We start from the raw sequence: 56,922 nt of genomic DNA on the forward strand, positions 1-56,922 counted from the left end.
CTACGCAGCGGTCACTGTCGCCATTCTGAATTCCGCTGTCAGCAGATTGAAAGGAATCTTAACGTCGCCGGGGCAGCGCTTATGCTGGCGTTTGAGGGGGTTGCGCGGCTTCTATCGCGTCCAACGCTTCATCGCCGCGTGCGATCCGCGCCGCCTGCTCGATCGCGCCGACTAGCCGCGGATAGATGCCGCAGCGGCAGATATTGGGGATCGCCTCCTTGATATCGCCTTCCGACGGGTTGCGATTCGTGCGCAGCAGAACAGACGCCGCCATGACGATGCCGGGAATGCAGAAACCGCATTGCGGCACATTTGCAGCGATCAGCGCCTGCTGGACCGGATGCCCTCGATCCCGGGATAATCCCTCGATCGTCGTGACGAAGGTCCCCTCCAGTGCGCCGATCGTTTCCTGGCAGGCGAGCCGCGCCGTGCCGTCCACATCGACGGTGCACGCGCCGCAATCGCCGGTGCCGCAGCCATATTTGGTACCGGTGAGATTGGAGGCGTCGCGCAGCGCCCACAGGAGGGGGGTGCGCGGGTCCATCCTGTATTCGACCGGCTGATTGTTGACGGTGAAGCGAGTCATTGCGCGCGGTGTAGCGGGAAACGACGCGTTTCCGAAAGCGGCATTGTTTGCTCCATGCCCGGTGCCGATGTTGAGGGTCGACAGCTTGGCTTCACACTTTTTCCGCGAATCGTAAAAGTAAATCGCCTGACGGAGCAAGGTTCGTTCGCAGGCACTTATCTGGATCTCGACGGTTCAAAGAGCGGCAGGTGAGACTAGCAGGCCACAGGTTTTGTAGGACAGATAAATGACGCTTCCCTCGCTCTTCATCCCCCATGGCGGTGGCCCGTGCTTCTTCATGGATCCCAATGGCGGCCCGCCTGATCCGATGTGGCAGCCGATGGAGCGCTACCTGGCGAGCCGGATCGCGACGCTGCCCGAGCGCCCCAAGGCGATCCTGCTGATCTCCGGCCATTGGGAAGAGGATCAGGTGACCGTCCATGCAGGCGACGGCCAGCCGCTGCTGTTCGATTATTATGGCTTTCCCGAGCACACCTATCATCTGCGATGGGACGCACCGGGCGCGCCCGATGTGGCGATGCGCGCTAAGGCGCTGATCGAGGGCGCGGGCTTTCCGGTCGGCGTGGAGCGCGAGCGCGGATGGGACCATGGCGTGTTCATCCCGCTGAAGGTGATGGTGCCGGGCGCGGACATTCCGCTGGTGCAGTTGTCACTGCGCAAGGATCTGGATCCGGCGGACCATATTGCGATCGGTCGCGCGCTAGCGCCGCTGCGCGACGAGGGGGTGCTGATCGTGGGAAGCGGCATGAGCTTCCACAATCTGCGCGTGCGTGGACCGCAGGCGGTGGCGCCTTCCGAGGAATGGGACGCGGCGCTGGTGGACGCGGTGACGGATGCGGACCCGGCGCGGCGAGCCGATCGCGTTGCCGCGTGGGACAGCCTGCCGCACGCGCACTTCGCGCATCCGCGTGAGGAGCATTTGTTGCCGTTGATGGTTGCGTTGGGCGCTGGCGGTGATGATGCGGCGGTGTGTGATTACCGGGATCAGGTGATGGGTTGGGCGGTGAGCGGGTTTAGGTTTGGGTGAAAGCTCCCTCTCCCGGCGGGAGAGGGAATGGGGCCCGCCGCGTAGCGGTGGGAAGGGTGAGGGCGATGGCTCTTGCTGGATCACCCTCACCCTTCCGCCGACTTTGTCGGCTCCCTCCCTCTCCCGAAGGGGAGAGGGAATTTAGGGGCGGTCTTTCGCCACATCGGGTGTCCCCCCTATCCTTCCCACGCCTTTGGCGTGGTCCCCTTCCTTCTCCCACGAGGGAAGAAGGAGTAAGGTCTTACTCCCGCCAGCCCTTGTCCACGCGGTCCACCAGCCGCACCATTGCGGCGAAGTCGGCGGCGCCGGGGCCGCCGGGGACCTGGGCCATGTGGAGATCGCGCTGGTGGACGGCGACGACTTCGTCGGGGACGACCAGAGGCTCGCCCATCGAGAGCGTGGCGAGCTGGATCTCGCAGGCGCGCTGAAGTGCCCAGTGCTTGACGAAGGTTTCGGGGACCGTCTTGCCCATCACGAGGATGCCGTGGTTCTTGAGGAGCATGATCCGCTTGTCGCCGAGGTTTGACAGCAGGCGTTCGCCTTCCTCGTCGCGGACCGTGACGCCCTCAAAATCGTGATAGGCGATCTGGCCGGGGAAGTTGCAGGCATAGAAATTGACCGGGCGGAGACCGCCCTGGAGGCTCGCCACCGCCATGCCCGCAGTGGTGTGCGTATGCGCGATGCAGTGGGCGTCGGGCAAATGCCGGTGGAACAGCGAATGCTGGACGAAGCCGGCACGGTTGACGGGATAGGGGCTCTCATCGAGCTTGTTGCCCTCGATATCGATCTTGACGAGGTTCGATGCCTTAACCTCGCTGAAATGCAGGCCGAAGGGATTGATCAGGAACGCGCCGTCCTCGCCCGGCACCTTCAGCGTGATGTGGTTATAGATCATCTCCGACCAGCCCATGTGATCGAAGACGCGGTAGCAAGCTGCGAGCTGCTGGCGGGCTTCCCATTCGGCGTCGGTCATCTGGCTGGATTTGAGCGCGGTGGCCATGGCGGTCTCTCCTTATGTACTTTGGTTGCAATATGCCACGGGTTTGGGGGGCGGATCAATTCCTCCCCCAGCTCGCTGGGGGAGGTGGCACGCGAAGCGTGAAGGAGGGGCTTGGAGCGCATTGCCGGTGCAGCGCCAGGACAGCCCCTCCACCAGCTTCGCTGGTCCCCCTCCCCGAGCGAGCTCGGGGAGGAATTAGGAAAAGGCGTAGGGCACCACGCTCCTGCGATCCGGATCGATCGCGATGGCGGAGCCGGCGGGCGGGAAGGCGCGCTGATCGCAATCGGTGCGGGGGCAGATGCGGCAGGAGGCGCCGATCGGCATGGCGAGGCCGCCCGGGCGAAGATCGTCGGCATAGACGAAGTCTGCCGCGTGGCTCTCTTCGCAGCCAAGGGCGACGGCATAGCGGCGGGGCGGGCGGGCATAGCTGCCCGAGGGCTTCACGAGCCCCTTGGCCATCGAGACGTAGCGGGTGCCGTCGGGCATTTCTGCCAGTTGCACGAGAATGCGATCGGGGATCGCAACGGCTTCGTGGACGATCCACAACGGGCATGCGCCGCCCAGCGCCGCGAATTGCAGGCGTGTGGCTGAATGCCGCTTGGTGATATTGCCCGCCATATCGACGCGGCAGAAATAGAAGGGCAGCCCCGCCGCGCCGGGGCGCTGGAGCGTCGAGAGGCGGTGGCACGCCTGCTCGAAGCTGACCCCGAAGCGCTGGCGCAGGCGATCGATATCGTGGCGAAATTCGCGCGCTGCATCACGGAAGGCGGTGTAGGGCATGAGCAGCGCGCCCGCCGCGTAATTGGCGAGGCCGACACTGAGCAATTCGCGCGCAGCGGGCGAGGCGAGGCCCGCCTGCGCGACCACTGCGCGCATCTCGTTGGCGAATTCATAGCGGACGAGGCGGTAGGCGAGGAGGAAGGCGCGGCTTTCCGGCGGAAGAGCGGTGTTCAGCGACAGCGTGCGGCTGGCTTCGTCGAAGCTGCTGAGTTCGCTTCCATCGCCGTCCCGGCTGGAGATGCGGATCTGGTGCCAGGCGCGCAGGCGATCCTCGAGCCCGCGCACGCCCGGTTCGATGGCGTCGGCCAGCGTCTCCGCCGAACGATCGATCGCGTCGATATAGTTGCCCTCGGCCTGAAACCAGTCGCGCACTTCCTCCCAGGGGAGCGGAGCGGCGTCGCCGGAGCCGGTATCGAAGCGATCGTCGAGGACGCGGAGCTGCTCCTGGCTGCGGCGCCATGCGTCGTGGAGCGCGACCATGCGGCGGGCGAGCAGGGGCTGCTGCTCAATGCCGCGGCGGACTTCGGTTTCGGCGAGGCGGTCGGCGGGGACGCTGGAGTCTGTCGCGGCGTCGATTGCGCGGAGCAGGGCGGAGGTTTCTCCGACCTCGCCAAAGGCTTCGAGCGGAAATTCGCGGGCGAGGGCGATGAGCACGATATCGGTGATCGGGCGGTCGTTATTCTCGATCTGCGAGAGATAGGAGACCGAGATGCCGAGGCGCTGTGCCATCGCGGCCTGCGATATCGCGGCGCGGCGGCGGAGGTCCTTTAGGCGAAAACCTTCGAAGAGGCGGCGGCGGGGATTGGCCATGCGGCCATCATATCTGCAAACTCTGGGCACGCAACTTCGCAACATTGCATTTGCGCTTGCATGCGCGCCCTGTGCAGAAGGCGCCGCCTGCAGGAGAGCCTATGTCTTCGACGATTGCCGAACTCGAACGCCGCCGCGCCGGAGCACGTCTTGGCGGCGGGCAGAAGCGCATCGATGCGCAGCACGCCAAGGGCAAGCTGACCGCGCGCGAGCGATTGGACGTGCTGCTCGATCCGGGATCGTTCGAAGAGCTCGACATGTATGTCGAGCATAATTGCGTCGATTTCGGCATGCCCGAACAGACCGTGCCGGGCGACGGCGTGGTCACCGGCAGCGGCACGATCAACGGGCGACTGGTCTATGTGTTCAGCCAGGACTTCACCGTTTTCGGTGGCTCACTGAGCGAGCGGCATGCCGAGAAGATCTGCAAGGTGATGGACAACGCCATGAAGGTCGGCGCGCCGGTGATCGGGCTGAACGACAGCGGCGGCGCGCGGATCCAGGAAGGCGTGGCTTCGCTTGCCGGCTATGCCGAGGTATTCCAGCGCAACGTGCTTGCCAGCGGCGTGGTGCCGCAGATTTCGCTTATCATGGGGCCGTGCGCGGGCGGCGCCGTGTATAGCCCCGCAATGACCGACTTCATCTTCATGGTGAAGGATAGCTCATACATGTTCGTCACCGGCCCGGATGTAGTGAAGACCGTTACCAACGAGATCGTCACGCAGGAGGAGCTGGGTGGAGCGGTGACGCATACCACGAAGTCGGGGGTCGCTGATGTGGCGTTCGATAATGATATCGAGGCGCTGCTCGCGGCCCGCGACTTCGTGGACTTTCTTCCCGCATCGAACCGTGAGGATGTGCCCGAGCGGCCTTGCAGCGACCCGTGGGACCGTGTCGAGGACAGCCTCGACACGCTGATTCCGCCAAGCGCGAATCAACCCTATGACATGCACGAACTGATCCGGAAGACACTCGACGAGGGCGAATTCTTCGAGCTGCAACCGAGCCACGCGGGCAACATCCTGATCGGCTTTGGCCGGATCGAGGGCCGTACGGTGGGCGTGGTGGCGAACCAGCCGATGGTGCTGGCGGGGTGCCTCGACATCAATTCGAGCAAGAAGGCGGCGCGGTTCGTGCGCTTCTGCGATGCGTTCGAGATCCCGATCGTCACCTTCGTCGACGTGCCGGGCTTCCTGCCGGGTGTCGGCCAGGAGCATTCGGGCATCATCAAGCATGGCGCCAAGTTGCTGTTCGCCTATGCCGAAGCGACCGTGCCGAAGATCACCGTCATCACGCGCAAGGCCTATGGCGGCGCTTATGACGTGATGGCGTCCAAGCATTTGCGCGGCGATTTGAACTATGCCTGGCCGACCGCCGAGATCGCGGTGATGGGCGCGAAGGGCGCGGTGGAGATCATTTTCCGGGGCAAAACACCGGAGGAGATCGCTGAGCGGACTGCGGAGTACGAAGCGCGCTTCGCCAATCCGTTCGTGGCGGCGAGCAAGGGATTCATCGACGAGGTGATCATGCCGCATTCGACGCGGCGGCGGATCGCGCTGGGATTGCGCAAGCTGCGAAACAAGCAGTTGGAGAATCCGTGGAAGAAGCATGACAATATTCCGCTATGAGCCACGCCGTCATCCCAGCGAAAGCTGGGATCGCATGCGGCCGGGCGCTTGCTTGCGGATTGAGACCCCAGCTTTCGCTGGGGTAACGGAGGCAGGATGAAACTCGGCCGCCTCAATCATGTCGGCGTGGCGACGCCTTCGATCGAAGCCTCGATCGCGCTGTATCGCGATACGCTGGGCGCGGAGGTGATCCGGGAGCCGTTCGACCTGCCCGCGCAGGGCGTGAAGGTGTGCTTCGTCGATACGCCGAACAGCCAGATCGAGCTGATCGAGCCGCTGGGCGAGAATTCGCCGATCCATGGATTTCTCGCGAAAAACCCCGCCGGGGGGCAGCATCATCTTTGCTATGAGGTGCCCGATATCCATGAAGCCAAGGCGTGGTTTGAGACCAAGGGCGCCAAGGTGCTGGGCGAGCCGCGGATCGGCGCGCATGGCACGCTGATTTTCTTCGTCCATCCCAAGGACATGGGCGGCGTGCTTACCGAGATTATGGAGACGCCGCGTGATGGGCATTGATGCTGCTCGTCACCCCAGACTTGTTCCGGGGCCCACCGGGCGACACGCGCAGCCGCTTGGGGTGATGGCATCGTTCGCGGCGCAGTGGTCCCCGGCACAAGGCCGGGGTGACGAAGGGATTTTGGATGGCTGACGACTCTATTCTCTACACCCGCGACGGCGATGTCGCGGTGGTGCGGCTTAACCGGCCGGACGAGCTCAACGCGCTTACGCTCGACATGCTCGATGCGCTGCGGGCTACGTTCCGGCAGGCGGTGGCCGACGGCGCTCGGGCGGTGTTGCTGACGGGCGAGGGCCGGGCATTTTGTTCGGGCGCGTCGCTCAAGGGCATGGACAGCCGCGGAGGCGATGCGGGCGACCGGCTTCGCAATCACTATAATCCGCTCCAGCAGACCATGGCGGACCTGCCCATCCCGATCGTATCGGCGGTCAACGGCGCGGCAGCGGGCGCGGGCGCATCGCTGGCGCTGGGCGCGGACATCGTTATCGCTGGGAGCAATTCCTACCTGCTGCTCGCGTTCGCCAATATAGGACTGGTCCCCGATGCCGGCGCGACCTGGCTGATCGCCAAGGCGGCAGGGCGTGCCAAGGTGCTGGAGATGGCGCTGTTGGGAGACCGGCTGAGCGCGCATGACGCCAAGGAAGCGGGGCTGGTGACGCATGTGGTGGACGAAAGCGCGCTGTTCGAGACCGCGATGGGATATGCGCGCCGGCTCGCCGCCATGCCCACGGTCGCGCTGGGGATGATCCGCAAGCAGGTGAAGGCCGCGCTTAGCGGAACGCTGGAGGAGGCGCTGGCGCTAGAGGCCGAGCAGCAATCCGCCGCTGCCCGCAGCCAGGATTTTCAGGAGGGCGTTGCGGCGTTCCTTCAGAAGCGCAAGCCGGAGTTCAAGGGTAAGTGACCGACAAGCCGACGCTCGATCAATGGTCCGCCGCCGCCTCGAAAGAGGTGAAGGGGCGTGATCTGACCTGGCACACGCCCGAAGGTATTGCAGTCAAGCCACTTTACACACAGGAAGATGTGGCTGGAATCGATCCCGGCCTGCCCGGCTTTGCGCCGTTCACGCGCGGCGTGCGCGCTTCCATGTATGCCGGGCGGCCCTGGACGATTCGGCAATATGCCGGCTTCTCGACCGCCGAGGAATCGAACGCTTTCTATCGCCGCAACCTCGCGGCGGGGCAGAAGGGGCTGAGCGTTGCGTTCGATCTCGCGACGCACCGTGGCTATGATAGCGATCATCCGCGCGTCACCGGCGATGTCGGGAAGGCGGGCGTCGCGATCGACAGCGTCGAGGACATGAAGATCCTGTTCGACGGGATTCCGCTCAATCAGATGAGCGTGTCGATGACGATGAACGGCGCGGTGATCCCGATCCTCGCCTTCTTCATCGTCGCGGGCGAGGAGCAGGGCGTCGACAAGAGCCAGCTCGACGGGACCATTCAGAATGACATCCTGAAGGAGTTCATGGTCCGCAACACCTATATCTACCCGCCCGAACCGAGCATGCGGATCATCTCGGATATTTTTGCATATACGTCGGCTAATATGCCGAAATTCAACAGCATTTCTATTTCCGGCTATCACATGCAGGAAGCCGGCGCGACGCAGGTGCAGGAGCTCGCCTTCACGATCGCTGACGGCATGGAATATGTGAAATACGGCGTCGCCAGCGGGCTCGACATCGACAAGTTCGCAGGCCGGCTGAGCTTCTTCTTCGCGATCGGCATGAACTTCTTCATGGAAATCGCCAAGCTGCGCGCGGCGCGCGTGTTGTGGCACCGGGTGATGACCCAATTGGGCGCGAAGGACGAGCGCTCGAAGATGCTGCGCACGCATTGCCAGACCAGCGGCGTCTCGCTGACCGAGCAGGATCCGTACAACAATGTGATGCGCACCACGATCGAGGCGATGGCCGCGATGCTGGGCGGCACGCAAAGTCTGCATACGAACGCCCTCGACGAAGCCATTGCCTTGCCGACGGATTTCTCCGCCCGAATTGCGCGCAACACCCAGATCGTCATCCAGGAAGAAACCGGGATGACCAAGGTCGTCGATCCGCTCGGCGGCTCTTATTATGTCGAGGCGCTGACCAAGGAACTGGTCGACAAGGCGTGGGAGATCATCGAGCGCGTCGAGGCCGAAGGCGGCATGGCGAAGGCGGTGGCGGCGGGCTGGCCGAAGCAGATGATCGAGGAGGCCGCGGCGGCAAGCGCTGCGCGCATCGATCGCGGCGAGCAGGTGATCGTTGGCGTCAACAAGTACCGCAAGGCCGATGAGGATGCGATCGAAACGCTCGATATCGACAATCACGCGGTGCGCGATGCTCAGATTGCGCGGATCAACCGCGTGAAGGCGAGCCGCGACGAGGCTGCATGCCAGGCGGCGCTGGAGGCGTTGAAGGCTGGAGCTGCCAATATTCCTCTCCCGGCGGGAGAGGGGGACCAGCCGCAGGCTGGTGGAGAGGTGGTCTCCGCGAATACGGACCTTGGCGTTGGTGGAGAATACCCCTCCACCGCTTCGCTGTCCCCCTCTTCCGCCGCGAGAGGATTGAAGAACAACCTGCTCGAGCTGGCCGTTACTGCTGCCCGGGCCCGCGCGACGCTGGGCGAAATCAGTTCGGCAATGGAGGCGGGCTTTGGCCGCTATGGCACCCAGCCGACGCCGGTGCAGGGCGTTTATGGCGGCGCCTATGCCGAGGATAAGCGCTGGGAGCGGCTGAAGCAGGGCGTTTCCGCGACCGAGCGTCGCCTTGGCCGCAAGCCGCGCATGCTTGTCGCGAAGATGGGCCAGGACGGGCATGATCGCGGTGCGAACCTTGTCTCGTCCGCCTTTGGGGATCTTGGGTTCGAGGTGGTGCCGGGTTCGCTCTTCCAGACGCCGACCGAGAGCGCCGCGCTGGCGATCGAGAAGGACGTCGATATCGTCGGCGCGTCCAGCCTTGCTGCCGGTCACAAGACGCTGATCCCGGAGCTGATCAAGGAGCTTCAGGCCGCCGGCCGGGCGGACATCAAGGTGATCGCGGGCGGGGTCATCCCTGCGCGGGACTATGAGTTCCTGCGCGATGCCGGGGTGCAGGCTATCTTTGGACCGGGCACGAATTTGCTCCTTGCGGCGGAGGAGGTCCTGCGCTTGCTGGGCCACAACATGCCCCCCGCAGAGGAAACAGCAGAATGAGCGATTTCAAGCCCGAAACCCTATCGATCCATGCAGGTACTGCGCCCGATCCGACCACCAAGGCGCGGATTACGCCGATCTATCAGACCGCGTCCTACCTGTTCGACGATGTCGATCACGCCTCGCGCCTGTTCAGCCTGCAGGAATTCGGGAACATCTACACCCGGATCATGAACCCCACCAACGGTGCGCTGGAAGGCAAGATCGCCGCGCTGGAGGGCGGTCAGGCGGCGCTGGCCGTGGCATCGGGCCATGCCGCGCAGTTCCTGGCGTTCCACACCATCATGGAGCCCGGCTGCGAGCTCGTGGCGGCGAAGAAGCTCTATGGCGGCTCGCTCAATCAGCTAGGCCAGAGCTTCCGCAAGATGGCGTGGACCACGCATTTCGTGGATGCCGACAATGCCGATAACGTCGCCGCCGCGATCAACGAGAATAGCCGCGCGGTGTTCATCGAAAGCCTCGCCAACCCGGGCGGCGTGGTTCAGGACATCGAGGCGATCGCCAAGGTGGCGCATGCAGCCGGCATCCCGCTGATCGTCGACAACACGATGGCGACGCCGATCCTGTGCCGCCCGATCGAGCATGGTGCCGACGTGGTCGTACATTCGACCACCAAGTTCCTGAACGGGCACGGCAATTCGATCGGCGGCGTGATCGTCGACGCCGGCAATTTCGATTGGGCGAAGGGCGGCAAGTTCCCCGCGCTCAGCGAGCCCAACGCCTCCTATCACGGCACGACCTTTACCGAGGCGTTCGGCAACCTTGCCTTCATTCTGGCGACCCGCACGCTGGGTCTGCGTGATCTGGGCCCGGCCATGGCGCCGATGAACGCCTTCCTGACGCTCACCGGCATGGAAACGCTGGCGTTGCGCATGGAGCGGCATTGCGACAATGCGAAGAAGCTTGCCGAGTGGCTGAAGGCGCATCCGGAGGTGAGCGGCGTTTCCTATGCCGGGCTGCCCGACGATCCCTATCACGGTCTTGCCCAGCGCTATCTGGGTGGCAAGGGCGGCGCGGTTTTCACCTTCCGTCTGAAGGGCGGCTATGACGCGGGCGTAAAGCTCGTCTCGAACGTCAAGCTGTTCAGTCACCTCGCCAATCTGGGCGACACGCGCTCGCTGATTATCCATCCGGCATCGACCACGCACAGCCAACTGAGCGCCGAAGAGCTGGTGCAGGCCGGGGCAGGGCCGGACGTGGTTCGCGTGTCCGTGGGCATCGAGCATATCGACGATCTCATCGCCGATTTGACGCAGGCGCTGGCTGCGTGAGCGCGGTCCGCACCGACTGGAGCCGCGAAGAGATCGCGGCCCTGTTCGACCTACCTTTTGGCGAGCTGATGTTCCGCGCGCAGTGCGTGCACCGCGAATATCATGCGCCGGATGAAGTGCAGCTGTGTACTTTGCTGTCGATCAAGACGGGCGGCTGCCCGGAGGATTGCGGCTATTGCTCGCAGAGCGCCTATGCCGAGAGTGACGTCAAGGCCGAGAAGTTGATGGACGTCGAGGCGGTGCTCGCCTCGGCGCGTGAGGCCAAGGCGGCGGGGTCGCAGCGTTTCTGCATGGGGGCTGCTTGGCGCAACCCCAAGGAGCGCGACATGCCCAAGGTCGCGGCGATGGTCGCGGGCGTGCGCGCGATGGGGATGGAAACCTGCATGACGCTCGGCATGCTCACCTTCGAGCAGGCGCTGCAGCTCAAGGATGCGGGCCTCGATTACTACAACCACAATATCGATACCTCGCCTGAGAAATATGGCGAGATCATCACCACGCGCACCTTTGGCGATCGGCTGGAAACGCTGGAGAATGTCCGCGAGGCGGGCATCAACGTGTGCTGCGGCGGGATTGTGGGAATGGGTGAGACGCGCGGCGACCGGGTGGGCTTTGTCCACGCGCTTGCTACGCTGCCGCGCCATCCCGAGAGCGTGCCGGTCAACGCGCTGGTGCCGGTGAAGGGCACGGTGCTGGGTGATATGCTGGCGGGTACGCCCCTGGCACAGATCGACGATATCGAGTTTGTCCGGACGGTCGCGGTGGCGCGCATCACCATGCCCAAATCCATGGTGCGGCTGAGCGCGGGGCGCGAGAGCATGTCCGAGGCGACACAGGCTTTGTGCTTCATGGCCGGAGCGAATTCGATCTTCACCGGCGACAAGCTGCTCACCACCGGCAATCGGGGTGGCAGCGCGGATGCCGCGTTGTTCGCCAAACTTGGATTGACACCGTTGGTGGGCGAAGAGCCTGCCCGCATGGAGGCCGCAGAGTGATTTTTGGTTCGTTGTTATTGCTGGCAGCGGTGCAGGACCCGTCGTTCGACTGCGACAAGGATGAGACGCAGCTCGCGCTCAACTTCTGCGCCCGCAAGGATTTTGAAGAGACCGATGCCGCGCTCAACGTGCAGTGGAAAAAGACCTATGCCGGGATGAAGGCGCAGGACGGGGAATATGACATGGATCGCCGCCCGAGCGACAAAAGCCTGAACGCCGCGCCCCAGCTGCTCGAATCTCAGCGCGCGTGGCTGAAGTTCCGCGACGCCACCTGCGAGGCTGAGGGTGCGGGCTATCGCGGCGGATCGATGCAGCCGCTCGTCATTTTCCAGTGCCGTACGAAGATCACCAAGGAGCGCATCGCGCATCTGGAGCAGCTGATCGAGGAATACTGATGTTCAAGAAGATCCTGGTCGCCAATCGCGGCGAGATTGCATGTCGCGTCATGCGGACCGCCAAGAAGATGGGGATCGCCACCGTGGCGGTCTATTCGGATGCCGATGCGCGTGCGCCGCACGTGCTGATGGCGGATGAAGCGGTGCATATCGGTGGCTCGCCGGTGGCCGAGAGCTATCTGATCGCGGACAAGATCATCGCGGCGTGCAAGCAGACCGGCGCCGATGCGGTGCATCCTGGCTATGGCTTCCTGTCCGAACGGACCAGCTTCGCCGAGGCGCTGGCGGAGGCGGGCATCGCGTTTGTCGGCCCGCCGGCCAATGCGATCGCGGCGATGGGCGACAAGATCGAGTCCAAGAAGTTGGCGATGGAAGCCGGGGTCAACGTCGTGCCGGGCTTTGTCGGCGAGATCGACGATACCGAGCATGCCGTCCGCATCGCCAACGAGATCGGCTATCCGGTGATGATGAAGGCCTCGGCCGGCGGCGGCGGCAAGGGCATGCGGCTGGCCTATAGCGAACAGGACGTCCGCGAAGGCTTTGAGGCGACCAAGCGCGAGGGCCTTGCCAGCTTCGGCGACGACCGCGTCTTCATCGAGAAATTCATCCTCAATCCGCGCCATATCGAGATCCAAATCCTGGGCGATAAGCACGGCAACATCCTGTATCTGAACGAGCGCGAATGCTCGATCCAGCGCCGCCACCAGAAGGTGGTCGAGGAAGCGCCGTCGCCCTTCGTCACGCCCAAGATGCGCAAGGCGATGGGCGAGCAGTGCGTCGCGCTGGCGCGTGCGGTGGGCTATCATTCGGCGGGCACGGTCGAATTGATCGTCTCGGGCGCGGACAAGACGGGGGAGAGCTTCTACTTCCTTGAGATGAACACCCGCCTGCAGGTCGAGCATCCGGTGACCGAAGAGATCACCGGCATCGACCTGGTCGAGCAGATGATCCGCGTAGCGGCGGGCGAGCCGCTGTCGATCCGCCAAGAGGATGTGGGCATCAACGGCTGGTCGATCGAAAACCGCGTCTATGCCGAGGATCCCTATCGCGGTTTCCTGCCGTCCACCGGCCGCCTGGTCAGCTATGCGCCGCCGCAGACGGGCGAGGGCGTTCGCGTCGATGATGGCGTGGTCGAAGGCAGCGAGATCTCGATGTTCTACGATCCGATGATCGCCAAGCTGATCACCCATGGTGCGACCCGCGAGGAAGCAATCGACAAGCAGATCGAAGCGCTGGATGCCTTTCGCATTGATGGCATCGGCCACAATGTCGATTTCCTCTCGGCGCTGATGCAGCATCCGCGCTTCCGTTCGGGCGAAATCACCACCGGCTTTATCGCGGAGGAATATCCCGAGGGCTTTACCGGCGCGCCTGCTTCGGAAGCGCTCAAGCGCAAGCTGGCCGCGGTCGCGGCGCTGGTCGATCTGGAGCGTTCGGAGCGGGCGGCGTGCATCTCGGGCCAGCTGGCCGATACGATCGAGATCACCGGCGAGCGCGTCGTGCTGATCGACGGCGAGCGCATCCACGTCAATGACGAGGGGGGCGAGCTGATCGTCGATGGCGAGGCGATGGAAGTCGACACCGACTGGCAGCTGGGCGATCCGCTGTTCGTCGCGGAGATTGACGGCGCGCCGTTGTCGGTCGCGATCGAGCGCAAGCGCGGCAAGTGGAAGCTGACGTCGCACGGTGCCTCGCACCTCGTCGAGGTGCTGCCGCCGCACATCGCGCAATATCGCCACCACATGATCGAGAAGATTCCGCCCGACATGAGCAAGTATCTGCTCGCGCCGATGCCGGGCCTGCTGACCCGCATCCATGTCGCCGCCGGCGACCGGTGGAGGCGGGCCAGCCGCTCGCCGTGGTCGAGGCGATGAAGATGGAAAATATCCTGCGCGCCGAGAAGGCGGGCGTGGTGAAGGCGGCGAATTTCGCGGCGGGGGACAGCCTAGCGGTGGATGCGGCAATTCTCGAATTCGAATGAGGCCGTGCGCTGGGACGAGCTTTTCGCCCCTTTGTGCACAGCTTATTCACAGCTTTACGCACAGCGGTGGGTGTGTCCGAGAATCAGCGCGGCCACACGCCGCTTGACGTGTGGGGCGGGCATCCCTAATGCCCGCGCTTCGCCGCGCTGGCCCCTTCGTCTAGCGGTTAGGACGTCGCCCTCTCACGGCGAAAACACGAGTTCGATTCTCGTAGGGGTCACCAGAACGCAGTTCTTCGGCAATCCGTGACATTTGGCAGAACTACGCGAGCGCCGGTCAGGCGTGACCCGCCTGGCTCCCGAAATTGCGCAGGAAGGTGCTGAGTTCCACTTGGCCGCGAACATGCAGCTTCGCATATATCGCCGTCACTTGGGATCGGACGGTCGGGAGACCCACCCCGCGTTTCCTTGCAATCGTGGCGGGGCGTTCCCCCTGTGCCAGCGATAGCGCGACTTCGGCTTCGGCTGGGGTCAGGCGATAATCCTCTAGCAGCATGGCCAGCTGCGTCGCTTCGTCACAGCCCGGCTTCAGCAATATCAAGATCGCGGGCCGTGGGCCGAATAGCTCCCGGCCGCGAGGAAGCGGCTGTACTTCGACGGTGAGGCACGAGCGCCAATCAGCCGAACGCAGCAGGAAGGGCTCCGGTGGGACGGCCATCGGCGTCTCAGCTGCCATCGCCGCGCCAATCGCACTATCGAACGCAGCGGAGCCCTGTGCCGCCACGGCGATTGGTCGGGCATCCCGGACCGACAGGAGCGTCCCTTGCGACAATATTGCCTCTCCGGCGCGTGACGCCAGGATCAGGCTGCCGCGCTCATCCAATAGCAGCGCAGCTTGCCCGGTCGCGTCAAACGCCTGGACCATACCGCTGGCGGCCGCCGCGCCGATGGCGGATTGAAGCTGCACCGCAGATCGTACGATCGGCATCAGTTCGCGGAACGCGGCAAATGCCTTCTCATCCATCGCGCCCTCCCGGGAGGTGCGGGTTACCGACATGCGCACCATCATGGTGTCCCGCCGCAGCAATACCGCCTGGCAATTGTGCGCTAGATCATAGGGGTCGAAAAACTCGCGATAGATCTGATCGTCGCCGAAGCGGCGCGTTCACGTAATCCTGATCGGCGACCGGCACCATGAGGGGCGCGGCCATGCCCGCACGCAGGCGGGGGTTGGCCGCAGGGTCACCAAGCCCGTGTTCCTCCGCGACATCGGTGGCTGCCAAGCTGGGAGGTCCAGTTGCCGAAGTGACCAACCCGGATGCGGGCGCGTCGCGGTTCAGAAGGCGGCGCGCACCCCCGCGAAAAAGCTCCTCCGCTCCACGGGGAAGTAGATCGCGCTTGCGGGCGTATAGGCGATTACCGCGGAGACATCGCCCGCCGCCTTGCGGTTTCCGAGATTGCGGACATCGGCGAACAGCGTGAGGCGCTCGCCGATCCTGGCCTGCGCAGCAGTCCCGAACAGCACATAGCCGTCCGCACGGAAGCGATTGGCATAGTCCGCCAGCGGCCCTTCGGGCACCCATTCCACATTGGGAGATATGCTGAGCGCTTCGCTTCCCAAGCGAAGCTCGGTGCGGAAAAGGTGGCGGGGGATCACGGGCAGGCGATTGTCCCCGAACTGCGCGTCCCCGACGAAGCGGAAGTCGCTGAACTGATAGATCTGGCGCAGCCGCGCCCATTTGCCGAGATCCAGATCGAATCCGGCCTCGAGACCCTGATGCCGTGTGGTGCCCGCGTTGAATGTGGAGGCAGGAATGGTGCTCGACACGGTATATTGCAGCAGCTCGCCGCGCAGATCGGCGCGATACCCGCTGATATCGAAACGCAGCGGACCGATGGCGCCGCGCGCGCCTATCTCTGCTGTCCATGCGCGTTGCGCGTTCAGCGGAACGAAGCTCGCCACCTGCGCCAGCTCGATAAACCCCGGCAGCTCATGGCTTCGGCTGAAATTGGCATAGAGTAGTACATCTCGCGCGACTTCGTAGAGCAGCCCGAACTTGGGGGAGAGTTGCTCGAAACGCCCGCGCCCAGAAGTGATGACCGGGGCATGTTGGTCCTGCCGGCGGACGCCCGAGGTGTAGATCGCGCCAGCGATGAGCGTCAGGCCGGGCAGGGGGCGGACGCGCCCTTCGGCATAGGCGTCGATCGTCCGTGCATGCTGATCGGCGCGGAAGGTGGGGGCACCGCGCTTGCCGTTCACATTCACATAGCGCTTTGAATCGACCGTGCCGAAGCGCGCGGTGATCCCGGCGACCATTCCGAATGCCCCGAAATCCTGTTCAAGCCGCGCGTAAGTGCCCCAGTCGAGCGACTTCTGATCCACCACCTGATAGATCGGGTGATACAGCTTCTTGGAATTGAGAAACGCACCCAAGTCCAGTCCGCCATCGCCGAAGGCGAAGCTGGTGCGGTTTTGCAGGCGGATCGAATCCACGTTGCGATGCTGGTCTCCCGCGAAGGAGCCGGTCCGTGGCCGGGATGTCGCGACCGCATAGGTAAGCGCGCCGGGCAATTCCTGATCGATCGACTGGACGGCGGCGTAGAAGCGCGTTTCGATGGCGTCGGTCAGGCGGATGCCCAGATTGCCGGCGAGCCGCAGCGCGCGGCGGCGCGCATGCTCGCGGTCCCCGTTCGAAAGGTCGCCCGCTACCGCCAGATAGGCGTCTCCCCGCGCGTCGGCGAAGCCCAGGCTGGCAAAGCCGCGCAGCGTATCAAAGCTGCCGCCGTCCATCCGCATTGTCACACCCCGGGCGCTGCGGCCCGTGGGCGTAACGCCGTTGATCGCGCCGCCCAGCGTGGACGCGCCGAAGCGCAGCGCGTTGGCGCCGCGAAACACTTCGATATGCTGGAGAAAGCTTGGGTCGAGTTCCTGGAAATCGCCGTTATCGTCGGCCAGGTTAATCGGCACACCATCCTGCAGCAGCGTCAGCCCGCGCATGTGATAGCCACGGCTGATCCCCGATCCCCGGAGCGAGATCCGCACCTCCTGTCCGAAGCGGGGTTGGGAATAGACGCCGGGCGAGAAAGCGAGTGCGTCGCGCAGCGATACGGTTTCGCGGTTCTCGAAATCGGTGGCGGGCACGACGTTTGAGCCACCGGGCGTCTCGCGGACGCGCTGGATCGCCTCCTTGATCAGCCGTTCGGCGCTGACGACGATCTCGTCTTCGGAGGGGCGTTGTTGGGCGAGGGCGGGCAAAGCGGCAAACAGGCAGGGTGCGCCGATCAGGGCGCGAAGCATTCTCGGCATGGGAATTCCTGGCATGACTGGAGTACGCGCGGGTGCGCGGCGATGAAGTCAGGCGCGGAAGGGCGGTCCGGTCGAAAGCGGGGGCGGGGCGGCGAGGCCGTGTCCGGGCGTAACGGACAGCAAGGGCACGAAGACAGCTGGCGCGGCCGGAACCGGTGCAAGCTCGGGCAACGGATCGGTGGTGGCGAGTAACTGGGCAGCCGCCGCGAAGGCACAGGGCTGATCGGATGGTTGCTTTTGCTTTGGCGGCTTGTTGCCGAGCGCCGCTTCAAGCAGCGCCTTGCCTTCGGCCATGGCCTGAGAATCGACCGCGTTGCACCAGCCAATCGTGATGCCGGCGGCGCGGGCTTCGGGCATCCAGCCAGCGGGGAATTTCAGCAGCAGCGCGCAGGCGATCAGCAGCAGCGCCATGCGCCGCCCTGCCGTTCCGTTATGTTTCCGCCGCTTCATTGCTGCGGCCATTCGCTCAGGATCGCGTGGAGAGCAAGTGGACGATTTGTCCATCCTGCAGAACTGCGAAGATCATCCGCCAAGCAATTGTCTTTGGTGGATCGATTCAATAGCGTTGCGGGAAAGGGGGGGATCCGATGAAAAAACTGATCGTAACGGGCTTGATCGCGGCGCTGGTCGCAGGGGCTGCGGGTGCCATGTCGCTGCAGGCGGACCCATTCGAAACCGCGCGCTACGATATCGGCATCAAGAAGAATGCCGAGGCGCTGGTGATCATCGATAGCGGCGCGTTCGACATCAATTTCCAGACCGAAGAGGGCTATTCGCTGCTCCACTACGCCGCCGATGCGGGCAATCTCGAGATGGTGAAGGCGCTGCTGGCACGGGGGGCGAACCCCAATCTGAAGACCGCGCGCGGATCGACGCCCTATGAAATGGCGGGCGTCGCGCTGGTGAAGGCCGAACTGGGCCGAGCGATGAAGGCAGGCACCGCGCCTGCACCCGGACAGGCGTCGGCGGCCGGAGCGCCAGTCCAGGATGCCTCTAAGGGCGGCAACGGCATTTGCGCGACGGTACGCGCCGAGAAGATCAATGACGGCCGCCAGCCGAGCATGCGCCCGTTCCTGCGCGCCAAGGACAATGTCTGGTACAACCAGCCCGAGGAGCTGGCGCTGCTGCTAGAGGATTGCGTGGGCGCGAACGACAAGGACCAGTACGGTTCGACGCTGCTCCATATCGCGGCGGACCGCGACCGGGTGGAAGCGGCGAAGGTGCTGATCGCGCAGGGCGCGAGCAAGACGATCCGCGACAAGGACGGCAAGCTGCCCGCCGATTACGCGACTTCGCCCGAGATGAAGGCGCTGCTCGGGCCGGCAAGCCCGGCCAAGCCCGCGACCGGCGCGGCCGCCAGCCGCAAGGTGGAATGCGAGCAGAAATACCGCGCGGATGCGGCGCTCTGTTCGGACAGCACGTGCAAGATGAGCGCGAACCGGCGTTGGCAGCAATGCCTGAACACCGGAAGCTATTGGTAGGAGGTCGGCTCAGCCGGTGACGGGAAGGCGCAGCGCGCCGTCTTCCTCGTAATGAAGCTCGCTATAGGCGGTGACCGCCGATAGCGGCAGATCGGCATAGATATGCGGGAAGAGCTGGCCGCCGCGCGATTCCTCCCACCTCACCGCATCGCCCAGCGCTTCGAGATCGACCGCGGCGAGCCACAGCCCCTCCTGTCCGGCGAAATGCTTTTCGAGCGTTTCCTGGAGCTGGGCTGCGGTGGAGAGGTGGATATAGCCGTCGGCGAGGTCCACTGGCGCGCCCTTGAAGATGCCCGATTCGAGCTCGGTCATCTGGGCGCTGGTGAGGACTTTATAGGCGGTGGCTTCGGGCATCGGTCGCTCCTCTCCGACTGGTATAACGTCAGCGGGACAGATCCCACTCGAACCGTCATCCCCGCCAAAGCGGGAAACGAGAGCACCAAACGCATCGCGCTGAACCCTGGGTTCCCGCTTTGGCGGGAATGACGTTGAGCGCATCTGCACGCCGTGGACCGAGCGCGAGCCCGCGTCCACTGTGGGGTGTCATTCGTCGTCGGCCGGACCCGCAGCCAGATCCTCGCCGGTGTCGCCATCGGGCGTGGGGGCATCGGCGACCGGGCCATCGGCCAGATCGACTTCCGCTTCGTCCTCGCTCTCTTCGATCCGGGCGGCCGAGACGACATGCTCGTTGTCGGCCACGTCGAACAGCTTCACGCCCGATGCGTTGCGGCCGATCACGCGGGTGTCGCCGACCGACATGCGGATCAGCTTGGCCTGATCGGTGACCAGCATGAGCTGTTCGCCGTTATGCGCCGGGAAGCTTGCGACCACAGGGCCGTTGCGCTTGAGATTGTCGATATTGGTGATGCCCTGACCGCCACGATTGGTCTTGCGATATTCATAGGCGGACGAGCGCTTGCCATAACCGTTGGCGCAGACGGTGAGGATGAACTCCTCATTGTCGGCGAACTCAGCCATCCGCTCGGGGCTGAGGGTGACTTCGCGCTCGCCATCCTTCCACGGCGCGGCCTTGAGATAGGCATCGCGCTCCTCGGTGGTGGCGTCGAACGCGCGCAGCACCGAGAGGGAGATAACCTCATCGTCCTCGCCCAGGCGAGCGCCGCGCACGCCGGTCGAATCGCGGCTCTGGAACTCGCGCACGTCGGTCGCGGCGAAGCGGATCGCCTTGCCCTGACGGGTGGCGAGCAGCACGTCGTCGTCCTCGGTGAGCAAGGACACGCCGATCAGGCGATCGTCCGAGCCTTCCTCGAACTTCATCGCGATCTTGCCCGACGAGCGGATGTTGGCGAACGCATCCATCGAGTTGCGACGCACCGAACCCTTGGCGGTCGCGAACATGACATGGAGCGCGCCCCATTCGTTCTCGTCCTCCGGCAGCGGCAGCACGGTCGAGATCGTCTCGCCATTGGCCAGCGGCAGCAGGTTGATCATCGGCCGGCCCTTGGTGGCGGGGCCACCCTCGGGCAGGCGCCAGACCTTCAGGCGATAGACCTTGCCATGGTTCGAGAAGAACAGCACCGGCGTGTGCGTCGAGGTGACGAACAGGTTGGTGATGATATCCTCGTCCTTGGTCGCCATGCCGGCGCGGCCCTTGCCGCCACGGCGCTGCGCCCGGAACGTGTCGAGCGGCGTGCGCTTGATATAGCCTTCGAGGGTCACGGTGACGACCATGTCCTCGCGCTCGATCAAATCCTCGTCCTCGATGCCATCGGCAGCGGCGGCGATCTCGGTGCGGCGCGGGGTCGCGTACTGATCGCGAACGGCGGTCAGCTCTTCGACCATGACTTCGTAGAGCTTCGCGCGGTTACCGAGGATCTCAAGCAGCTCGGCGATCGTCTCGGCGAGCTTTGCCAGTTCGTCGCCGATCTCGTCACGACCGAGGCCGGTGAGGCGGTGCAGGCGCAGATCGAGGATCGCGCGGACCTGGATATCGCTCAGGCGATAGACATCGCCCGTAATCTCGGTTTCGACTGCTTCGACGAGACGGATGTACGACGCGATCTCGGCGATCGGCCATTCCCGCATGAGCAGGCGTTCGCGGGCGACGGCGGGGCTCGGCGAGCCGCGGATGATCTTCACAACCTCGTCGAGATTGGTGACGGCGATCACCAGGCCGAGCAAGATGTGTGCGCGGTCACGCGCTTTGGCGAGCTCGAACTTCGAGCGGCGGGTGATGACCTCTTCGCGGAACCTGACAAAGGCCTCGACGATGTCGCGCAGGTTGAGCAGCTCGGGGCGGCCACCGCGGATCGCCAGCATGTTCGCCGCGAAGGAGGATTGGGCGGGTGTATTGCGCCAGAGCTGGTTGAGAACGACTTCGGGGGTAGCATCGCGCTTCAGATCGATGACGATGCGCACGCCTTCGCGGCTCGATTCGTCGCGAATGTCGCTGACGCCCTCGACGCGCTTTTCCTTTGCCGCTTCCGCGATCAGCTCGACCAGGCGGTTCTTGCCCTGCTGGTACGGGATCTCGGTCAGCACGATCGAACGGCGTTCGCCGCGCTGCTCGGTCACGTACTTGCTGCGGACCATGATCGAGCCGCGCCCGTTCTGGTACGCCGAACGGCAGCCCGAGCGGCCGAGGATCGTTCCGCCGGTCGGGAAATCCGGACCGGGCACGATCTCCATCAACTCGTCGATCGTGATCGCGCCATTCTCGATATATGCGAGGCAGGCGTTGATCACTTCTCCCAGATTATGCGGCGGGATGTTGGTCGCCATGCCGACGGCGATGCCGCCGGCGCCGTTGACCAGCAGATTGGGGAAGCGGGCAGGGAGGACCGAGGGCTCGCTCTCCGAGCCGTCATAATTGTCCACGAAATCGACGGTTTCCTTGTCGATATCGTCGAGCAGCGCCATCGCCACCCTCGCCAGCCGCGCTTCGGTGTAGCGCATGGCGGCGGGCGGATCGGGATCCATCGAGCCGAAATTGCCCTGACCATCGATCAGCGGCACCCGCATCGCCCAATCCTGGGCCATGCGTGCCATCGCGTCGTAGATCGAGCTGTCGCCGTGCGGATGGTATTTACCCATCACGTCACCGACCAGGCGGGCGGACTTGCGATAGGCCTTGCCCGGCAGATAGCCGCCTTCCTGCGCGGCATAGAGGATGCGACGATGGACGGGCTTCAGACCGTCGCGCACATCCGGCAGCGCACGCGCCACGATCACGCTCATCGCGTAATCGAGATAGCTGGTCTTCATCTCGTCGACGATCGAGATTGGGGTAATGTTCGAAGGGTCGGCGAGGACGGTCTCGTCGGTCAAATCTCAGGTTTCCGATTGGCTAGGTTTCAATCACACCGCCCTAGCCGCCCCGTTCGCGGCTGCCAAGCCTCGCGTACGCACATGTACGCGCGCACGCGGGCGCATGCGCGCGAGAGGGCCTTCGGAGAGGCGGATTTTGAACCTCATCATTCAATTCGCGTTCAGCCCCTGTGCGGCAACGGGACCGGAGATGCGCTTGTGTGGCGCGTCGCGGCAATTTAGAGGGCAGGCAAAACCGTCCGCGTTTCCCCTTGAGGAGAGTTCCCCATGACGTTCGTTTCCAAGCTCGCGATGGCCGCTGTGCTTACCCTGGGCACCGCTGCGCTTGGCGCTTCACCCGCAGCGGCCCAGAAGAACGACAAGAAGAACGAGAAAAAGGGCCAGAGCGGGCCCGATCTGAACGTGAGCCCCGAGTATCGCAAGGCGGCGGCTGCGGCCGAAGCCGCGCTTGCGGCTAAGGACTGGGCGACGATGGACACCAACCTAACCGCAGCGGAAGGCCTCTCCAAGAACGAGGATGAGAGATACTACGCAGCCGTGCTGCGCCTGAAGCTCGAACTCGGACGCAACAACGAGGACGGGCAGCTCAAAGCGCTCAATACGCTGATCTCCAATCCGAAGACGCCTCCGGAGAACGTGAAGCTCTACGGCGCGGTGTTCAACTACCAGCTTGGCGTGCGCGCTTCGAAGGCGAAGAAGCATGATGAGGCGATCGCCTATATGCTCAAGGCGCGCGAATATGGCTCGACCGAGGTCGACGTGCCGATCGTCCTAGCCAATGCCTATGCCGCGCAGAACAAGAACGTCGAATCGATCGCCGAACTCGAACGCGCCATCGCGATCGCCAAGGCGAAGAGCGGCAAGGCGCCGGAGGCTTGGTACCAGTTCGCGATCCCGCGCGTGAACGCCACGGGCGATCGTGCGGCGATGGCTTCATGGCTGTCGCGCTTCATCACTGAATATCCGACGCAGAAGAACTGGCAGTGGGCGGTGCAGGTCTATCGCAGCACAGCTCCGGCTGGCGCGAACGCCAAGGTGGAGCGGATCGATTCCTTCCGTCTGCTGCGCGTAACCAACAGCCTGCCCAATCGTGGCGAATATGCGGACTATGCTTATGCGGCACAGCAGGCAGGTCTCCCCTGGGAAGCGGTGTCGGTGATCGAGGAAGGCCGCAAGGCCGGCAAAGTGTCCAAGGACGATGCCGATGTGAACAAGACGTTCACCGCGGCCACCAACATGGTAAAGACCGAAGGTTCGCTCGATGTGCAGGCGAAGCAGGCCGCCGCGGCGAAAGACGGCAAGGCTGCAATGCAGACTGGCGACGCGCTCCTCGCTTCGGGCGCCTATGCCCGTGCAGTAGAGCTGTACGACCTGGCGCTGAGCAAGGGCGGCGTGAACGCGGACGAGGTGAACCTGCACCGCGGCATCGCATACCAGCAGCTCGGCCAGAAGGATCAGGCGCGCACTGCCTTCGCCGCAGTGCAGGCTGGGCCGCTCGCCAACCTTGCGACGCTCTTTACCACCTCGCTCGACTTGCCGCCGCTCAGCTGAGCCGTGGTGACGAGCCGATAAGCAAAGGGCGGCCCTGACGGGCCGCCCTTTTTGATTCCAGCGATGCAGTAATCGGGAGGCGTGCGCTTCGCGAGCCGACCGATCGCGACTGTTAAGGAACGGGAACGCCGGGCAGCGCCTTCGACGTGCGGATCGTCAGCGACGTCTTCACATGCTCGACATTGGGTGCCGTCGTGAGCTTGGTGGTCAGGATCCGTTGGAAGCTCTGCAGATCGGGCGCGACGATCTTGAGGATGAAGTCGATTTCCCCATTCAGCATGTGGCATTCGCGCACTTCGGGAATTTCGGCGACAAGTTGCTGAAATGCCTGGAGGTCGCTTTCCGCCTGGCTTTTCAGGCTGACCATCGCGAACACCGTGAGATTATAGCCGAGCGCAGCCGGATCGAGCGCCGCGTGATAGCCGGTGATCGCGCCCGATTGCTCCAGCGCGCGAACGCGGCGAAGGCAGGGCGGGGCGGTAAGGCCGACCCTTTCGGCCAGCTCAACATTGGTCATCCGGCCATTATCCTGGAGCAACGAAAGAATCCGGACATCAATGTCGTCGAAACCCATATTTGCCCCTGGCTGTTGATTCGTGTCCAATTGCTGCGCTTAGACATAATATAATTACGCCGCAACGCAATTGTCCCACATTGAGCCGTATCGAAATCGCCTGTTCCGGATGCGCGTTTCACCAGTTAAAGAATCGTTACGGCGCGCGTTTTGGCGCCTGTAACCGGTGGGTTTGCATTGCGCTTCGACGACACTCTGGAGACTGTGCTGGCAGCCGATCTGGGCTCTCCCCAGGCCGCGCAATCGGCATGGCGGCAGGTGGTGGACCTGATCGGTCGCAGGCGCGTTCCCGCCGATGCCCGAGCCATGAGCGTGCTGCGCACGATTCGGGCGCAGGTCCCCCTCACCGTACGCGCCTCTACCGCCCGCGCGTTGGAATTTGCCGATCCTCCGGCCCCGCTGGTGCGGCTGTTTGCCGTGGATGAGCTTGCCGTGGCGCTGCCGGTGCTGCGCAGTGCGCGCATGACATCGGCGGAATGGATTCAGCTGCTTCCCGAGCTTGCCCCGTCGGGCCGCCAGCTTCTGCGCAACCGGCGCGACCTGGGCCCTATCGTCAAGCGCGCGCTTGAGGCCTTCGGTCCGAGCGACTTCGTGCTGCCGGACGAAAGCGTGAAGGAAGCCGCCGAGGCGATGCCGGAACCGGCGGCTATGCCCGTGGAAGCGGTCTCGCCAGCGGTGGAATCGCCGGAAGAGGCATCGGCATATGCGGGTGAGATGCTCGCTGCGCCTGTTGCCGAACCCTCGCCTGAACCGGAGACTGCGCCGCCTGCGGTCGAGATCGCGCCGGTGATCGCGAACGGGGCGGAAGCGCTTGAACCGGTCGCATATGCGATCCCCGTGCATTATCCGGAACCGGCGGAAATGTCCGCCCTCTCGGAGGGGCCGCCGGAAGTTCCACCCGCCCCGGTGGAAGAGGTTGTCGCCGTGGACTCTCCTGCGCCCGTGGAAGCGGAGGAACTCGCGGAGGACCCCGTTACTGCGCCCGAAGCGATCGTCGCAGTGCCTGCGGCACTCGTTGAAGCGGAGGATTTTTCTTTCGTCGCGCTTGCAGAGACGGCGGCGGTGCTGCCGGGTTCCACAAGGAATTTCGCCGTCGAGGAGGAAGTTGTTCGCAGCCCGGTCCAAAGCGGGACAGTCGAGCCAATGGCCCCCGCGGAAGCGATTGCGCCGGACGCTTCGGGGCCACAGGGTCGGGACATGGATGATAGGGATCTGTCCGTGATCGAAGCGCCGGGCGACGCGTTCGACATGCTTGGCGAGGGAGGGCCTGCGGGCGCTGCCGATAAGGGCGGCACATTCGAAATTGCCGAGGTCGTCGCAAGGATCGATGCCTTTTGGCGCAATCGCGAGGAGAATGGGCAGCGTCCGGCTCCGCTAGCCGACCATTTCCGCTTCGAAACCGATTCGAAGGGCGTGTTCCGCTGGGTCGAGGGTGTGAGCCGCGCGGCATTGATCGGGCTTTCGCTCGATGTGCAAGCGGCGGCGGGCGTGCCCGAGGCGTCGAAAGTTGACGGGGTTGCCGTTGGCGCGTTCCGCCGCCGTGCAGGTTTTTCGAATGCGCGTCTTGCGATCGAAAGCGAATCGGATGCAGCCGGCGACTGGCTGATCTCCGGCATTCCGGTATTCGACCCTGCCAATGGCCGTTTCACCGGCTATCGCGGCACCGCTCGGCGCCCCCGCCCGGATGAGCGTGCAGAGCCGGTTCGCCAGGCGCAGCCGCCGATCCCGCCAGATTCACTCCGCCAGCTTGTGCACGAACTGCGCACGCCGACCAACGCGATTGCCGGCTTTGCCGAAATGATCGAAAGCCAGATCCTGGGGCCGGTGAGCGATCCGTATCGCGGGCGGGCGGCGGAAATCCGTACCCAGGCGCGCGAATTGCTGGGCGCGATCGACGATCTCGATCTGGCGGCGCGCATTGACAGCGCGGCGCTGGCCTTGGTGCCCGGCCGGGTTGCGCTCCGCCCGCTTCTCGCGGGAATCGCCGACGACCTTGCACCGCTGGTGGCCCTGCGCGGCTCGCTTCTCGCGCTTCCGATCGACGATCTGGCCGTTACGGGTGACCGTCGTGCAGTCGAGCGGTTGCTGGCCCGCTTGCTTGCAACTCTGGTATCCGCCAGCCGCGCCGGCGAGCGGATCGGCGTGAACATGGCAGTTGCGGGCGATGGCATGGTCGCCATCTCGATCGATCGCCCGCAGGCGCTGGCGGATTATCCAGGCGATTCCGTTCTCGGCATCGATGACGAGCGCGAGGATATGACGTTACTCGGCACTGGCTTCGCGCTGCGTCTCGCGCGTAATCTTGCCCGCGAAATGGGCGGCACGATGCTGATCGAGCCCGAAAGCTTGACTTTGCGCCTCCCTGCCTCTGAAACCGCAATCGTAGGTCAGGCTAATCTGAACTAAAGCGGGCGAGGGGGGACGAGTGAAATCCGGGGGGTATCGTGTACCTGCGCCCGATCCGGGTTCGCGGATCGCGTGGCCGGCGGATTTCGGCACCCGGTTCACGATTTTCGTCGATACCGAAGAGGAATTCGACTGGAGCAAGCCGTTAGATCGCGATTCGCGCGGGGTCAGCCACATGAAGGCGTTGCCCGCGGCGCATGCCTATTTCGCGGCGCACCATGTTCCGCTCACCTATCTGGTCGATCATCCCATCGCGACATCGCCCGTGGCGATCGAGGTGCTTAAGGGACTGATCGCGGATGGACGCTCGGCGATCGGCACCCAGCTTCACCCCTGGGTCAGTCCGCCGTTCGACGAGGAGGTGAGCAATTTCAACAGCTTCACCGGAAATTTGTCGTCCGGATTGCAGGAAGCGAAGCTCATTACCCTGACCGAGTCGATCGTAGCGGCATTTGGTCGGCGTCCGCTGGCCTATCGCGCCGGACGCTATGGTGTCGGTCCCCAGACCCTGGAGCTGCTCGCGCGCCATGGCTATCGCGTCGATACGTCGATGCGCTCGGGCTATGATTATTCCGGGGAGGGTGGCCCCGATTTCTCGGAGGTGCCCAACGACGCTTTCCGCAACGGATCAATGATCGAGCTCCCGCTCACCACTGTATATACGGGCTGGGGCCGGCGCGGCGGCGCGGGGCTGTATCGGGCGCTGCGCGGGATTCCGAAGGGATATGGCGTTGCCTCCCGGCTCGGCATGCTCTCGCGCGTCGCGCTGACGCCGGAGGAAATGCCGCTGGAAGACGCGAAGGAAGCAGTGCGCGTCGCAGTGGGCGAGGGGCTGCGCCTGCTGAACTTCTCTTTCCATTCGCCGTCAATCGAGCCGGGACACACTCCCTTCGTGCGCGACGCGGCTGCTCTCCAGGCGTTCTTCCGCTGGTGGGGCGAGATTTTTGCGCTGCTGGTGCAGCTCGGGGTCCGCCCTGCATCGCTCGATCAGGTGATCGCGGCAGCCGAGTGAGGAGCTGGTGGGCCCGGCAGGACTCGAACCCGCAACCAAGCCGTTATGAGCGGCCGGCTCTAACCAATTGAGCTACAGGCCCCACCCGCAACGAACGGCCCAAACCTTACGCGATCGAACAGCGCGTAAACGCCTCGGGCCGTCGATGGTCGGGGAGACAGGATTCGAACCTGCGACATCCTGCTCCCAAAGCAGGCGCGCTACCGGACTGCGCCACTCCCCGACGCCGGGCGCGCTTAGACCATAAAAACACGCCGGGTAAAGCGATTGGTGGAATTCAATCCGCATCCGCCTCCGCAGCGATGCGTGCCGGGCGGGATTCGATGCGGCCCTCCAGCGCATCCGCCAGCTTTTGCCGGTCGATCGCGCCTTCCCAACGCCCCACCACGACGGTCGCCACGGCATTGCCAATGAAGTTGGTGATGCTGCGGCATTCGCTCATGAAGCGATCCACGCCGAGAATCAGCGCCATCCCAGCAACGGGCACGCTGGGTACCACCGCCAGCGTGGCTGCGAGCGTGATGAAGCCCGAACCGGTCACGCCCGCAGCCCCCTTTGAACTGAGCATCGCCACACCCAGGAGCAGCAATTGGTCCGCCAGCGAAAGATCCACGCCGCACGCCTGCGCGATGAAGAGCGCCGCCAGCGTCATATAGATGTTGGTGCCGTCGAGGTTGAACGAATAGCCGAGCGGCACGACCAGCCCGACCACCTGCTTGCCGACGCCTGCGCGCTCCATCTTGTCGATCAGCGCGGGCAAGGCGGCTTCGGACGAGGAAGTACCGAGCACGAGCAGCAACTCAGCCTTGAGATAGCGGATCAGCCTGAAGATCGAGAAGCCCGCCAATGCCGAGACCGCGCCGAGCACGACGAGCACGAAGATCAGCGCGGTGACGTAGAAACTGCCGACGAGCCAGGCGAGGTTGGCGAGCGCGCCGATCCCATATTTTCCGACGGTGAACGCTATTGCGCCGAAAGCGCCCAACGGCGCCGCGAACATCACGATGCGGACGAGCTGGAAGACCACGGTGCCAAGGCGTTCGAGCATTTCGGTCACCGGGCGGGCCGGCTCCCCGACCATCGCCAGCGATACGCCGAACAGGATCGCCACGAGCAAGACCTGGAGGATCGAGCCGCTGGTCAGGGCCGACAATAATGTCGTCGGGATCATGGCGCGGATGAAGCCGGTGATCGTGGTTTCGTGCGCCTTTTCCTCAAAGCCGAGCACGCGGCTGGCGTCGAGCGCCGACGGATCGACGTCCATCCCGGCACCCGGCTGGATCCAGTGCGCGACGATCAGACCGACGATCAGCGCCAGCGTGGAGAAGAACAGGAAATAGCCAAAGGCCTTGAGCGCGACGCGTCCAGTCGATCGCAATCCGCCCGATCCGGCGATGCCCGTGGCCACGGTGAGGAAGATCACCGGGGCGATGATCATCTTGACCAGATCGACAAAGGCGAGGCCGATCCATTCGCACGCCGCGCCCCATGCCGGGGCGAGCGCGCCCAAGGCAACGCCTCCGCCGATGCCGACCAGCACCCAGAAATAGAGATGCCGCCAGAAGGGCTGCGGTGCTGGCTGCTTTCCTGCGTATCCGGTGGCGATCGCGCCCATATTCTCTCCCCTGCTGCAGACAAGCATAGGGAAGGGCGGCGGGAGCCCCAATGCAAAAAGGGCGCTCCCTTGCGAGAGCGCCCTTTCGCTAGATATCCGGGGAGCGCGAACGCTCCGGCGTCAAATCTCAGTGCGCGTTTGCGGCAGCTGCATCAGCCTTGTTCTCGGCGACTTCCGCCTTGTTCTCGAGAACTGCTGCCTCGACGACGTTCGAGGTGTTGTCTGCAGCGGCGTCGTATGCAGCGGCGTTGGCCGACTCGTCAGCAGCGACGTTCTCTGCGGTGGTGTTGGTCGGGGTGCTGTTGCAGGCGGCCAGCGAGACCAGGCCAGCAGCGGCGACAACGGTAAGGATCTTCTTCATGCGATCGCTCCCAATGGGACTTAAAACGTTTCGCTACCGGCCCGAACGGCCGTTGCGAACTGTTCCAATAGCGAGGTTTCCGCCTTCGTCAATCTCATTTTCGACGAAATGAAGGCGTTTCGACATTTTTTGGCCGTATTTGGGCCAAGATTGGCCACGGAAACCCGTCCGCCGTCAGGGTTTTGCCTTTTCGACCCGACCGATCTCTTCCGGTGCATTTGCCACAATTGCGACTGTCGCGGTCCATGCGGCAACGTTCTGCCGCAGTTGGACGGGATCGACTTTGTCCAGCGTGTCGTCGGGTGTGTGGTGGTAATCAAAATAGCGAAGGCCGCTTTGCTGCAGGTCGATGCCTGCGGACCCCGCGTCGATGACCGCGGCGACATCGGCACCGCCACCCGCCGGCTGCTGGCCGCGGGTAATGCCCAGCGGAGCCAGCGCTGAAACGATCCGGTCGCCCATCGCCATGGCGCTGCTGGGAAGCTTGAAATCGACCCGCCAGATGCGGTCCGCCCCGAAATCGGATTCGGCGGCAAGCGCGTGAGACTCGTTCTTATGCGCTTCGAAATAGGCGCGTCCGCCGAACACGCCCGGCTCCTCGGCGCCCGCCCACAGGATACGGATCGTGCGGCGCGGCTGGCCCGCGTCCATCACGCGCTTGGCCGCAGCGGTGACGATGCCGCAGCCCGATGCGTCGTCGATCGCGCCCGTGGCCAGATCCCAGCTATCGAGATGGCAGGCTACGAGCACGATGCCTGCGGCAGGATCGCTTCCGGGCACTTCGGCGATGACGTTGCCGGATTCGCCGTCGCCCTTGAACTCGGGCGTGATGGTCAGCTTCATCCGGACGGGGCCGCGCTTCAGCAGCCGTTCGAGCTGTTCAGCGTCGGGCAGGGGCAGGGCAGCCGCAGCGATCGGCTTCTGGTCCTTGGCCCAGCTCGTGCCGCCGGTATGCGGATTGCGATGATAATCGGTGCCGATCGACCGGATCAGCACGGCAATCGCGCCCTTGCTGGCCGCGATCGACGGCCCCATGCGCCGCGCCCCGCCCGACGGACCATATTGCGAGCCGTCCTGCGTCGCGGTCATTGCATGGCTGATAAAGGCGATCTTGCCTTTCAGGCTGCCGGCGGGTGCGGCCTGGAGATCGGCGAAGGTCGGGAAATAGGCGATTTCGCCTTCAACGCCCTTCGGCCCGGTCGACCCGGAATTGCCGAGCGCGCCGACGACGAGCTTCTGGGCCGATCCGCCGAGCACTTCGGCCTTTTCTTCGCCACGAACCCAGACCGGCATCTTGAACGTCTCGATGCGGACATTCCGGAAGCCGAGCGAAGTCAGCTTCTTCACGCTCCAGTCGCGCGCGCGGGCCTCCGCCTCGGTCGCGGCGAGGCGCTGGCCGATCTCGGTGGTCAGCCCCTCGGTAATCTCCCAGGCGAGATCGTCCTTGAGCGCCGCATCGCGCAGCGCTGCCACGTCGGTCTGCGCGAGAGCGGGGAGGGGAAGGGCGAGGGCGGCTGCGGCCGCGAGCAGGATGCGCTTGTTCATGAGCGGGGAGGCTAACCACGCCCGTGGCATTTGCCAATGCGCCGCCGCATGCCCGCGCCCGAATTGCAAAGCGGCGGTCGCATCGCTACATGCCCGGCCAAATTCCCGCACTCGAATATCCCGAAACGGAGTCCATCGATGTCCGCCCAATACGCCTTTGTCATGAAGGACATGACCAAGACCTTCCCCGGCGCCCCCAAGCCGGTGCTCAGCAACATCAACCTGCAATTCTATCAGGGTGCCAAGATCGGCATCGTCGGCCCGAACGGCGCCGGTAAGTCGACGCTGATGAAGATCATGGCCGGCGTGGACAAGGATTTCACCGGCGAAGCATGGCCGGGAGAGAACATCACCGTCGGCTATCTAGAGCAGGAGCCGCAGCTCGATCCAACCAAGACCGTGCTGGAGAACGTCAAAGACGGCGCGCGCGAGACAGCCGATCTGGTCGAGCGTTTCAACGCGATCTCGGCCGAGATGGGCGATCCCAAGGACGACACCGATTTCGACGCGCTGATGGAGGAAATGGGCGATCTTCAGGCCAAGATCGACGCGGTCGACGGCTGGACGCTCGACAACCAGCTCGAAGTCGCGATGGAAGCGTTGCGCTGCCCGCCGGGCGACTGGCCGGTGGAGAACCTCTCGGGCGGTGAAAAGCGCCGCATCGCGCTCACCCGCCTGCTGATCCAAAAGCCGTCGATCCTGCTGCTCGACGAACCGACCAACCATCTCGACGCGGAAAGCGTCAACTGGCTGGAAAACCATCTCAAGGAATATGCCGGTGCGGTGCTGATGATCACCCACGATCGCTATTTCCTCGATAACGTCGTCGGATGGATCCTCGAGATCGATCGCGGCAAGTATTTCCCGTACGAGGGCAATTACTCGACATATCTGGAGAAGAAGTCGAAGCGCCTCGAGCAGGAGGATCGCGAGGAATCGGGTCGCCAGAAGGCGATCAAGGACGAACTCGAATGGATCCGGCAGGGCGCAAAGGGTCGCCAGACCAAGTCCAAGGCGCGTATCGCCAAGTTCGAGCAACTCGTCGAAGCGCAGCAGAACCGTACGCCCGGCAAGGCCCAGATCGTCATCCAGGTGCCGGAGCGCCTGGGCGGCAAGGTGATCGAGGTGACCAATATCTCGAAGGCCTATGGCGACAAATTGCTGTTCGAGAACCTGTCCTTCACGCTGCCGGCTGGCGGCATCGTCGGCGTGATCGGCCCGAACGGCGCCGGCAAGTCCACGCTCTTCAAGCTGATCACCGGCCAGGAACAGCCCGACAGCGGTACGATCGAAATGGGCTCGACCGTGCGGCTCGGCTATGTCGATCAGAGCCGCGACCATCTGAACGACAAGAACAATGTCTGGGAGGAAATCTCGGACGGGCTCGATTACATGAAGGTCAACGGACACGACCAGTCGACCCGAGCCTATGTCGGCGCGTTCAACTTCAAGGGTTCCGACCAGCAGAAAAATGTCGGCAAGCTTTCGGGCGGCGAACGTAACCGCGTCAACATCGCCAAGATGCTGAAGCGGGGCGGCAACGTGCTGCTGCTCGACGAACCGACCAACGATCTCGACGTCGAAACGCTGGGCGCTCTGGAAGAAGCCATCGAAAACTTCGCGGGCTGCGCTGTGGTGATCAGCCACGATCGTTTCTTCCTCGATCGCCTCGCGACGCACATCCTGGCGTTCGAAGGCAACAGCCATGTCGAATGGTTCGAAGGCAATTTCGAGAGCTATGAGGAAGACAAGCGCCGTCGCCTCGGCGATGCCGCCGATCGCCCGACCGCGCTTTCGTACAAGAAGCTGACGCGCTGATCATTTCATTGGCGACGGACTGCGCTTCGGCTTAACTTCCCCGCGTTCAGGCGGGGAGGGCGTGATGGGTCGTATCAGGATGTTGGCGTGCATGCTGGCGTGCTGCGCGGCGTCGCCAGTGCTTGCGCAAAGTGCAGCCGATTTCCCGGCCCGGCAGTTCGGCGGATGGAAATTCTATACCGAGTCTGGCGCATGCTTTCTCGCGGCATCTACAGGCAGGGGGAAACTGACCCTCTCGCCTCAGGATGCGAAGGGCGCACGAATGTTCGTGTTAGTCACCGACTCCGCATGGCCCAGATCCGACCCGGGGAAGCGCTATCCTGTTACGCTTTCGCTGGGTGGCATAGCCGCTTCCGGCGAGGGTGGCACGACGTTCGGCGGCGACGGTTTCCGCGCGATCCTGTCACGCCCTGAAGGATTTTTCGAACCGCTCGCGGCCGCCAGACACGTGGTCGCGCAGGGGCATGGCAATATGATGCAGGTGACGTTCAATGCCGACGCTGCGGCAGTCGACATGCTTCGCCGTTGCGCGCGGGCGCTGCACGCTGCGGAGCCTGAGGTCGACGGCACGCGGCTTGCCGCCGGTACCCAATGCTATGCGTATCTGCGTGGGACCCGGCAGCTTGGCGTTATCCGGCAGACGGTTCGGCCGATCGTCGCGGAGGGCAAGCCTGCGTGGGATGTGATCGTTCATAATTGGCAGCGGGAAGGTGCGACCAACATCCGCGATCATTTCGTGCTGCGCGCGCGTGACCTAACGCCGATTTCGTTCGACCGGCGCGAGGCCGGAGTCGAGCAGGTTCGCATCGCCTATGGCGCGGGAAATCTGACCGTCACCCGGCCGGGTGTTGCGCCGGTTCAGACGCGCTTCAGCGGTCGGATATGGGACGGGCATCTCGATGGCCTGCTTCTGGCCGGGTTGCCGCTCTCACAGGGGGAGTTTTTCTCCATGCCGAGATATCACCATAACGATGGACCCGGTCGCTTCGAGCTGACGGTGATCGGCAGCGAAAGGGTCGCCGGGCAGGACGCCTGGGTGGTCGAAACCGGTGAAGAGGGTGCCGAGGTACGCTATTTCATAGGCAAAACCGGTCGTGCCGATCTCGGCTATACTGGCTGGGGCTTTACCAAGAGGCCGGGCGGCGATTGTAGCGTGATTCCACAATGATCTGCGTAGGCGCAGGAGATCGGCACCGTCACGCGCGTTAGAGCGTCCGCATCTCTTGCGCGCCAAACCGAGGTCGCTGATATTGGTGGTATGATCCAGGAGCAGACGCACGACGCCGAATTGCTCACCAGAGCCTTCGAACTTGCGCGAAAATCCTATGACGAGGGTGGCTGTCCGATCGGCTCGGTGCTTGCGCGTGGACCGGAGATATTGGGGGAAGGGCACAATCAGCGTGTCCAGAACGGCGACCCCATCGCCCATGGCGAGATGGACGCGCTGCGCAACGCGGGCCGCCAGGCGAGCTACGCCGACACCACGCTCTATACCTCGCTCAGCCCGTGCATGATGTGCGCGGGCACAATCGTGCAGTTCAAGATTCCGCGCGTCGTGATCGGCGAGAACGTCAATTTCGGCGGCAATGAGGATTTCCTGCGCACGCACGGCGTGGAGGTGGAGATCGCGAACGATGCGCGCTGCGTCGAACTGATGGGCCGCTTCATAGCCGACCGGCCGGCGCTGTGGAACGAGGATATCGCCGAATAGCATCGGCGGAGTTGTTCGCATCTTCGCCAGCCCCCTAGCGCATTTCCCCCCTCACGGTTACATGGGCCGCCAACCTTCGACTCAGGACTTTGGCGCACTTCATGGACATCAAGCTCGGTCTCACCTTCGACGACGTTCTTCTCGTTCCCGGCGAGTCCGAAGTTCTGCCGAGCATGGCGGACACGCGCACATTCGTGACAAAGAGCCTTGCGCTCAATATCCCGATCATCTCCTCAGCGATGGACACCGTTACCGAAGAGGACATGGCGATCGTCATGGCGCAATTGGGCGGTATCGGCGTGCTGCACCGCAATCTGGACATTGGCCAGCAGGTGGAGGCCGTTCGCGCGGTGAAGCGCTTTGAGAGCGGCATGGTGGTCAATCCGATCACGATGACGCCAAACGGAACGCTCGCCGATGCCCGCACGCTGATGCAGCGCCATCGGATTAGCGGGATACCGGTGGTGGAGGACAGCGGCAAGCTGGTCGGAATCCTGACCAACCGCGACGTGCGCTTCGCCGAAAATCCGGGCCAGCCGGTTTCCGAACTGATGACGCGCGATAACCTGGCGACCGTTTCGGCCGGCGTAGGCAAGGAAGAAGCGCGGCGGCTGCTTCATTCGCGGCGGATCGAGAAGCTGCTGGTGGTGGACGACGCGTATCGCTGCGTCGGGCTGATTACGGTCAAGGATATCGAGAAGGCCGTCACCTATCCCGACGCGACCAAGGACGAAGCCGGCCGCCTGTGCGTCGCCGCTGCGACCACGGTGGGCGACAAGGGGTTCGAGCGGACTGAAGCGCTGGTCGATGCCGAATGCGACCTGATCGTGATCGACACGGCGCATGGCCATAACAGGGACGTCGCTCGCGCCGTGGAGCGTGTGAAGAAGCTGTCGAACCGCGTGCAGGTGATCGCCGGCAACGTCGCGACGGGCGAGGCCACCCGGGCGCTGATCGACGCGGGCGCGGACGGCGTGAAGGTGGGCATCGGGCCGGGATCGATCTGCACCACGCGGGTGGTCGCCGGGGTGGGCGTGCCGCAGCTCACGGCGGTGATGGACGCCGCAGCCGAGGCTGCAAAGTCCGGCGTGCCAGTGATCGCCGATGGCGGGCTGCGCACTTCAGGCGACCTCGCCAAGGCACTGGCGGCGGGCGCATCGACCTGCATGGTCGGTTCGCTGCTCGCAGGGACCGAGGAAGCGCCGGGCGATACGTTCCTGTATCAGGGGCGGAGCTACAAATCCTATCGCGGCATGGGCTCAGTAGGCGCGATGGGCCGCGGCTCGGCCGATCGCTATTTCCAGGGCGATATCAAGGATCAGCTCAAGCTCGTTCCCGAAGGGATCGAAGGGCAGGTTGCGTATAAGGGGCCCGCGCGTGACGTGATCCACCAGCTTGTGGGTGGGATCAAAGCCGCGATGGGCTATACCGGATCGGCGACGATCCCCGAGCTGCAGAAGCGGGCGAGCTTCGTGCGGATCACGAATGCCGGCCTGCGCGAGAGCCATGTGCACGACGTGACGATCACACGCGAGGCACCGAATTACCCGACGCGGTGACGGGATTGCCATTTCCCTGATCCGGTTGGAGATGTGCATTCTTCGTCCGCTCAGGGGGATAGGATGACGCCAGACGTCGAGGCATATAATGAGGCGCAGGTGCTCGAAATGCGGGCGATATGTGCGCGGCTCTGCGAGGAGATATCACGCGGCTTGCCCGAGGCCGAGAGCAAAGTCTGGCATGGAGGGCCGGTCTGGTTTCTCGATGGCAATCCGGTCGCCGGCTATTGGGTGCGCAAGAAGGGCGTGCAGCTGCTGTTCTGGAGTGGACAATCGTTCAACGAGCCTGAGCTGAAGCCGGAGGGCAGGTTCAAGGCTGCCGATGTGCGGTATTGCGACGTAGCCCAGATTGACGCAGCGATGCTCGCGCGCTGGCTTGAGAAAGCGCGAACGATCCAGTGGGATTACAAGAACGTCGTCAAGCGCAAGGGCGTGCTAGAGCGGATCAACACCGACGCTTAGCGGCGTCCGATGTTATGCCGCGAACCGCTCATTCGCAGCGGTTTCCGGAGGCGCGAAGCACGGGCAGGATCTTCGCGGCATCGTCGACCTTGAGGTTGATATGCGTCATTTCCTGACCATTGTCATAGGTCAGGCGGAGCCGGATCCGTTCGCCCCGCTCCATGCCAAAGGTCGTCGGTTTGCCACCGGAATCGAAGTTGATCTGGAGATACCGCATCGTAACCCGATCCACGACTTCGCTTGCCCAGTTGGTAGGCGTGGTGAGTACCGGGCGCCCATCGAGCGTGACGTAGGTCGGCCCCATGCGGGTTCCCGGCACAAGGTCACGGTGCCAAAATTCCAGGTTGGAAATGGCGAGCGATAGGCGGCCATCTGCGCCAAGCTTGTACCAGATTCGTAGCTTGGCCTTTGCATAGCCATCGTCGATAACTCTGGTGTAAATCCCGTCACCGCTGCCGTTCGGTTTGTAGGAAAGCCTGAGGTTCGGAACGTCCAGAAATCGGCAGCTCACCCGTCCGTCTTTGAAGCGCCGGATATGGGTGCGGATCGGCTTTATCCCTTGATCGACTGTCTTGAGCTCCGCCGCAGCCGGGCTGATTAGCCAAGAAAGCATCGCAAGCGCTTGCATCGACATAATTAATTCCCTCCACGTGGATCCGTTTTGGGAAAGGCACCAAGAGCGGTCAAGACTCCGGCTACGAACGTCAGGCCAGTTCGGACGCGGGCTTTCCGGTGCGAGGGCATGTCTTTGGTTGTAAAGTTACCTCCGCTCTGCTTCCGTCCCGGCGGCTTGGTTTTGCGAGCCGCACAGGCTCATACCTTTTATCACAGGTGACTTTTTGACTCCCGCCGCCCGCGCCCAGGCCGCCATCGAGCTGCTCGACAAGATCATCGCTGCTGCCCGCGATCAGGGCGCGGCGGCGGATACGCTGATCGCGCGCTGGTTCGCCGAGCGGCGCTATGCGGGCTCGAAGGACCGCAGGGCGATCCGCGAGCTCGTCTATGACGCGATCCGCCTGCTCGGAAAGCCGCCGGAGAACGGCCGCACCGCGCTGCTGGCGCTGGCGAAGGACCGGCCCGAGATCGCCGGTTGGTTCGACGGCTCGCCCTACGGACCCGCCCCGATCGACCCAGCCGAACTTCCGGCCAAGCCCGCGTTCGCGCATGACTGGTTGATCAAGGCGCTCCGCGCTTCGGACATCGGGATCGACGAGCAGGCGGCATTGCTCCAGCGCGCGCCGCTCGACGTGCGGGTCAACGCGCTCAAGGCCGATGCCGATGCGGTGCTGGCGCAGATCCCGGGCGCGGAGCCGATCCCGTTCACCACCGACGGGCTGCGCCTGCCCAGCGACCTGACCGTCGAGCAACTGCCCTCTTTCCGCGACGGCCAGATCGAGGTGCAGGATGCGGGCAGCCAGATCGTGAGCCTGGCCAGCGGCGCGCGGCGGGGCCAGCATGTGATCGACCTGTGCGCGGGCGGGGGCGGCAAGACGCTGGCGCTGGCGGCGATGATGGCGAACCAGGGCAGCATCCTGGCCTGCGACGTGGATCGCGGTCGCCTCCAACGGCTGGAGCCGCGCGCCGAGCGGGCGGGCGTGACCATCGCCGAGACAAGGCTGCTCAACCCCCGGCAGGAGGAGAGCCAGCTGGCCGACCAGGCCGGACGGGCCGACATCGTGCTGATCGACGCGCCCTGCTCGGGAACCGGCACCTGGCGCCGCAACCCCGAGGCGCGCTGGCGGCTGACCCCGCACCGGCTGGCCCAGCTTGGCGAGACGCAGCGCTATCTGATGCGGATCGGCGCCAACCTCGTCCGCCCGGGCGGGAGCCTGGTCTATATCGTCTGCTCCGTGCTCGACGAGGAGGGCGCGAGCCAGACCGACGCCTTCCTGAAAGCCTATCCCGGCTGGACCGTGGAGACGCTGGCCCCGGGCGCGGGCACGCCGCGCGGCGCCGGGCTGCGGCTCACCCCGCTAAGGGACTCGACCGACGGCTTTTTTGTCGCGAAGATGCGGCGGCCATGATAGCGAACAGGGCAAGCCTTTCGGAGTTATCGATGCGCGTCACCGCGATTTCCGCCGCCTTTGCCCTGATGATCCTTTCGGTCTCGACCTCGCTGATGGCGCAGCGCCCCGATGCGCAGATCGATCCGCGATCGGCCGCGCTGGTGCAGGAAGCCCGCGCCGCGCAGGCCGCCGGCAATGTCGAAGGCGCGAACGACCTGCTCGAAAGCGCATTGGTGGTCGATCCGCGCAACCGCGAGGCATTCGTGCTGCTCGCCGAGATCTCCCGCAGCCGCAACCTGCCGGGCAAGGCGATCCGCCTGTACCGCGAGGCGCTGTTGCTCGAACCCAACGACCTGGCCGCGCTGCGCGGGCAGGGCGAGGCGATGGTGGCGAAGGGCGCGATGGAGCGGGCCAAGGCCAACCTCGCCAAGATCAAGACGATCTGCACCGCAGGCTGCAACGACGCCAATGTGCTCGCCGCCGCGATCGAAAAGGGGCCACCCGCCACCGTGACGGCGCAGGCCGAGAAAGCCGAAGCGCCCGCCAAGCCCTGACGCGCGTTGGCGCGAAAGGTTACACTAAGGTGACACCAAGAACGCGGTTCGCGCGCCCGCGAATGTTCCCAATGTTCGCACCGACGACGGGCGGCTGGACCAACGAATTCAAAGAGCGGCCGGGAGTGCCGACCGGCTGAGCCAAGCAGGTGAAATCCTACATTGCAAGGGGAAAGGGCAGGAGGGCTTTGGCTGTCGCGTAACGTCGGCTTTGCGCCCTAATTGCGGTCGTTCAGCTTGGCGCAGCGCGCCGCCAAAACCTGCCGTCCGCTCGTCTCAACATCAGCCTGACCGAAATTCTGGGCCTGAGGCCATCACTCTGTCGGTCGTTGGCCGTTGCCCGCGTCGAGGATCATGTAATGCGGTTCGCGGTTAGCCTTGGCCAACTGGTTGAAGTGCTCCCGGCTTCCCAGCAAATCCGGATCCAGCTGCGCCAGCAACTGCTTGTTCGCGCACGGCACCATCAGGAACCTTGCCGCAAAGGGGTCTCGGGTGTCGCTGCGCATCGAAAGCACCAGGCCCGGCATATAATCCGACGAGGCTGTCCCGCGCATCGTGCGGGCAATGGATAGTCTGAGCACCCCTGCTGCCCTGCCTGCGAAGAACAAATTGGATTCGACCCTGTAGACATAGCCCCAATGCACTGGGGCATGGGTTTCAGGGGTCAGTCCATGACTCCAATGTTTGAACGTTGGACGACCGTCTCGCGTCTCGATCCTCACCCAGCCACTGACATATTGCGCTTCCTCGCGGCCCGTCACCGCGTACCGGAAGTAGCGATAATCGCCGAGATATCGGTTCAGGATGTAATCCCGGTCGGTCGCATCATGGTTGATGGCGTCGGCGAGCTGATCGTACAGCGTCAGACGCACCTGGTTGCGGTCGAACCAGATCAACCTGTCCTGCTGGATCTTGCCCTGCTTCTCGCTGGGTTTCTCTTCCTCGCTCCGGCGCATGTCGCTGACCCAGTTCGGCGAAAAGAGCGGATAATAGAGCTTGGCGTTTCCGCGATTGTTGCAGACCTTGCGAAGGCGGTCGCGCGCTTCCTTGAAGTCGGCCAGGCGCTTTTCATCTGCGGTCTTCCGATCCTTTTCGCTCTGTTCGCGGACTGCAGCCTTCTCAGCGGGGGTTCTCGCCCGACGCGTATCGCCGGGTGTCCTCTTCTCGTCAGTCATCCGCCCCCCGTTTGTTGCACGGCTTTGAAGACTAACGCGCTTTAAACCGTCTGCAACATGGCTTGAGCCAAGTTTGGTGGCCGGAGCAATTTCCAAGCCCCAAAGCCACAAAGACCCCTGTTGAAATGGCCCAGCGGTGATTGGTGGCCCAGGACAAAAGGCTAATTATCTCAGTATCTTACTTGAAGCTGGGCGTCATACAGGCTATGAAGATCGCCGCAAGCGTCAATTTCGTCACGGCAAAAAAAGAGCCGGCTCGGCGGGATCGACGCGAAAGGTTCAGGGCAATTGGAGGGCATCGACATGACGGATTTCAAACAGGCGGTGAGCCGGGACGGAAACATGACGAACAAGTACAGCCAACTGAGCCCCAAACGCGGGAAGGTCGAGTACGATGGAAAGCTGCGCTACCCCGAGTAACGCTCACACCCGCGCAACCCGCGCCGCGCCTTTGCGCGCGAACGATTTGCAACGCCGCCGCTCGATGGGAGCGCGCGGCGTTTTTTTTGTTCGCAGTACCGGGCTGGGGCCCTGAGGCGGGTGGACCCGGCCTGAACGGGCTGGCCCGGGTCTTGAATGTGAATCGGGGCGGCAGTTGGCGCTGCCACCCCGACCCGACGACGGCAATTCCGAAAGCTTGGTGACTTCGAACAAAAGGAAATTGGGAAATGAGACTCCCGTATTCCATACCGTCGCCTATTCTAGGCGGCTTCCGCTGGTCGATGGCCTCCGTCGCGTCCGTAGCACATTTTGAGCACGGCGTGAAAGTGGTCAGCGAGACCCCCCTCCCGTCGCCGGTGACCGAGGCATTTGCCGCGGTTCACCCCGACCATTGGGGGCAACTTGTCGGCCTGGGTAATACGATACTGGTTAACATCGCGTATCAGGTCGGCTCCGGTGTAGTGCACTATCCAGTAACTACGGTCGCGGTGATCTGGTGGTTCCTCGAAACGGCGCATCTTGCACACATCTTGTACAAGGCGGTGCGCAAGTGGCTCAAGCGGGGCCACGGGCCCACCACCGCCAAGGCACCTCCGATAAAGGGTGGGGCTGCGAAGCGGCGGACGCAGCCGCTTCGCAGCAAGGCCCGTGCTGCCACACCCAAGAAGCCGAAGCCTCAGAAGCAGGAAGTGCCACTTCTGATGGTGCCCCAGTCGCACAAGGCCGTACCTGCCAGTGATGTCGATCCCGACATTATTGGCGAAGCGGGTGAGGTGGATGGCTGAACCGCCTTGTGACTCGCGCATCGGCGCGGGCCACAAGACAGGGTGCGGAGGAGACTCGCGGCTCGAGCCGCGTCCGTGCATCTGACGGTGGCCTCCAGCAGGAGGAATTCGCTGCATGGATAGAAGCGGAGGGACAAGTTTGACGACGACGCTACAATGGTGTCGCCGTCAACGGCAGCTACCGCGGGTCATCATCCAAAAGCTGCGCGGCTGAAAAAGGCCAACACCTGACACCGCCCCGAAACCCCCGTTGTTTGGACACCACCCGCGCACATCCCTCGGTCTTACCCGCTCAAAACCCGCGCCAGCGCGACGAATTCGTCCACCGATACCGTTTCCGCACGCCGGGCGGAATCGATGCCCAGCGTCTCCATCGCTTCGATCGCGCCGGGGACGGCCTTCAGGCTTTGGCGGAGCATCTTGCGGCGTTGGCCGAAGGCGGCGGCGGTGAGCGCCTCCAAGGTCTTGAAGCGGACGCCGGGAGGCTCGGCGGCGGGGGTGATGTGGACGACGGCGGACATCACCTTGGGCGGCGGGGTGAAGGCCGAGCGATGGACGCCCATTGCGATCTTCGCGGTCGAGCGCCACTGGGCGAGGACGGCGAGGCGGCCATAGGCGTCGTCGCCGGCCTTTGACACGATGCGCTCGGCCACTTCCTTCTGGAACATCAGCGTCAGGCTGGCCCACCAGGGCTCCCAGGGAGCGGAGAGCCAGCCGACGAGCAGGGCGGTGCCGACATTATAGGGCAGATTGGCCACGACATGCGGCTTGCCGGTGAAGAGCGATGGGGCATCGACTTCGAGCGCATCGCCCTCGATCACGCGGAGCTTGCCCGGGAAATGCTCGCCCAGCTCGGCGAGGGCGGGGATGCAGCGGCGGTCGCGCTCGACGGCGACGACGCTGGCGCCGGCCTCCAACAATGCGCGGGTGAGGCCGCCGGGGCCGGGGCCGACCTCGAACACTTCCTGGCCCGCCAGATCGCCGGGGACGCGGGCGATGCGGGCGAGCAACTGGTGATCGAACAGGAAATTCTGCCCCAGCGCCTTGCTGGCGCTGAGACCGTATCGCTGGATCACGTCGCGGAGCGGCGGAAGGCTTGTCACGCTATCGCGTCTGCCCGGCGCTGCGCAGCGCTGGCGGCCATGCGGATCGCGGCGATCATCGCGCCGGGATGCGCCTGATCCTTGCCCGCGATGCCGAAGGCGGTGCCGTGATCGGGCGAAGTGCGGACGATCGGCAGGCCGAGGGTCATGTTCACGCCCTCGTCGAAATAGAGCGTCTTGATGGGGATCAGCGCCTGATCGTGATAGGGGCAGAGCGCGACATCATAGCCGGCGCGGGCGCGGGCATGGAACATCGTGTCGGCGGCGAAGGGACCGATCGCATCGACCCCCTCGGCGCGGAGCTGCTCGATCGCAGGGGCGATGATCTCGATCTCCTCGCGGCCGAGCGCGCCGCTTTCGCCGGCATGCGGATTGAGCCCGGCAAAGGCGAGGCGGGGACGCTCGATGCCGAAATTGCGCAGAAGAGAGCGGGCGGTGACGCGCGCCTTTGCGACGATCATTTCGATCGAGAGCGCGGCAGGCACACCGGCCAGCGCGATATGGACGGTGAGCGGCACGACCCGAAGCGTGGGACCGGCGAGCATCATCACGGCGTTTTCCGGCGCGATTCCGCAGCGCTCGGCGACGAATTCGGTCTGGCCGGGATGGGTGAAGCCGATGCCGTAAAGCTGCGCCTTGGACACGGGGCCGGTAACGACCCCGCTCGCCGCGCCCGCATTTGCGAGGCCGATGGCGAGCTCCAGCGCATGCAACGCGATGCGCGCGGTGCCGTCATCGGGGCTGCCGGGGGTCACTTCGTCGGCATCGCCGATCGCAAGCACGGGCAGCGCGTCCGCAAAGGCGGCGGCGGCCTGGGCAGGATCGGTGATCCGCGCGATCGGGCCGTCCCACACCTTTTCGATCGCGCGCGGATCGCCCACGGCGAAGAAGGGCGCGAGCGAATGCAGCTCGCGCGCCTTCCACGCCTTGGCAGTGATTTCCGGGCCGACTCCGGCGGAGTCGCCCATCGCGACCGCTAGCGGACCGATCAGCCGCCCGGACGGAGGATCAGCGATACTCGACAAGCGCGTCCCTGCGCAGATCGCGCAGCATGCGCTGGGCGCGGACGTTGGTGCGGACGTCTTCGAGCTGGTTCCGGATCTGGTCAGGGCTGGGCAGATTGGCGCTGGCAGGCTCGTCGCGCCCGCAGAGCACGAGGACGCTGACGCTTTCCTCGATCGCGCCGAACGGGCGGGTGACCTGGCCCACCTGAAGCGGCAGAAGCATGTTCTGGATCGCCGGCGGCATATCGCGGATCGCGAGATTGTCGCGATCGGCGATCTCAGCGTTCAGCGACGCGGCGATCTTGGGCACGTCGCCGCATCCGTGAATCGTGCTGGTCTGCTTCGCGAATTCGGTGGCGAGCGCAGTCGCCTGCTCCTCCGACGTGCCCTTGGGGAAGCGGATGCTAAGCTGGCGCAGGCTGACCTTGGCATCCTTGGGATCCGGCATCAGCACCTTACGCTCTTCGGCGAGGTAGATCATCGAGAAGCCGGTGGGCAGCTCGATCGGACCGGCAACCTGGCCCGGCTCCATCGTCTTGACGACCTCGGCCAGCTCATCGGGCAGCATGGCGGGACGGACCCAGCCGAGATCGCCGCCCTGCGACTTGGTCGAGGATTCCGAATAGGTGCGGGCGAGATAATCGAACGGCGTGCCTTCGCGCATCTGGGCGATCATGCGCTGCATGCCGGTCGCGACTTCCAGTGCGCGATCGGGCGTGGCGCTCTGATAGATTTCGAAGACGTGATATTCCTCGGTGCCCTTCGACGCCTCAAGATTGCGGATGATCTCCTTGATCTCGGCATCACTGATATTGATGTCGATGCGGCGGCGGAGCAGGCGGCCCCATGCAAGCTCGCCTTCGATCTGGCGGCGCAGCGAGCGCTCCGACGAGCCGACCTGGCGCAGCCAGACGCGGAACTGATCGGGGTCCTTCGCAAAATTCTTGGCGACGCGGGCGTAGGTCTGGTCGATTTCCTTCTTGTCGACCGTGATGTCGTTGGCCTTGGCCTCCTGAATCTGCAGCGTCTCGTCGATCAGCTGGCGCAGCACGGTGACGCGCAGCTCGTCGCGCTCGGCGGGCTTCAGGTTGAGCTTGTTGAGGCCGATGATCTGGTTGACGCGCTGCTCGACATCGGTGCCGGTGATGACCCAGTCATTGACCACCGCCGTCGCCTTGCGCACCGCGGGATCGGCCTTGCCGAAAATGGTCAGGTTCGCCGGGAGATCGAGGCTGGCGGCGATCGCGCCGATATCCTGCTCGGGAACCGTCTGCGCCACCGCCGTAGAGGCCATGCCGGCCATTGCGAACATCAAGACCGCCTTGCGGCCCCAGCGGATCGCCTTTGCAACACCGATTTTCACGTGAATCCGAACCCTCATCCCAAACGGAGATCGTCGCGCTTACTGACGAATTGTGCCTGAACCAAGGCTGACGGACAGTCTTAGCGGCCCAAGTTCTTGAACGCCAGACTCAGGATATAGCTGTTGCCGCGCCGCGCATCGCCGGTGGTTTCATAATCGCGCTTCCAGGTGAAGGCGAGGCGGAGGCAATCGTCCTCATAGGAGACGCTCATCCGGTGGCGCACCGGCTCGAAGCCATCGGACTGGGAGGTGATATCTTCCTGCCGATCGGTAAGATCGACCAGGATCGAGCCGGAGACCGCCCAGAATTTGGCGATCTGGATGCGCGCGCCGATCCGGGCCTCTTCGCGGTCCTGGAGATCCTCTAGCGCGGGGCCGATATTGCGGTTGAGCCGCAGATAGCCGAGCTGGACATAGGTATTGCGTGACCCGACCGTCGCGTCGACTTCGTTGCGACGGAAGGCGAAGCCATCCTTGTCGATACGATAGCGGTGGGTGAAGCTGACAAAATCGCGGAAGCGGACGACCGTGCGCCCGACGATATCGGATACGCGATCGGTAAGCCCGGTGCCGTCGGGGAAGAGCGTGGGGCTGGACGAGATGCGGTAGCTCTGGCCGACATTGGCATCGAGCGTGAAGCCCGGCAGATACAGCGCGTAATCCACGCCCCAGGTGAAGCGCGTCGAATCCTCGAACCGGTCATAGCCCGGGAAGCGATTGAGCGCGAAGAGGTTCGAATCCTCCAGATCGACCGCGCGGGCGTCTTCATTGGGGACTTCGAGATTCTTGATCGGCGGCGCGGCGACAATCTGAAGCCGGGGCGTGATCCGCTGGGTGCCTCCGAACATCTCGCCCACCAGCGGCCATTTGACGTCGAACGCGACCGCGCCGATCCCGCGCAGGCGGAAGCCCTCATCCCCGCGATAGCTGGGAACGGTGGTGAGCAAGGTGTCGCTCGCATTATAGGCGTCGCCGCGCGCATAAGCGGTGAGCGTCAGCTCCTGGCCCCATGCCGTGAGCCTGCGCAGGTCCCATCGCGCGCTGGCAAAGGCGCGCTGCGAATCCTGGCCGTCCGACCGGCCGATCGCGAGCGTGTTCACCTGGAACTCGAAGCGCCCGCCGATGACGCCGTCGTCCATCCGGCGGCGGTAATCGAGCTCGGGCAGCGCATAGGCCTGAAGCCCCTGGCGCTCGCCGACCCGCAGCGTCTGGACCACCCAGGCGTTTATCGAGAGATAGCTGTCCGGATCGATCCGTTCGACGCGGATATTGTTGCGCAGCCGATCGTCGCGCGAAATATCGTAGCGGCGGAGGAAGGTGCGGTCGGTGGTCAGGCGGAAAGAGGCGCTCGCGGCCCAGTTCGGATCGAACTGGTAGCGCCCGGTGCCGTCGAAATAGCCGCGGAAATCGTTCTTCGTCGTGGCCGGGGTCAACGGCACGGTCAGATCGTCCGAGCGGCGGCTATACGTGCCGAACGCGCTGACCCGATAGGCGCCGCGCGTGTTCAGCTCGCGATATTCGGCCTGCATCATCGGCAGCACGCCCGAATAGACGCGCGGCGTGATCGTCAGGTCGCGATTGGGCGCGAGGCTGAAGAAATAGGGCAGCGCGAATTGCAGGCCGTTGGTGCGGCTGTAGCGTATATCGGGGGTCAGGAAGCCATCATCGCTCATCCCGCCGATCGGATGCGAGAATACCGGAAGCGGAATGCTGGCGATGCCGAACACCGAGATGCGCGCGCCATTGTAGCGGATGCGGTGCAGCGCGGGATTATAGACGACCTTGTCCGCCGTGATCTTCCACGAAGGCTCTTTGGGGCAATTGGCGGAATCGGTGACCGCGCAGGGCGTATAGGCGGCATTCTCCACAGTGATGATGTCGCCTTCGCGCTGTCCGCGCCGCGCGGCGATGCGCCCGCCGGCATCGAGCACGACCAGCATGTTTTCAACCATGCCGTCCTTGAGCGAGTCGGTCAGCTCGATCCTGTCGCCATAGGCCGCGTCGCCCTCGGGATTGATGACGACGATATTGCCCTCGGCCACGACCTGGCCGGTCTTGCGGTTCCAGGTGACCTTGTCAGCGCGCAGCCGGTCGCTGCGGCGGAACATCCGCACGTCGCCGCTGGCGACGACGATATCCGCCTCATAATCATAGTCGATCTGATCGGCGTTGAACTGGACCTGATCGCCGGATTCGGGGAGCGGCGCGGTGGAGGGCGGAGGTGCCTCGACAGGGCGATCCTGAAGGTCCGGCTGGCCCAGCGGCGCCGGTTGCTGCGGCGATTCGCGCGGAGCAGCCGTCTCCTGCGCCCGGGCCTGTGCGGCGAGGCACAGTCCCAACGCGGCCGAGAGCAGCAAAGCCTTGCGCGTCACTCTGAATTCCACCTTCGTATCTACTCCCAGCGCACGCGGCATTTCCGCCCTATCGCAGCGGTTCGGCCATCGCAACGTTGGCCCCAACGCACGGACGCGCTAGCAGGAGCCATGCAGGTCAATTTCTATCACCTTACCCGCATGCCGCTGGAGCGCGTGCTACCCCAGATCGCTGAAAAGGTGCTGGAAAGCGGCGAGCGCCTGCTCGTCGTCGCGGAGGACCCGGGCTTTCGGGGTAAGCTGGACCAGTTGCTCTGGTCGTACCGCACGGACAGCTTCCTGCCGCATGGCCAGGCGGGCGGGCCGGACGATGCGCGCCAGCCGATTCTGATCTGCGAGACGGCGGATGCGGCGAATGGCGCGCGATACGTGGCGCTGGCCGATGGCGTGTGGCGCGACGAAGCGCTGGGCTTCGAGCGCGTATTTCACCTGTTCGACGAGGATGCGATCCAGGAGGCGCGGGCCGCGTGGAAGGCGCTGGCTGACCGCGAAGGCGTGGAGCGGCGCTACTGGAAGCAGGACGAGAATGGCCGCTGGGAACAGGCTGCCTGAGATCAGGGCGGATTATTCCGGCTTCATTATCGGGATCGGGGACAGGCTTTCGCCGCTGTGGAGCACGCTGTGCCAAATTGAGGCCGAACGCATCGAACCAGCGGCAAGTGCCCCGGCTTGCATCCCCCGTCGCGCAAGACTAGAGAGCCGCGACTTTTCCACAACTCAAATAACAGGAGCCGCAGGCAATGGCCGCGACCCGTACTTTCTCGATCATCAAGCCCGATGCCACCCGTCGCAACCTGACCGGCGCAGTCACCAAGATGCTGGAAGATGGCGGCCTGCGCGTCGTTGCTTCGAAGCGCATCCAGATGACCCGCGAGCAGGCCGAGGGCTTCTATGCGGTGCACAAGGAGCGTCCGTTCTTCGGCGAGCTCGTCGAATTCATGATCTCCGGCCCGGTGGTCGTGCAGGTTCTCGAAGGCGAGAATGCGATGCAGCGCAACCGCGACATCATGGGCGCCACCAACCCGGCAAACGCCGAGCCCGGCACGATCCGCAAGGAACTGGCCGAGTCGATCGAAGCCAATTCGGTCCACGGTTCGGATTCGGATGAGAATGCAGCGATCGAAATCGCGTATTTCTTCAAGCCGGAAGAAATCGTCGGCTAAGCAGCCGCCATCCTCGCCAAGGCGGGGATGCGGAAGTTTCGAGCAGCGTCCCTGTTACCCTGGGTCCCCGCTTTCGCGGGGATGACGGGTAACGGGGGCGCTGTTTCCTTATCGGGGAAGGGTGATTTTCGCCGCGAGCCCGCCGCCTTCGCGGTTGGCCAGCGTGATCTCGCCGCCTGCCTCGCGCACGATCGCGCGGGCGAGCGCGAGACCAAGGCCGACGCCGCCGGTATCGCGATTGCGCGATTCCTCGAGCCGGGTGAACGGATCGAACACCTGATCCAATTTACCCTCCGGGATGCCGGGGCCACGATCACAGACCTGGATCGCGACGCGCTCGCCTTCATTCTTGAGGAACACTTCTGCGCCGCCGCCATATTTGACCGCATTCTCGATCAGGTTGCGCACCGCGCGGCGCATCAGCGAGGGGCGCAGGCGCATGGTGAGGCGCGGGGCCTCCTCGAACGTCACGTCCTTGTCGAGATCGCGGAAATCCTCGACCACGGCATCGACGAGCGCCGACACGTCGACTTCGGTAAGCGGCTCGCTGGGGCGGCCCAGGCGGGCGAGCGACAGGATATCGTCGAGCGTGCTGCTCATTTCCTGGATCGTGTCCGCCATCCTGTTGCGGTCTTCGTCGTCCTCAACCGATTCGATGCGGACGCGCAGCGCCATCAGCGGGGTGCGGAGATCATGGCCGATCGCGCCAAGCATCCGATCCTTTTCATCCAGCATCGCATTCACGCGCAGGCTGAGCGCATTATAGGCGGCGATGACCGCGCGAACGTCCGCCGGGCCGCGCTCCTCCACCGGATCGGCATTGCCGCCGGGGTGGAAGCGCTGGGTGGCCAGAGCGAGGTTGCGCAAGGGGCGGGCGATGCGCCTGCCGGCCCAGAGCACGGGAAGCAGCACGACCGCGTAGAGGATCAGCGTCTGTGCGAGCAATTGCCAGATCAAGGTGCGCTCGCTGCGCGGCCAGCCCGCGCGCAGCATCAGCCAGCCCTTGCCCGGCAATTCCACCGCGACGTTCAGCTCGGCGCCCATCCGGCGGATCCGCTCGGCGCGCGCGGGGTTCATATTCTTGAAGAAGGGCTGGTTGAAATCGACTTCGCGGATCACGGCGACGACCTGTCCGAACTGCATGTTCGCATCGGCGAGCCCGGCGCGGATATCCTGCTCCACCCGGGTAGCGCGCGGGAGGGCGGGATCGATCGGATTGGTCGGCGACACCGTGACGCGCTGCATCGGGCGGCGTGCCTCCCGCCTGTCATCCTCGTCGCGCAGGCGCTGGTTGTTCATCTGATCCGCCGCATCGACGATCCGGGTGACCGCAGGGGCGATCACCTGGGCGAAGCGCGCGCCGCGGCGCTCGTTGAGCAGCAGCCCGAAATTGATCGCCTGCGCCACGAACAGAGCGATGCCGACGAGCAGCGCGATCTGGCCGGTGAGCGATTTGGGGAAGTAGCGCCTCAAAGACGGGTTACCTCGGCCGCGAGCGTATAGCCGCCACCCCAGACGGTCTTGATGAGCGCGGGATTCTTGGGATCGGTCTCGATCTTCTTGCGCAGGCGGCTGACCTGATTGTCGATCGCGCGATCGAAGGCGGCGGCTTCGCGGCCCTGGGTGAGATCGAGCAGCTGATCGCGGGTGAGTACGGCGCGCGGGCGGGTAACCAGCGCGTGGAGCAGATTATACTCGCCGGTGGAGAGCGGCACCGAGACGCCGTCGCGATCGACCAGTGCGCGCTCGCCGGTCTTGAGCACCCAGCCGGCAAAGGCGAAGCTGCCGCTGTCGGGAGCGGTCTGGCGCGTGCCGCCGGAGGAGGAGCGGCGCAGGATGACCTTGATCCGCGCCGAAAGCTCGCGCGGGGAAAAGGGCTTCACGACATAATCGTCCGCGCCCATTTCGAGGCCGACGATGCGATCGGTCTCCTCGCTGCGCGCGGTGAGCAGGATGACGGGAGTGTCGCTGGTCTCGCGGATATGGCGGCAGAGGCTCAGGCCATCCTCGCCCGGCATCATGATATCGAGCACCACCAGATCGATCGCATAGGCCGCCATGCGCGCGCGGGCACCCTCGGCATCTCCCGCCTGCGTTACGCGGAAGCCCTGCTTCGTGAGATATTGGGCAAGCGGCTCGCGGATCGATCGCTCGTCATCGACGAGCAGGAGATGGGGCATTTCGGACATGACAGATGCGTACCAACTCTAATGGTGAAGGGAAGTGCCGGGCACGGGGAGGAGGGGGAAACCTGTACCCGGCACTAACTGCTCCCGCCGTTACTTGGCGGGAGGGGGAGGCGGGGGCATGTGACCGCCGCCGTGATGCGAACCGTGCCGGCCGTGATGACCGCGCCCGCCCGCGCCGAACTCGCGCAGCATCTCGCGAACCAGGTCACGCTCGGCCTGATCGACCTTGCCGTCGCCGTTGCGGTCGACAAAGTCGAACCGCTTGAGCGCCCGTGCGCTCTGCTGTTCGAGCGTTACCGTGCCGTCGCCATTCGGGCCGGGGCCACGGTGCGTGCCGGGACCGCCGGGGCCTTCTGGGCCACCACGTCGGCCAATGCCCTCGGGCCGTTCGCGCATGCGCTTGCCCATGGCTTCGCGCATCGCCGCACGCGCCGCACGGCGCTCCTCGACGGTGATCTTGCCATCCTTGTTGGTGTCCAGCTTCGCGAAATGGGCTGCGACCGATGCGGTGACTTCGTCGCGGGTGACGATACCGTCCTTGTTGGCGTCGGCCAGCGCCAGCGGATCGCGCATCATGCGATGCTTGGGGGCATCCTTTGACGGCTTGCTATCCTGCGCGGCGGCGATCGCACCGGTGGCCAGAAGGCTGGCACCTAGCAATGCTGCGATCGTGATTTTCTTCATGGGGCGAAACTCCTGAACGCGGGCTATCCCGCAATGGTGGACCTTCTGGACGTCTCGTGTCGCACGGGTTTGTCACCGCGCGGGAAAATTGTCGCAGTTTGTCGCAGCTTGCGAAAGTCGCTCAGTCAAAAATGGCTACGCTTCTTTGTGGGGCTCAGCCAAAAATGGCTACGCTTCCCTTGTAGGGCTTAGCCAAAAATGGCGACGCCTTGCATCGCATCCGCGATCGGCTCGCCGTCGGCGTTCCACAGCGTCATGCGCTGGCTCGAATAGCCTTCGCGTGCCGTGTCCGTCACGGCTTCGAGCAGCCACCAGCCATTATCGGTGCGGGGGGCGGGGGTCAGGAAATTGATCTGCCAATTGAGCGAGCTGATGGGCGCGTTCATCCCGACGAGCTTGAGGCCCGCGGGCGGCAAGGCGTCGCCGATCGCCATCAGCTCGACAAAGGGATGCAGCCCGTCGCGGGCGCGCAGACGTGCCCAGCGCCGCCATTCGGCCGGCCCCACGCCGTCCTTGCTGTCGATGAACTCGAAATTGCCGATGAACATCGTGTCCGGGCCGATAAAGACCCTTGCGTCCGGCGCGGGAGCGGGGAGGGGGCCGCGCGGCGCGGTGTCATGCGCAAGGATCGAGGGCAAGGCGGCCATGAAGACGAAGGTGGCGCGCACGCCGAGCCCCGCCTCGCTGGTCACATCGGCCTGGATGAACGCGGCGTTGCGGCCCCGGCGCAGCTTCGTTGCGGTTACAGTCACGGCGCCCGAAAGCGGGCCGATGAACGCGACCTGGGCCGAGCGAAGCGGCGGGAGATCGGGCTCCAGTTCCATCGCGGCCTGCAGCGCGAGCGCCGCCGAGAGCCCGCCATAGGCCGTGCGGCCCTGGAGCCAATCGGAGGGGACTTCGCAGGCAAAGCCCTGGGGCACCATGGTGCGGGCGGCTAGGATATCAGCGATCGGCGTCATTTGCGGCTTGGGCTAGGCGAGGCGCGAGGCAATTGCCATACGCAATCTTCGAAAAACGAATGAGGCGATGATGCAGGACAGGATGCAGGGCGCGGTAGCGGTGGTTACGGGCGGCGGTACGGGGATCGGTGCGGCGACGGTGCGGCTGCTGGCCGCTCGTGGTGTGCGATCGGTGATCAACTATGCCAGCAGCCGTGACGAAGCGGAGGCGCTGGCGAGCGAGACCGGCGGCATCGCGGTGCAGGCGGATGTGGGCGAGGATGCGCAATGCCAGGCGCTGGCAGCAGCGGCGGTGGAGGCGTTCGGGCGGATCGACTTCCTGGTCAACAATGCAGGCCGCACGAAGTTTGCCAATCACGAGGATCTGGACGCGCTGTCGGCGGACGATTTCCTCGACATCTATCGGCTCAACACGGTGGCGCCGTTCCAGATGATCCGCGCCTGCGCACCCGCAATGCGCGAGGGGCCGATGAGCGCGGTGGTCAATATCGCCTCGGTCGCCGGAATCCACGGCAATGGCAGCTCGGTCGCCTATGCGGCGTCAAAGGGCGCACTGATCACGCTGACGCAGAGCCTGGCGCGCGTGCTCGCCCCCGCGATCCGGGTAAATGCCGTGGCGCCGGGCTATGTCGGCACGGGCTGGTTCGAGAAGCGCATGGGCGCGGAGGCCAAGGCCGGGCTCGACGCGCATATCGCTGCGAGCGTGCCAATGGCTTTCGCGGCGATGGCGGAAGACATTGCGGGGCCGGTGGTGACGCTGCTCGACCCCGCGTCGCGCGCGATCACGGGCGAGACTCTGAGGGTCGATGCCGGCGCGCACCTGGACGTGGGCCTGGCGCGGCGGCCGGGGAAGGGGTGATCCCCCGACTTGGCGCTACGCCCTGGCGGTGCTGCTCGCGTTCTGGCCGAACAGCACCTTATGCTCTTCCTCGGTCAACGGCTTGGAATAAGAGCGGATCTCGCCGCCTTTCTCATAGGCGCGGATCGTGGCGGGGCGGGCCGCGATCGCATCGAACCAGCGCTTGAGATCGGGGAACTGGTTCAGGTCCTGCTTGTGCGCCTCGTGCGGCACGATCCAGGGATAGATCGCCATGTCCGCGATCGAATAGCCGCTCCCCGCGACGAATTCGCGTCCCGCTAGCCGCCGGTCGAGCACGCCGTAGAGCCGGTTGGTCTCGTTGACGTAGCGATTGATGGCATATTCGATCTTCTCGGGGGCATAGACGTTGAAGTGGCCGTTCTGCCCGGCCATGGGGCCCAGGCCGCCCATCTGCCACATCAGCCATTGCAGCACGTCGATTTTCTCGCGCTGGCCCGCGCCGAAGAACTTACCCGCCTTGTTCGCCAGATAGATCAGGATCGCGCCGCTTTCGAACACGCTGATCGGCTCGCCGCCATCGGCGGGCGCGCGATCGATGATCGCGGGCATGCGATTGTTTGGGCTGAACTTCAGGAAATCGGGCTTGAACTGGTCGCCCGCACCGATGTTCACCGGATGGATCTCGTAATCGAGCCCCGCCTCCTCGAGAAACAGCGTGATCTTGTGGCCGTTCGGCGTGGGCCAGTAATAGAGCTCGATCATCGGAAATCTCCTTTGCAGCGGAGATAGGAAGCGGGTTTCGTTACGCAACCGGCCTTGCGGGGGCGACGCGGGGCGCGACCTTGAAGGCGATGATCGCAAGCGCCGCCGATGCAAGGACCGCCGCGACCAGGAAGTTGCCGCCGGCAAAGCCGCGTTCCGACCCGTACGCCAGCGCCTGGGTGAGCAGCAATGGCGCGAAGATCAGCGCGAGACTGTTGAGGCTGGCAAGGCCGCCCTGCAACGCACCCTGATGCGAGGGATCGGTCATGCGCGAGAGCAGGGCGTTGATCGAGGGCCACACCAGAGCCTGTAGCGCGCCCACAACGATCAGCAGCCCGATCATCCACAATTCGCGCGCGAAGATATAGCCGACAAACACCGATGCGCCGGCAAGCATCCCGATCATCACGGTGCGCGTCTCGCCGAAGCGCTTGAGGGTGGGGCCCATCACCATGGTCTGCACCAGCGCCATCGTGACGCCCGAGGCGGCGAGCGACAGGCCGATCGCCTTCTCGTTCCATCCCAGCGCGATCTCGCCGAAAAAGGCCCAGGTGGCGGGATAGACCATATGGGCGAATTGCCAGAGGAACGCGGCGCCGAGCAGCCATTTGGCGTTGCCCGCATGGAAGACCGGCTTGAACGCCGCGAAGACATGGGCATTGCCCCACGCGAACGGCCGGCGGTTCTCCTGGGCCAGCGTCTCGGGAAGCGCGAGGAAGATCCAGGCTGCGTTGAGCCCCGCCAGCACCGCCGCCGCGATGAACGGCGCGCGCGTGCCGAAATCGGCAAGCAACCCGCCGATCGCCGGGCCGATGATGAAGCCGACGCCGAACGCCGCGCCCATCAGCCCGAAGGTCGCTCCGCGCCTGTCGGGCGGGGTCACATCGGCGAGTATGGCGTTGGCCGGGCCGAACGAGGCGCCGGTGATCCCCGCGATCAGCCGCCCGACGAACAGCCAGCCGATCGTGGGCGCGGCGGCCATCAGCGCATAATCGATCGAGAAAGCGAGCATCGAGAACAGCATCACGCGCCGCCGCCCGATACTGTCGCCCAGCGTGCCGAGCACCGGCCCGGCGAAGAATTGGGTGACGGCATAGGCGACGAGCATATAGCCGCCGATCCGCGCGGCATCGGCCAGCGTGACATGCGACAATTCCACGATCAGGCGCGGCAGAACCGGCATGACGATGCCGAAGCCGATCGCGTCGATCAGGACGGCGCTCAGCGCGATGGGGACGGCACGATGGTGAAACTTCATGGCTGGTGCCCCCAGGTCACTTGACGCGCCGTGCGCCATACCGCAAATTCGAAATACAACGCAGGATCACAGAATCCGGGGAGAGAGATGGCTACCGCACCAGAAATCGATGCGCCCGTGCATGCGCTCGACGAATTTCGCACGCAAGTCCGCGATTGGCTGGCGGAGCATTTCCCTCCCAGCTTGAAGGGCAGGGACAATGCGATGTCCGCGGTCGAAGGCCCCACGGACGAGGATGCAGAGCAGCGCGCATGGCGCGAGGCGATGGGGGCGACCGGCTGGGGCGTGCCGACCTGGCCCAAGGAATATGGCGGCGGCGGGCTCAGCCGCACCGAAGCGCGCATATTGCAGGAAGAGATGAACCGCGTCGGCGCGTGGAACCCGATCGGCGGAATGGGCGTGATGATGTTCGGCCCTACGCTGCTGGAATATGGCAGCGAAGAGCAGAAGCGGGAGCATATCCCGGCGATCGCGCGCGGCGAGGTGCGCTGGTGCCAGGGCTATTCGGAGCCGGGCGCGGGATCGGACCTCGCTTCGCTGCAATGCTTCGCGGAGGACCATGGCGACCATTATGTCGTCAACGGCCAGAAGACCTGGACCAGCGGCGGGCATTGGGCGGACAAATGCTTCATGCTGGTCCGCACGGACAAGACCAAGAAGCATGAGGGGATCACCTTCCTGCTCTGCGACATGGATACCCCCGGCATCGAGGTGAAGCCGATCGGGCTGATCAGCGGCTCTTCGCCTTTCTGCGAAACCTTCTTCACCGATGTGAAAGTGCCCAAGGCCAACCGCGTCGGGCGCGAAGGCGAAGGCTGGACTATCGGCAAGAGGCTTCTTCAGCACGAGCGCAACAGCCTGTCGGGCGGCGGATCGTCTGCGGGGCGGATGTTCGCGGGCACGCCGCTGGCCCAGATCGCCAAGAAATATGTCGGCGTGGATGCCGAGGGGCGGATCGCCGATGCCGATCTGCGCACGCGGATCGCACGGCACGAGATGGACATGCGCAGCTTCATGCTGACGCTGCGCCGCAGCGCGCTGGAGGCAAAATCCAATCAGGGGCCATCGGCTGCGACGTCGATCATGAAGAATGTCGGCGCGCGGATCATGCAGGAACGATCCGAACTGCTGATCGAGATTCGCGGCATGGCGGGCCTGGGCTGGGAGGGCGAGGGCTTTGAAGAGGATGCACTCAAGGAGGTGCGCCACTGGCTCTTTGGCAAGGCGTTCTCGATCTATGGCGGCTCGACCGAGATCCAGAACAACGTGATCGCCAAGCGCATCCTGGGGATGCTGGACCACCAATGACACCGTCACCCCGGCGGAAGCCGGGGTCTTTCTCCACTGAAGACCGCGCTCGCGGCATGAGATCCCGGCTTTCGCCGGGATGACGAGGACCGAACAATGGCCGTACTCACCGAAGAACAGACGATGCTGCGCGACATGGCGCGCGAATGGGCGGACGATGAATCGCCCGTCACGGCATTTCG

General features: G+C 64.4%; 49 protein-coding genes, 3 tRNA genes and 1 pseudogene (1 of these 53 cut by a window edge). 27 read left to right on the forward strand and 26 right to left on the reverse strand.

Annotated features, from left to right (window positions below; translation table 11 throughout):
- Nucleotides 1-79: 79 nt before the first annotated feature.
- The gene (locus tag SSO01S_RS02275; RefSeq protein WP_066794548.1) at nt 80-586 is read right to left on the reverse strand and encodes a (2Fe-2S)-binding protein; all 507 of its coding nucleotides are present in this window, start codon (nt 584-586) and stop codon (nt 80-82) included.
- Nucleotides 587-812: 226 nt separating this feature from the next.
- Between SSO01S_RS02275 and SSO01S_RS02280 the strand changes: the two genes are divergently transcribed.
- Nucleotides 813-1,613 (forward strand): DODA-type extradiol aromatic ring-opening family dioxygenase, encoded by an 801-nt coding sequence (locus tag SSO01S_RS02280; RefSeq protein WP_066794550.1) that lies wholly within the window; start codon nt 813-815, stop codon nt 1,611-1,613.
- Nucleotides 1,614-1,854: 241 nt separating this feature from the next.
- Here SSO01S_RS02280 and SSO01S_RS02285 read toward each other — a convergent pair whose 3' ends face one another.
- Together SSO01S_RS02285 and SSO01S_RS02290 are read right to left on the reverse strand one after the other, a co-directional pair.
- Complete coding sequence (locus tag SSO01S_RS02285) at nt 1,855-2,613, reverse strand: class II aldolase/adducin family protein (protein ID WP_066794554.1); 759 nt, start codon at nt 2,611-2,613, stop codon at nt 1,855-1,857.
- Nucleotides 2,614-2,808: 195 nt separating this feature from the next.
- Nucleotides 2,809-4,203 (reverse strand): helix-turn-helix domain-containing protein, encoded by a 1,395-nt coding sequence (locus SSO01S_RS02290; RefSeq protein WP_066794557.1) that lies wholly within the window; start codon nt 4,201-4,203, stop codon nt 2,809-2,811.
- A 101-nt stretch (nt 4,204-4,304) separates the two neighbouring features.
- Here SSO01S_RS02290 and SSO01S_RS02295 point away from each other — a divergent pair, with 101 nt between their 5' ends.
- The 9 genes and pseudogenes from SSO01S_RS02295 (at nt 4,305) to SSO01S_RS02335 (ending at nt 14,388) form a co-directional block, all read left to right on the forward strand.
- Complete coding sequence (locus SSO01S_RS02295; RefSeq protein WP_066794560.1) at nt 4,305-5,831, forward strand: acyl-CoA carboxylase subunit beta; 1,527 nt, start codon at nt 4,305-4,307, stop codon at nt 5,829-5,831.
- Nucleotides 5,832-5,927: 96 nt separating this feature from the next.
- Nucleotides 5,928-6,347 (forward strand): methylmalonyl-CoA epimerase, encoded by a 420-nt coding sequence (mce, locus tag SSO01S_RS02300; protein ID WP_066794564.1) that lies wholly within the window; start codon nt 5,928-5,930, stop codon nt 6,345-6,347.
- Between the two features lie 125 nt (nt 6,348-6,472).
- On the forward strand, nt 6,473-7,249 hold the full coding sequence (locus tag SSO01S_RS02305) for an enoyl-CoA hydratase-related protein (RefSeq protein ID WP_066794567.1): 777 nt from the start codon (nt 6,473-6,475) through the stop codon (nt 7,247-7,249).
- On the forward strand, nt 7,246-9,522 hold the full coding sequence (gene scpA / locus SSO01S_RS02310; protein ID WP_066794570.1) for a methylmalonyl-CoA mutase: 2,277 nt from the start codon (nt 7,246-7,248) through the stop codon (nt 9,520-9,522). Before SSO01S_RS02305 ends, scpA begins: the two co-directional genes overlap by 4 nt.
- Complete coding sequence (locus tag SSO01S_RS02315) at nt 9,519-10,793, forward strand: O-acetylhomoserine aminocarboxypropyltransferase (RefSeq protein ID WP_066794574.1); 1,275 nt, start codon at nt 9,519-9,521, stop codon at nt 10,791-10,793. Before scpA ends, SSO01S_RS02315 begins: the two co-directional genes overlap by 4 nt.
- A complete protein-coding gene (gene bioB / locus SSO01S_RS02320; protein WP_066794577.1) occupies nt 10,790-11,788 on the forward strand; it encodes a biotin synthase BioB in 999 nt (332 codons plus the stop codon). Before SSO01S_RS02315 ends, bioB begins: the two co-directional genes overlap by 4 nt.
- Nucleotides 11,785-12,183, forward strand: a complete 399-nt coding sequence (locus tag SSO01S_RS02325; protein WP_169798302.1) for a lysozyme inhibitor LprI family protein — start codon at nt 11,785-11,787, stop codon at nt 12,181-12,183. Before bioB ends, SSO01S_RS02325 begins: the two co-directional genes overlap by 4 nt.
- Nucleotides 12,183-14,164, forward strand: a pseudogene (locus tag SSO01S_RS02330) (acetyl-CoA carboxylase biotin carboxylase subunit). The gene SSO01S_RS02325 and the pseudogene SSO01S_RS02330 overlap by 1 nt, the downstream one beginning before the upstream one ends.
- A 149-nt stretch (nt 14,165-14,313) precedes the next feature.
- Nucleotides 14,314-14,388, forward strand: a tRNA-Glu gene (locus SSO01S_RS02335).
- A 53-nt stretch (nt 14,389-14,441) separates the two neighbouring features.
- On the opposite strand, the gene SSO01S_RS02340 is transcribed toward SSO01S_RS02335, so the two are convergent.
- From SSO01S_RS02340 to SSO01S_RS02350, 3 genes are all read right to left on the reverse strand, one after another.
- A complete protein-coding gene (locus SSO01S_RS02340) occupies nt 14,442-15,128 on the reverse strand; it encodes a helix-turn-helix transcriptional regulator (protein ID WP_169798303.1) in 687 nt (228 codons plus the stop codon).
- Between the two features lie 312 nt (nt 15,129-15,440).
- Nucleotides 15,441-17,411, reverse strand: a complete 1,971-nt coding sequence (locus SSO01S_RS02345; RefSeq protein ID WP_157073594.1) for a TonB-dependent receptor family protein — start codon at nt 17,409-17,411, stop codon at nt 15,441-15,443.
- A gap of 48 nt (nt 17,412-17,459) precedes the next feature.
- A complete protein-coding gene (locus SSO01S_RS02350; RefSeq protein WP_157073595.1) occupies nt 17,460-17,861 on the reverse strand; it encodes a hypothetical protein in 402 nt (133 codons plus the stop codon).
- Nucleotides 17,862-17,998: 137 nt separating this feature from the next.
- Between SSO01S_RS02350 and SSO01S_RS02355 the strand changes: the two genes are divergently transcribed.
- Complete coding sequence (locus SSO01S_RS02355; protein ID WP_066794592.1) at nt 17,999-18,892, forward strand: ankyrin repeat domain-containing protein; 894 nt, start codon at nt 17,999-18,001, stop codon at nt 18,890-18,892.
- Nucleotides 18,893-18,901: 9 nt separating this feature from the next.
- On the opposite strand, the gene SSO01S_RS02360 is transcribed toward SSO01S_RS02355, so the two are convergent.
- Both SSO01S_RS02360 and gyrA read right to left on the reverse strand, forming a co-directional pair.
- Entirely contained in the window at nt 18,902-19,246 is a 345-nt protein-coding gene (locus SSO01S_RS02360; RefSeq protein WP_066794595.1) for a DUF952 domain-containing protein, read from the reverse strand.
- Between the two features lie 189 nt (nt 19,247-19,435).
- Nucleotides 19,436-22,180: a DNA gyrase subunit A gene (gene gyrA / locus SSO01S_RS02365; protein ID WP_066794598.1), complete on the reverse strand. Its 2,745-nt coding sequence runs from the start codon at nt 22,178-22,180 to the stop codon at nt 19,436-19,438.
- 267 nt (nt 22,181-22,447) lie between these two features.
- Between gyrA and SSO01S_RS02370 the strand changes: the two genes are divergently transcribed.
- The gene (locus tag SSO01S_RS02370) at nt 22,448-23,731 is read left to right on the forward strand and encodes a tetratricopeptide repeat protein (protein ID WP_066794601.1); all 1,284 of its coding nucleotides are present in this window, start codon (nt 22,448-22,450) and stop codon (nt 23,729-23,731) included.
- Nucleotides 23,732-23,843: 112 nt separating this feature from the next.
- On the opposite strand, the gene SSO01S_RS02375 is transcribed toward SSO01S_RS02370, so the two are convergent.
- Nucleotides 23,844-24,305, reverse strand: a complete 462-nt coding sequence (locus tag SSO01S_RS02375; protein ID WP_066794603.1) for an Lrp/AsnC family transcriptional regulator — start codon at nt 24,303-24,305, stop codon at nt 23,844-23,846.
- A 150-nt stretch (nt 24,306-24,455) separates the two neighbouring features.
- Between SSO01S_RS02375 and SSO01S_RS02380 the strand changes: the two genes are divergently transcribed.
- Both SSO01S_RS02380 and SSO01S_RS02385 read left to right on the forward strand, forming a co-directional pair.
- Complete coding sequence (locus SSO01S_RS02380; protein ID WP_169798304.1) at nt 24,456-26,711, forward strand: sensor histidine kinase; 2,256 nt, start codon at nt 24,456-24,458, stop codon at nt 26,709-26,711.
- Nucleotides 26,712-26,730: 19 nt separating this feature from the next.
- The gene (locus tag SSO01S_RS02385; protein ID WP_066794610.1) at nt 26,731-27,723 is read left to right on the forward strand and encodes a polysaccharide deacetylase family protein; all 993 of its coding nucleotides are present in this window, start codon (nt 26,731-26,733) and stop codon (nt 27,721-27,723) included.
- Between the two features lie 5 nt (nt 27,724-27,728).
- Here SSO01S_RS02385 and SSO01S_RS02390 read toward each other — a convergent pair.
- From SSO01S_RS02390 to SSO01S_RS02410, 5 genes are all read right to left on the reverse strand, one after another.
- A tRNA-Ile gene (locus SSO01S_RS02390) sits at nt 27,729-27,805 on the reverse strand.
- Nucleotides 27,806-27,869: 64 nt separating this feature from the next.
- Nucleotides 27,870-27,946 (reverse strand) — tRNA-Pro (locus tag SSO01S_RS02395).
- Between the two features lie 54 nt (nt 27,947-28,000).
- On the reverse strand, nt 28,001-29,338 hold the full coding sequence (gene dctA, locus SSO01S_RS02400; protein WP_066794613.1) for a C4-dicarboxylate transporter DctA: 1,338 nt from the start codon (nt 29,336-29,338) through the stop codon (nt 28,001-28,003).
- A gap of 127 nt (nt 29,339-29,465) precedes the next feature.
- Entirely contained in the window at nt 29,466-29,699 is a 234-nt protein-coding gene (locus tag SSO01S_RS02405) for a hypothetical protein (RefSeq protein WP_066794615.1), read from the reverse strand.
- A 174-nt stretch (nt 29,700-29,873) separates the two neighbouring features.
- On the reverse strand, nt 29,874-31,244 hold the full coding sequence (locus SSO01S_RS02410) for a M28 family peptidase (protein WP_066794624.1): 1,371 nt from the start codon (nt 31,242-31,244) through the stop codon (nt 29,874-29,876).
- Nucleotides 31,245-31,382: 138 nt separating this feature from the next.
- Here SSO01S_RS02410 and ettA point away from each other — a divergent pair, with 138 nt between their 5' ends.
- The 5 genes from ettA to SSO01S_RS02435 all read left to right on the forward strand — a co-directional run bounded on the left by ettA (nt 31,383) and on the right by SSO01S_RS02435 (nt 36,794).
- Nucleotides 31,383-33,062 (forward strand): energy-dependent translational throttle protein EttA, encoded by a 1,680-nt coding sequence (gene ettA, locus SSO01S_RS02415; RefSeq protein ID WP_066794626.1) that lies wholly within the window; start codon nt 31,383-31,385, stop codon nt 33,060-33,062.
- A gap of 262 nt (nt 33,063-33,324) precedes the next feature.
- Entirely contained in the window at nt 33,325-34,230 is a 906-nt protein-coding gene (locus SSO01S_RS02420) for a DUF3108 domain-containing protein (RefSeq protein WP_066794627.1), read from the forward strand.
- 90 nt (nt 34,231-34,320) lie between these two features.
- Complete coding sequence (locus SSO01S_RS02425) at nt 34,321-34,773, forward strand: nucleoside deaminase (RefSeq protein WP_066794628.1); 453 nt, start codon at nt 34,321-34,323, stop codon at nt 34,771-34,773.
- Nucleotides 34,774-34,874: 101 nt separating this feature from the next.
- Nucleotides 34,875-36,332, forward strand: a complete 1,458-nt coding sequence (guaB, locus tag SSO01S_RS02430; RefSeq protein WP_066794630.1) for an IMP dehydrogenase — start codon at nt 34,875-34,877, stop codon at nt 36,330-36,332.
- A gap of 63 nt (nt 36,333-36,395) precedes the next feature.
- Nucleotides 36,396-36,794 carry a DUF1801 domain-containing protein gene (locus tag SSO01S_RS02435; protein ID WP_066794632.1) on the forward strand — a complete coding sequence of 133 codons (399 nt, stop codon included), beginning with the start codon at nt 36,396-36,398 and terminating at the stop codon, nt 36,792-36,794.
- Nucleotides 36,795-36,822: 28 nt separating this feature from the next.
- Here the strand turns inward: SSO01S_RS02435 and SSO01S_RS02440 are convergent, their stop codons facing one another.
- Entirely contained in the window at nt 36,823-37,428 is a 606-nt protein-coding gene (locus SSO01S_RS02440; protein WP_066794635.1) for a hypothetical protein, read from the reverse strand.
- Nucleotides 37,429-37,633: 205 nt separating this feature from the next.
- On the opposite strand from SSO01S_RS02440, the gene SSO01S_RS02445 reads away from it, so the two are divergent.
- Nucleotides 37,634-38,818, forward strand: coding sequence for an RsmB/NOP family class I SAM-dependent RNA methyltransferase (locus SSO01S_RS02445; RefSeq protein WP_066794637.1), 1,185 nt, complete (start codon nt 37,634-37,636; stop codon nt 38,816-38,818).
- Between the two features lie 32 nt (nt 38,819-38,850).
- Nucleotides 38,851-39,354: a hypothetical protein gene (locus tag SSO01S_RS02450; RefSeq protein WP_066794639.1), complete on the forward strand. Its 504-nt coding sequence runs from the start codon at nt 38,851-38,853 to the stop codon at nt 39,352-39,354.
- 314 nt (nt 39,355-39,668) lie between these two features.
- Here the strand turns inward: SSO01S_RS02450 and SSO01S_RS02455 are convergent, their stop codons facing one another.
- Nucleotides 39,669-40,529 carry a hypothetical protein gene (locus tag SSO01S_RS02455; RefSeq protein ID WP_066794641.1) on the reverse strand — a complete coding sequence of 287 codons (861 nt, stop codon included), beginning with the start codon at nt 40,527-40,529 and terminating at the stop codon, nt 39,669-39,671.
- A gap of 722 nt (nt 40,530-41,251) precedes the next feature.
- Here SSO01S_RS02455 and SSO01S_RS02460 point away from each other — a divergent pair.
- A complete protein-coding gene (locus tag SSO01S_RS02460) occupies nt 41,252-41,755 on the forward strand; it encodes a hypothetical protein (RefSeq protein WP_157073596.1) in 504 nt (167 codons plus the stop codon).
- Between the two features lie 284 nt (nt 41,756-42,039).
- Here the strand turns inward: SSO01S_RS02460 and rsmA are convergent, their stop codons facing one another.
- The 4 genes from rsmA to SSO01S_RS02480 form a co-directional block, all read right to left on the reverse strand.
- Entirely contained in the window at nt 42,040-42,858 is an 819-nt protein-coding gene (gene rsmA, locus SSO01S_RS02465; protein WP_066794645.1) for a 16S rRNA (adenine(1518)-N(6)/adenine(1519)-N(6))-dimethyltransferase RsmA, read from the reverse strand.
- Nucleotides 42,855-43,883, reverse strand: coding sequence for a 4-hydroxythreonine-4-phosphate dehydrogenase PdxA (gene pdxA, locus SSO01S_RS02470; protein WP_281178665.1), 1,029 nt, complete (start codon nt 43,881-43,883; stop codon nt 42,855-42,857). The genes rsmA and pdxA overlap by 4 nt, the downstream gene beginning before the upstream one ends.
- Nucleotides 43,867-45,174 carry a peptidylprolyl isomerase gene (locus tag SSO01S_RS02475; protein ID WP_066795176.1) on the reverse strand — a complete coding sequence of 436 codons (1,308 nt, stop codon included), beginning with the start codon at nt 45,172-45,174 and terminating at the stop codon, nt 43,867-43,869. The genes pdxA and SSO01S_RS02475 overlap by 17 nt, the downstream gene beginning before the upstream one ends.
- Before the next feature lie 131 nt (nt 45,175-45,305).
- Complete coding sequence (locus SSO01S_RS02480) at nt 45,306-47,639, reverse strand: LPS-assembly protein LptD (protein WP_066794649.1); 2,334 nt, start codon at nt 47,637-47,639, stop codon at nt 45,306-45,308.
- A 69-nt stretch (nt 47,640-47,708) separates the two neighbouring features.
- Between SSO01S_RS02480 and SSO01S_RS02485 the strand changes: the two genes are divergently transcribed.
- Together SSO01S_RS02485 and ndk are read left to right on the forward strand one after the other, a co-directional pair.
- Nucleotides 47,709-48,149: a DNA polymerase III subunit chi gene (locus SSO01S_RS02485; protein WP_066794652.1), complete on the forward strand. Its 441-nt coding sequence runs from the start codon at nt 47,709-47,711 to the stop codon at nt 48,147-48,149.
- Between the two features lie 188 nt (nt 48,150-48,337).
- Nucleotides 48,338-48,760, forward strand: a complete 423-nt coding sequence (gene ndk / locus SSO01S_RS02490) for a nucleoside-diphosphate kinase (RefSeq protein ID WP_066794654.1) — start codon at nt 48,338-48,340, stop codon at nt 48,758-48,760.
- 108 nt (nt 48,761-48,868) lie between these two features.
- Here the strand turns inward: ndk and SSO01S_RS02495 are convergent, their stop codons facing one another.
- The 4 genes from SSO01S_RS02495 to SSO01S_RS02510 form a co-directional block, all read right to left on the reverse strand.
- Nucleotides 48,869-50,233, reverse strand: a complete 1,365-nt coding sequence (locus SSO01S_RS02495; RefSeq protein WP_083942796.1) for a sensor histidine kinase — start codon at nt 50,231-50,233, stop codon at nt 48,869-48,871.
- Nucleotides 50,230-50,949 (reverse strand): response regulator, encoded by a 720-nt coding sequence (locus SSO01S_RS02500; RefSeq protein WP_066794658.1) that lies wholly within the window; start codon nt 50,947-50,949, stop codon nt 50,230-50,232. Before SSO01S_RS02500 ends, SSO01S_RS02495 begins: the two co-directional genes overlap by 4 nt.
- Before the next feature lie 90 nt (nt 50,950-51,039).
- Nucleotides 51,040-51,633: an EF-hand domain-containing protein gene (locus SSO01S_RS02505; RefSeq protein ID WP_066794662.1), complete on the reverse strand. Its 594-nt coding sequence runs from the start codon at nt 51,631-51,633 to the stop codon at nt 51,040-51,042.
- Between the two features lie 188 nt (nt 51,634-51,821).
- The gene (locus tag SSO01S_RS02510) at nt 51,822-52,592 is read right to left on the reverse strand and encodes a thioesterase family protein (protein WP_066794665.1); all 771 of its coding nucleotides are present in this window, start codon (nt 52,590-52,592) and stop codon (nt 51,822-51,824) included.
- 67 nt (nt 52,593-52,659) lie between these two features.
- Here SSO01S_RS02510 and SSO01S_RS02515 point away from each other — a divergent pair, with 67 nt between their 5' ends.
- Nucleotides 52,660-53,451 carry an SDR family NAD(P)-dependent oxidoreductase gene (locus SSO01S_RS02515; RefSeq protein ID WP_245646554.1) on the forward strand — a complete coding sequence of 264 codons (792 nt, stop codon included), beginning with the start codon at nt 52,660-52,662 and terminating at the stop codon, nt 53,449-53,451.
- Between the two features lie 15 nt (nt 53,452-53,466).
- On the opposite strand, the gene SSO01S_RS02520 is transcribed toward SSO01S_RS02515, so the two are convergent.
- Together SSO01S_RS02520 and SSO01S_RS02525 are read right to left on the reverse strand one after the other, a co-directional pair.
- Nucleotides 53,467-54,174: a glutathione binding-like protein gene (locus tag SSO01S_RS02520; RefSeq protein WP_066794668.1), complete on the reverse strand. Its 708-nt coding sequence runs from the start codon at nt 54,172-54,174 to the stop codon at nt 53,467-53,469.
- 40 nt (nt 54,175-54,214) lie between these two features.
- Complete coding sequence (locus SSO01S_RS02525) at nt 54,215-55,432, reverse strand: TCR/Tet family MFS transporter (RefSeq protein WP_066794672.1); 1,218 nt, start codon at nt 55,430-55,432, stop codon at nt 54,215-54,217.
- Between the two features lie 87 nt (nt 55,433-55,519).
- Between SSO01S_RS02525 and SSO01S_RS02530 the strand changes: the two genes are divergently transcribed.
- Both SSO01S_RS02530 and SSO01S_RS02535 read left to right on the forward strand, forming a co-directional pair.
- Entirely contained in the window at nt 55,520-56,740 is a 1,221-nt protein-coding gene (locus SSO01S_RS02530; RefSeq protein WP_066794675.1) for an acyl-CoA dehydrogenase family protein, read from the forward strand.
- Between the two features lie 96 nt (nt 56,741-56,836).
- A protein-coding gene (locus SSO01S_RS02535; RefSeq protein WP_066794678.1) for an acyl-CoA dehydrogenase family protein crosses the window boundary here: on the forward strand, nt 56,837-56,922 show its beginning. The gene runs 985 nt beyond the window's last position; 86 of the gene's 1,071 nt are visible here — the first part of the coding sequence; its start codon is at nt 56,837-56,839; its stop codon lies beyond the right edge, outside the window.

The sequence above is a fragment of the Sphingomonas soli NBRC 100801 genome, assembly GCF_001591025.1.
Lineage (GTDB): Bacteria > Pseudomonadota > Alphaproteobacteria > Sphingomonadales > Sphingomonadaceae > Sphingomonas > Sphingomonas soli.

Excerpts from the sequence above, each read along its gene's own strand:
- SSO01S_RS02280 (WP_066794550.1), top strand. The coding sequence starts at position 813 with ATGACGCTTCCCTCGCTCTTCATCCCCCATGGCGGTGGCCCGTGCTTC.
- SSO01S_RS02505 (WP_066794662.1), bottom strand. The coding sequence starts at position 51,633 with ATGAAGAAAATCACGATCGCAGCATTGCTAGGTGCCAGCCTTCTGGCC.
- SSO01S_RS02360 (WP_066794595.1), bottom strand. The coding sequence starts at position 19,246 with ATGCCCGAAGCCACCGCCTATAAAGTCCTCACCAGCGCCCAGATGACC.
- SSO01S_RS02455 (WP_066794641.1), bottom strand. The coding sequence starts at position 40,529 with ATGACTGACGAGAAGAGGACACCCGGCGATACGCGTCGGGCGAGAACC.
- SSO01S_RS02305 (WP_066794567.1), top strand. The coding sequence starts at position 6,473 with ATGGCTGACGACTCTATTCTCTACACCCGCGACGGCGATGTCGCGGTG.
- SSO01S_RS02290 (WP_066794557.1), bottom strand. The coding sequence starts at position 4,203 with ATGGCCAATCCCCGCCGCCGCCTCTTCGAAGGTTTTCGCCTAAAGGAC.
- SSO01S_RS02350 (WP_157073595.1), bottom strand. The coding sequence starts at position 17,861 with ATGAAGCGGCGGAAACATAACGGAACGGCAGGGCGGCGCATGGCGCTG.
- SSO01S_RS02295 (WP_066794560.1), top strand. The coding sequence starts at position 4,305 with ATGTCTTCGACGATTGCCGAACTCGAACGCCGCCGCGCCGGAGCACGT.
- ettA (WP_066794626.1), top strand. The coding sequence starts at position 31,383 with ATGTCCGCCCAATACGCCTTTGTCATGAAGGACATGACCAAGACCTTC.
- SSO01S_RS02420 (WP_066794627.1), top strand. The coding sequence starts at position 33,325 with ATGTTCGTGTTAGTCACCGACTCCGCATGGCCCAGATCCGACCCGGGG.
- SSO01S_RS02520 (WP_066794668.1), bottom strand. The coding sequence starts at position 54,174 with ATGATCGAGCTCTATTACTGGCCCACGCCGAACGGCCACAAGATCACG.
- SSO01S_RS02285 (WP_066794554.1), bottom strand. The coding sequence starts at position 2,613 with ATGGCCACCGCGCTCAAATCCAGCCAGATGACCGACGCCGAATGGGAA.
- SSO01S_RS02425 (WP_066794628.1), top strand. The coding sequence starts at position 34,321 with ATGATCCAGGAGCAGACGCACGACGCCGAATTGCTCACCAGAGCCTTC.
- SSO01S_RS02515 (WP_245646554.1), top strand. The coding sequence starts at position 52,660 with ATGATGCAGGACAGGATGCAGGGCGCGGTAGCGGTGGTTACGGGCGGC.
- SSO01S_RS02485 (WP_066794652.1), top strand. The coding sequence starts at position 47,709 with ATGCAGGTCAATTTCTATCACCTTACCCGCATGCCGCTGGAGCGCGTG.
- SSO01S_RS02315 (WP_066794574.1), top strand. The coding sequence starts at position 9,519 with ATGAGCGATTTCAAGCCCGAAACCCTATCGATCCATGCAGGTACTGCG.
- SSO01S_RS02500 (WP_066794658.1), bottom strand. The coding sequence starts at position 50,949 with ATGTCCGAAATGCCCCATCTCCTGCTCGTCGATGACGAGCGATCGATC.
- SSO01S_RS02275 (WP_066794548.1), bottom strand. The coding sequence starts at position 586 with ATGACTCGCTTCACCGTCAACAATCAGCCGGTCGAATACAGGATGGAC.
- SSO01S_RS02450 (WP_066794639.1), top strand. The coding sequence starts at position 38,851 with ATGCGCGTCACCGCGATTTCCGCCGCCTTTGCCCTGATGATCCTTTCG.
- guaB (WP_066794630.1), top strand. The coding sequence starts at position 34,875 with ATGGACATCAAGCTCGGTCTCACCTTCGACGACGTTCTTCTCGTTCCC.
- SSO01S_RS02435 (WP_066794632.1), top strand. The coding sequence starts at position 36,396 with ATGACGCCAGACGTCGAGGCATATAATGAGGCGCAGGTGCTCGAAATG.
- SSO01S_RS02510 (WP_066794665.1), bottom strand. The coding sequence starts at position 52,592 with ATGACGCCGATCGCTGATATCCTAGCCGCCCGCACCATGGTGCCCCAG.
- mce (WP_066794564.1), top strand. The coding sequence starts at position 5,928 with ATGAAACTCGGCCGCCTCAATCATGTCGGCGTGGCGACGCCTTCGATC.
- dctA (WP_066794613.1), bottom strand. The coding sequence starts at position 29,338 with ATGGGCGCGATCGCCACCGGATACGCAGGAAAGCAGCCAGCACCGCAG.
- SSO01S_RS02410 (WP_066794624.1), bottom strand. The coding sequence starts at position 31,244 with ATGAACAAGCGCATCCTGCTCGCGGCCGCAGCCGCCCTCGCCCTTCCC.
- SSO01S_RS02530 (WP_066794675.1), top strand. The coding sequence starts at position 55,520 with ATGGCTACCGCACCAGAAATCGATGCGCCCGTGCATGCGCTCGACGAA.
- SSO01S_RS02355 (WP_066794592.1), top strand. The coding sequence starts at position 17,999 with ATGAAAAAACTGATCGTAACGGGCTTGATCGCGGCGCTGGTCGCAGGG.
- SSO01S_RS02475 (WP_066795176.1), bottom strand. The coding sequence starts at position 45,174 with ATGTTCGCAATGGCCGGCATGGCCTCTACGGCGGTGGCGCAGACGGTT.
- SSO01S_RS02460 (WP_157073596.1), top strand. The coding sequence starts at position 41,252 with ATGGCCTCCGTCGCGTCCGTAGCACATTTTGAGCACGGCGTGAAAGTG.
- SSO01S_RS02525 (WP_066794672.1), bottom strand. The coding sequence starts at position 55,432 with ATGAAGTTTCACCATCGTGCCGTCCCCATCGCGCTGAGCGCCGTCCTG.
- SSO01S_RS02375 (WP_066794603.1), bottom strand. The coding sequence starts at position 24,305 with ATGGGTTTCGACGACATTGATGTCCGGATTCTTTCGTTGCTCCAGGAT.
- SSO01S_RS02340 (WP_169798303.1), bottom strand. The coding sequence starts at position 15,128 with ATGGATGAGAAGGCATTTGCCGCGTTCCGCGAACTGATGCCGATCGTA.
- SSO01S_RS02480 (WP_066794649.1), bottom strand. The coding sequence starts at position 47,639 with ATGCCGCGTGCGCTGGGAGTAGATACGAAGGTGGAATTCAGAGTGACG.
- SSO01S_RS02345 (WP_157073594.1), bottom strand. The coding sequence starts at position 17,411 with ATGCCGAGAATGCTTCGCGCCCTGATCGGCGCACCCTGCCTGTTTGCC.
- ndk (WP_066794654.1), top strand. The coding sequence starts at position 48,338 with ATGGCCGCGACCCGTACTTTCTCGATCATCAAGCCCGATGCCACCCGT.
- SSO01S_RS02370 (WP_066794601.1), top strand. The coding sequence starts at position 22,448 with ATGACGTTCGTTTCCAAGCTCGCGATGGCCGCTGTGCTTACCCTGGGC.
- SSO01S_RS02440 (WP_066794635.1), bottom strand. The coding sequence starts at position 37,428 with ATGTCGATGCAAGCGCTTGCGATGCTTTCTTGGCTAATCAGCCCGGCT.
- SSO01S_RS02405 (WP_066794615.1), bottom strand. The coding sequence starts at position 29,699 with ATGAAGAAGATCCTTACCGTTGTCGCCGCTGCTGGCCTGGTCTCGCTG.